Below are 53,685 nucleotides of genomic sequence, written 5' to 3' on the forward strand. Positions count from 1 at the left end.
CAACCTGAGACGGTAGGTTACAGGTTCTGAGCCACATTGTTCGTCGACAATCGCGCAGCAGCAAAAATGGCCGTCGAGTCGTGCCCAAGGTATTTTAGCACAACAGGTTCGGGCGTTGTCGCATTTGTCGGGCTGATGACCGACCCACGCCAATGAACTGCCGTTCCCGTGGGGTCCGGAGAGATCAGATAGACCCGGCTGTTGTGACCTTCCCGCTGGGAGGTCAGCATATAGACAGTGTCACCGCTTGAGGCTGCTATCCCCTGTATTTCCCGCGCCTTCGGGGGTGCCTCGGGCATTGCCGCACGCGACACGTAGCCACGGATCAACGTACATTGGGCCAAGGGTCGGGCGTGCAGCAGGGTCATCCGGTGTTCAGCCGACAGGCTTTCGATCACCGCGTAGAACCCGGGGGAAAACGGGGATTTCTCGATCGCATCCGCACCCGAGCCCAAAAACTCTGTCAGGGCCGGGGTTGCAGGGTGTTCTTCGATCTTCTCGATCTCGTCCAGCGGTTTCAGAAGAATGCGGGCATCGACATCGAAAAACCTGCATATACGGTCCAGCACATCCGGTCTGGGTACGCTTTCACCGGAAAGATATCTGTTGAACTGGGTACGGTTTACGCCAAGTTGGCGGCACAGTGCCGAGACCGAGCGATATCGCTTTGCCAATTGCCGAAGGTTCGCACCAAACATTGCGCGAATCTCGGCCGGACTACGAATATCGTCAGTCATGGGTGCCCACGTCTTGCTTAGTTTCCGGAAGAAACCATCGTCGCACCGACGCCGAAGCCCGGTGCATTTTAAAAATCGTACAGAATGACCCCAAGCAACGTATCCCCACGTCGCGTTGCAGCTTCGAGGCTAACGCCCTCATGTGTAAAGGCAATAGGCTTTATCTGAAAATGCCTGATCTTTATTGGGAAAAGCCGACCATATGGCAATTATAGCGCATTCAGATCGCAAGAGTTGAATTTGAAAGGACCAGCCACCCTAAAAAGTGTTCCCGCCTTGGCTGCAAGACAAGCGCCAAGGCGGGACAGGTCGATCAATCGCCGCGCAGCAGGGCCGCCACGCCGGTACGCGCGATTTCCATCAGGCCCAGCGGGCGCATCAGGTCGGCAAATGCGTCGATCTTGTCCGGCGCGCCGGTGATTTCGAAGATGAAGGAATTGAGCGTGCTGTCGACAACATTGGCGCGGAAGATGTCCGCCAGTCGCAGGGCTTCGACCCGCTTGTCGCCTTCGCCGACGACCTTGATGATCGCCAGTTCACGCTCGACCGAGGCGCCCTCGACGGTCAGATCATGCACGTCACGCACCGAAACAATCCTGCCAAGCTGCGCCTTGATCTGTTCGATGACCTGCGGCGTGCCGGTGGTGACGATGGTGATGCGGCTCAGGTGGCCGGTATGATCAACCTCGGCCACCGTAAGGCTTTCGATGTTGTAACCACGACCCGAGAAAAGGCCGATGACACGGGCCAGCACTCCGGGCTCGTTTTCGACCAGAACCGCGATGGTATGGCGTTCCTGAACGTCCGAGAAGGTGGGCCGTAGGTTATAGGCCGAATGGCGGGTAGAGCCTTTTTTGATATGTAGGGCAGACATTTACGTCCCTTTCATCATCCTTGACAGGTTGGGTACAGCGCGGCACTCAACCAAATCCGTCGAATTTCGTTAAACCAGAACCGAACCTTTGGAGTCGATCACGCCCTGCGTCTCGGCCTCACCCAGCAGCATCTCGTTATGGGCCTTGCCCGACGGGATCATGGGGAAGCAGTTCTCGTGCTTTTCGACCAGACAGTCAAAGATCACCGGACCGTCGTAATTGATCATCTCCATGATCGCGTCATCCAGATCGGCGGGGTCGGAACACAGGATACCTTTGGCGCCAAAGGCCTCAGCCAGTTTCACGAAATCGGGCAGGGCCTCGGACCAGGAATGTGAATAGCGCTCGCCATGCAGCAGCTCCTGCCACTGACGGACCATGCCGAGGCGTTCGTTGTTCAGGATGAACTGTTTCACCGGCAGGCGGTACTGAACGGCGGTGCCCATTTCCTGCATGTTCATCAGCCAGCTGGCCTCGCCGGCGACATTGATCACCAGAGCATCCGGATGCGCCATCTGCACGCCGATCGAGGCGGGGAACCCATAGCCCATCGTGCCCAGACCACCCGATGTCATCCAGCGGTTGGGGTCTTCGAACCCAAGGTACTGCGCCGCCCACATCTGGTGCTGACCCACCTCGGTGGTGATGTAGCGATCATGCTTTTTTGTCAGTTCTTCAAGGCGTTGCAGCGCGTATTGCGGTTTGATCGACTTTTCGCTGTTGGTGAAGGCCAGGCAGTTGATCTTGCGCCACTCGGCGATCTGGTTCTGCCATTGTTTGACATTCGCGGCGTCCGTCTTGCGGCCGCGCGACTTCCAGATCTTCAGAATATCCTCGAGCACATGCGCCACATCGCCGACGATCGGGATGTCCACCCGGATGACCTTGTTGATCGAGGACGGGTCGATGTCGATATGCGCTTTTTTCGAGTTCGGCGAAAACGCATCGATGCGCCCGGTGATCCGGTCATCGAACCGCGCACCAATATTGATCATCAGATCGCAATCATGCATCGCCATATTGGCCTCATAAAGGCCGTGCATGCCGAGCATTCCCAACCAATTTTCGCCCGACGCAGGATAGGCACCAAGTCCCATCAGGGTTGAGGTGATCGGAAAGCCCGTTGCATCCACCAGTTCACGCAGCAACTGGCTGGCCGCGGGGCCGGAATTGATAACGCCACCGCCGGTATAAAAGATCGGTTTCTTTGCGGTTTCCATCGCGGCAACCAGCTCGGTGATCTCTTCCAGATCTCCTTTCATCGCGGGTTGGTAATGCGAGGTCGAAGGTTTCGGGCTGGCATATTCGCCCGACGCGAACTGCACATCCTTCGGGATGTCGATCAGCACCGGGCCGGGGCGGCCCGAGGTGGCGACATGGAATGCCTCGTGCAGGGTTTCAGCCAGCGAGTCCGTGTCCTTCACCAGCCAGTTATGCTTGGTGCAGGGGCGGGTGATGCCTACGGTGTCGGCCTCCTGAAACGCATCCGATCCGATCATGAAGGTCGGGACTTGCCCGGTCAGAACAACGATCGGGATCGAATCCAGCAATGCATCGGTCAGACCGGTGACAGCATTGGTGGCACCGGGGCCTGACGTGACAAGCGCGACGCCCGGTTTTCCCGTCGATCGGGCATAGCCTTCGGCCGCGTGGATCGCGCCCTGTTCGTGACGCACCAGAATGTGGCGAATGTCGTTTTGCAGAAAGATCTCATCATAGATCGGTAGCACGGCGCCACCGGGGTATCCGAATACCGTGTCCACGCCCTGATCCTTGAGGGCCTGAACCACCATCTTTGCGCCGGTCATCTCACGTGTCATCTGCTTTGCTCCGTTCGCGACATGTGTCTTGCGTTCGACAAAAAAAAGCCCCCGATTTTTCGGAGGCGCATGGGTTCGATTATGGTTTACCGTTACCGGCCCATGCGCGTGGTTCCTACGATTACGACTAGCGTTCTCATCGCCAGAGGCTCCTTTTTGCTTGGAGGCGACATTATGGTCGGGGGGAAGGGGCGTCAACAGGCAATTGCACCAATTTTCTATCTCGGCGGCGGTATTTTGCGACATTTTATTGCGCAGATTGCCGCATGTCGGGAATTTCCGGGAATTCGACGTGAAAATTGGCCGTTTTGTGTGCGGATCAGGCGGTCTGAAAGCGTCAGGCCGATGTCCGAAACGGGCATGATCATCCGTTTTTTCTGCGCCACGCTGAACGTGCAGGGGGCAAAACCCGGAGGCTTGAAATGTTGCAGGACCTGGTTGATCTTGGCCGCTATCCAATCGATCGTCCGGATTCACCGGCTTATGATCGGCTGATCGAGGATTTGAGACGCGAGTTGGAGCAGGATGGATGTGCCGTTCTGCCGGGTTTCGTGCACGAGGCAGGGGTCAAGCTTCTGGTGCAAGAAGCCGAGGGGGTGGCGCCCAAGGCGCACCGGTCCTTCAACAGAACCAACGCCTATTTCACGAAGGACGACCCAAGGCTTGGCATCGCCCATCCGATCCGCCGGTTCTATGATCGTTCGAACGCCTTTGTTCCGGCCGACAATCTTTCGAAATCCGGCCCGCTGCGGCGCATTTACGAGTTCGACGGCTTTCTTCCCTTTGTCCGCGATGCCCTGAATGAACCCGAAGACCGCTTTTTCCGCTACGATGATCCATTGGCGGACGTGATCATCAATGTCGTGGAAGAAGGGCAGGGCTTTCCCTGGCATTTCGACACCAACAACTACACAGTGACGCTGGCCATCCAGAACGGAGAGACGGGCGGCGCGTTCGAATACGCACCCAACCTGCGGACGGCGGAAAATGAAAACTTTGATCTGGTGGCCTCGGTTCTCGATGGGAACATGGGGCGGGTTCGCCGGCTGGACCTGCGGCCGGGGGATTTGCAGATTTTCAAGGGCCGGTATTCACTGCACCGGGTTGCTCCGGTCAGTGGCATGTGCCGTCGTTATGTCGGCATCTTTTCCTTTGTCGAGGCTGAAGGCATGTGTGGCGGTGTGGAACGGACGCAGCAATTGTATGGCCGCGTTTTGCCGCATCACTACAAGCGCGCGGGGCTGCGAAAGGATCAGTTGCTGGATTGAGTGTTCAACCTCGGTACAATGCATCTGATTGATGTCCGGAGAGTCAGATGCCCAAGATTTTGCAGCTTACACCATTTGTGTTGTGCTCGTCCCTGAAGGACCAGATCGACTTCTATTGTGATCGCCTTGGGTTCACCTGTGGGTTCTTGCAAGACAATTATGCCTTTTTGAAACGTGGTCCTGTTGCGATCCGCCTTTTGGAGTGCCCGCCGCGGGATGACGGCAAGCCATTGGGTGATGAACACTCCTTCTATATCGATGTTGAAGATATTGATGGGCTTTATGACAGCCTGCGCGACCGATTGGCCGATCTGCCCGAAGGCCGTGTCAGACCGCCGTTCAATCAGCCCTATAATCAGCGTGAATTCCACGTTCTGGACGAAGACGGGACATTGGTTTTTTTCGGAGAAGGTCTTTGACCCGGCGGGTAGCGCTCCCGCCCATCGTCAACACGCCTGTGGCGCGTATCCTCTGGTTGGGCCGGGCAGCGCTGCGCGCTGCGGGCGCGTGCAGATCAGAAACCGACACCAGTCCCTTGCAGCACGCCATGTTCCAAAGCGTAGCGTGTCAGCCCGGCGGTTGAGGATATGCCGAGTTTGCGTTTGATATTCTTGCGGTGCGTTTCGACAGTCCGCACGGAAATATCCAGCGTTTGCGCAACTTCCTTGTTGGATTTGCCCTGCGCCAGTTCCAGCAGAATGGTCTGTTCACGCCCGGTCAGCGCTTCGCGCACGTTGTCGCCCTTGGGCTTGAGCGATCCGCTGGCGCCAGTGCACAGATACTGTTCACCCCGCATCACCGCATCAATTGCCTGCTTGATCTCTTCAGTGGGAACGTCCTTGAGCACGTAACCTTTGGCACCGTGGCTGAGCGCGGTCGAGATATATTCCGGGCTGTCATGCATCGACAGGATCAGGATGCGCGTTTCCGGCAATCGTTCCAGGATGATTTCCGTGGCGCTGAGACCGCCGAGGCCGGGCATGTTCAGATCCATCAGGATCACATCCGGGGCAAGGTCAACAGCCTGATCCACTGCCGCCTGTCCGCTGCCAAGCGTACCGACCACTTGAATCTCATCATAGCTTTCGAGGATGGACTGGATGCCCTCGGCCACCATTGGATGGTCGTCGACGATAAGAACTCGGATGCTTTCGGCGCTCATGTGCCGGCCTTTCGGTTCGGAGTTGCGTCTTCCTGCGGCGGCAGAAGGTGGCTCAGCGGCAGGCTGACTTCGATGACGGTGCCGCCACGCGGTCCGCGTGATGACAGAATGCGCAGGGACCCGTCAAGCTGTTCGATGCGTTCTTGCATGTTGCGCAACCCGATCCCGGTGCTGGGGGTGCTGGGATCGGTCCGCATGCCCCGACCATTGTCGGTGATCCGCATGGTTGCACCTTTCTTGTGCCCGCGCAGGTCTATCGTAACCTGCGTGGCGCCAGAGTGGCGCTCGATATTGGTCAGCGCCTCTTGCGCGATGCGATACAGGGCAATCTTGCTGTCCTGATCCAGCCGGTTGCGGAACACCACGGTCGAGAATTCCGTCTCGATCCCGGTGCGGTCCCGGAAATCGTCGGTAAGAGCTTTCAGCGCTGGCCCAAGACCCAGATCGTCCAGCACGCCGGGGCGCAGGTCGCGACTGATGCGGCGGACCTCGGTGATGGCGGTGCCAAGATGGTCAATCCCTTTGTCCAGCGGATCGCGTGCGCCCGCGTCATCGCCGCGGGACAGGCGGCGCCGCGCGTTGTCCAGCGCATAGCGTACACCGACCAGAATCTGGCTGATGCCGTCATGCAGTTCGCGGGCAACGCGGCCTCGTTCCTCTTCCTGGGCATCGAAGACGCGCTGGGTCAGCTCCTTCAGCTTGGCGTCCGCAAGTCTGCGCTCGCGGATGTTCAGCAACATGCCGGATGCAAAGACGATGAGCACCGCCGCCACAACGATCGCGCCGATATACATGAAGGTGCGCTGAACGCGGGCCTCGACCTCGGCCCTGGCGTTGGCGACCGTTGCAACGATGTCGTCGATGAAGACTCCGGTTCCCACGACCCAGCGCCAGTCCTGAAGCCCGACGACATAGGCGATCATCTGTGCTTCCTCTCCGGTCGAGGGCTTTTGCCACATGAAGCTGTGCCAACCAGCCCCCTGGCGGGCGAGGCGGATGAACTCGTCAACGATCGGAGTGCCGTCGCTGTCCGTCAGCCCTTCCCAGTTTCGGTTGATGAACTGCGTCTGGCGGGGGCTGACCAGATTGTTGCCGTCATAATCGTAGACAAAGAAGAACCCATCCTGGCCATAGATCATTGCCGACAGGATTTGGGACACGAGGTTTTTCGCGACCTCGTCATCTGGCTCGGCCCGGCCGTAGATATAGGCGAACCCGTTGCGCGCCTGTGTTACGTAGTTGCGCAACTCTTCTTTCTTGGCTTCGACCAGGCTGCGTTCCAGCGCTTCGATCTCACGCTCGGCGGTCGCGCGCGCCTCGTATGCCACAAGCACGGCAATTGCCGCTACGGCCACGACCAGCGGGATTGCGGCAACCAGCGACAATTTTTGCGCATAGGTCAGCGAGACCAGATGTCGGAGTCTTTGCATGGACGAATCGATACGCAAGCGGCGGCGAAAATGCAAAAAGATTGGGCTTTGTTCGGGGAATACAGAGATTATCGTCGGGGAAGACGTGCTTTGCGGTCTGATTTCTTGCCAGAAATCGCAAAGAATCCGATTCTCTACGCAGTAGTAGGTATTCCCTTTCAGTTCGGTCACATTAGGCTGACGCGCACTGAATGCGACAGGTCCGGTTCTGCCGGGCCGTGACTATGAAGGGGAGGAACACTCATATGGATCGTCGTTCATTTCTGAAAAAATCCGCGCTGGGCGGTTCGGCAGCTGCAGCGACAGCATTGGCGGCACCGGCTTATGCTCAGGGCCAGCGTACCCTGACCATGGTGACCTCGTGGGGTCGTGGTCTGGCGGGCGTGTTTGACAGCGCGCAGCGTTGTGCCGACAGCATCAACGCCATGTCGGATGGCAGCCTGAATGTTGAAATCAAGGCAGCAGGCGAACTGGTTGGTGCCTTCGAAGTATTTGACGCGGTGTCTTCGGGTCAGGCGGATATGTATCATGCCGCTGACTATTACTTTGTGGGTCAGCACCCGGGTTATGCGTTCTTCACGGCCGTTCCTTTCGGCATGACTGCACAGGAACTGGTGAACTGGTACTATCATGACGGCGGTATGGAGCTGCATGACGAGCTGGGCGAAATCTTTGGTCTGAAGTCCTTCCTGGCCGGCAACACCGGTGCGCAGGCGGGTGGCTGGTACTCGAAAGAGATCAACAGCCCCGAAGACTTCAACGGTCTGAAGTTCCGTATGCCGGGTCTGGGCGGCAAGGCCCTGGGTAAACTGGGCGCATCCGTACAGAACATTCCGGGGTCGGAAGTGTATCAGGCGCTGTCGTCCGGCGCGATCGACGGTACCGAGTGGATCGGTCCATGGGCCGACGAAAAGGCCGGCTTCCAGGAAATCACCAAGACCTACTACACTGCGGGCTTCCACGAGCCGGGCGCAGGTCTGTCGCTGGCAACCAACCGCGACGTGTTCAATGAACTAACCCCGGCACAGCAGAAGATCATCGAGATCGCTGCCGCCGAAGCGCACCAGTGGAACCTGGCACAGTTCCTGGCCAACAACGGCGCAGCGCTGCAGCGCCTGCAGGCGGGTGGCGTCAAGGTTTTGGAATTCCCGGACAGTGTTTGGGACGCATTCGGTCAGGCCAGCCAGGAAGTTCTGGACGAGAACATGGGCGATGAGCTGTTCAAGAAAATCCACGACAGCGCGATGACGTCGATGGCAGCATCGTCTGCTTGGAACAACCTGTCATCGGGTGTTTACACCGCTCAGCGCGACCGTGTTCGCGGCTAAGCCATTCTGATCCAAGAACAACCGGTTCCCCCGCGTCGCGGGGGAGCCTTTCCCGTTGCGCTAAGGGGTTTGGGCAAGCAACAATAATCCCATGCACAACTGAGACGACCTGGGGACAACATGCAGGACGAAAACGGTATCTCGTTCTTCGGCGCCCTGTGGAATGGACTGGTCTGGTTCATTCAAAACATTGCCGAAGCCTTCTATAATTTCGGATACGCCATCACGCATCCGCAACTCTGGCTGGACTGGTCCGACAAGGCGTCGATCATGCGCTTTGTTTATTACGGCGGTTCGGTCGAGTTCTTCTTTGTGGTGTTCACGTTCTTTCTGGTTCTGACGGCCATCGGGCTGTACTACCGGAACTTCATGTGGGCCATCGTGCGGGGCCTTGAGGGGTTCGCCAATACCACCGGCCGCTTCTTTGCCTGGGCGGGCCTTTTGATGGTGATCCAGCAGATCGTGATCGTTTTCATGCAGCGGGTCTTTACACGACCCGATATGTCTTTTGGTTTGGGTATCCCGTTCCAGATGGATATCAGTTGGTTCGCGGAAGAACTGAAGCTGTATAATGCGATGGTCGTGTGCCTGTGCTGTACCTACACATTCGTGCAGGGTGGGCATGTGCGCGTTGACCTCATCTATGCCGGCATCAGCCACCGTGCCAAACGGGTGGTTGATATGTGCGGTGCGGTTTTGTTCATGATGCCCATGGCGGTGCTGACCTGGATGTATGGCTGGTACTTCATGTGGCGGCACCTGATCGTGCCGAAACCTTCGGCCAGTGACACGCTGGACCGACTGGTGGCCAAGTCCCGTGCGCTGCGCTGGAACGTGGAAACCATTGGGTTCAGCCCCAACGGATTCAACGCCTACTTCCTGTTCAAGATCTTGCTGGTGGCCTTTGCAGCCATGGTGTTCCTGCACGCAATCGCATTCCTGTACCGCTCGTATCTTGAGTATGTGGAAGGGCCGGAAAGCACTGGAAAATACCTCGACAAGGACAGCCTTGGTGAGGGCGAAGAAGCCTATGAAGGCGCGCATTAAGGACGGAGACCAAGACAATGCTATTCGGACTTGATGGCGTCGAGATAGGCCTCATTATCGTATTCTTCTGCCTCTTTGGGGGCATCCTTTCCGGCTTCCCGGTGGCCTTTGCCATCGGTGGCGCCGGGGTGATCTCCTTCGGGATCATTGCCGCACTGGACAGCGCCGGGCTGTTGGTCCACCAGGCAATCGACACGGGCTCACAAGCCTATCGGGATCTGGTGAATTCCGGGGTCAAAGCGGATGTGATTTCCGTGTTCCGATACCCGGACTTGCCGAGGATCGCCGAGCCGGTTTTTGTGCAAGGTTGGGAAACCGCGCTGGACCGCAACGTGTCGTTCATCGTCAATCGCATGAACGAACGTGTCCTGGCCGGTCAGTCCATTGAGACATTGCTGGCCGTGCTGATGTTCGTTCTGATGGGCATCACGCTGGAACGCTCGAAAATCGCGAACGACCTGTTGACGACGATGGCGCGCGTCTTTGGACCGCTGCCGGGTGGTCTGGCCGTGTCCATCGTGGTTGTGGGGGCATTTCTTGCGGCCTCTACCGGCATCGTTGGCGCGACCGTGGTGACCATGGGCCTGCTGGCGCTGCCAACCATGTTGCGGAACAACTACTCGCCAGAGCTTGCAACGGGTGTGATCGCGGCCTCGGGTACGCTGGGGCAGATTATTCCGCCCTCGATCGTGATCGTTCTGCTTGGCACATTGGCGGGCGATTTGTACTCGACAGCGCAGGAGACGCGGGCCGTTGAGGCGGGATGTACCGATGCGCTCACCTATTTGGGAGAGCCGGCAGTTGTCTCGGTCGGAACCTTGTTCCAGGCGGCTCTTTTGCCGGGGATCCTTCTGGCCCTGCTTTATGCGTTGTATGCCTTTGGTTATGCATTGCTGAATCCCCATAAGGCACCTGCCGTGGCGCTGTCAGGCGGGTCGGGTGAGCCGATCACCCGGTCCGAAGGTTTGACTTGGCTGCTGGGCGCACCGGTTGCGCTGATCGTCGGCACCGTGTTGCTGGGCAATGTCGGCCTGATCGGCAGCCAGAACATTTCGGTCTCGGCTTTCTCGGACATCGGACAGGGCGCATCGTTGCGTACCAACGTGTCGGAAGAATGCAAGGTATCGATGATCGATCTGCATGGTCAGGCCGCCTGGGATCAGGCCGTCGCCGAGCAGGAAGCCATCGACGCCGCTGGCGGTGCAGCTGAGTCTCAGCGCCTGACCGAAGAAGAACTGGCCGCCGCACAACAGGAAATGATTGCATCAGCCGCACCAATTGGCACGGGTGTCGCGATCACCGTCGTGCTGTTGGGCCTCACTCTGGTGCTGGGTCGTGGCATCGCCCCCTCGCGTGCGCCACAGCCGCTTATCGTTGGTGCGATTGGTCTGCTGCTTATGGTGTTGGTCGATATTTTGCTGATTTCGCCCACGACATCTTCTGGGGCGACGTTCCTGTTGCTCGCGTTGCCATTTGCGCTGGCCATGTATGGTTGTAAGGAAGCCGCGGCGCGATGTGCGACCAATGACCTGATCCGCGTGGTTTTCCCGCCACTGGTTCTGATCATCGCTGTTCTGGGGTCGATCCTGGGGGGAGTGACCAACCCGACGCCGGCGGCCGCGCTGGGTGCGGGCGGCGCGATCATGCTGGCGGCCTATCGCAAGCTTCAGGATCAGGGGCGATCGGGCAAGGTGATCATCTGGTCGACCTTTGCCGTGATCATCGCCTTGCTGATGGGGGTGAACTTCGACCTGCGGGTCAATCAGGGCAATGTGACGTTGGAGACCTGGATCGCCTTCATCATCGCGTATGCGGCCTATCTGTACGCATTGTTCGGGCTGCTGTTCGGGTGCTGGGTGCTGTATTCCAGCGGAGTTCTGACCCCGGTGGTGCGCGAGACGGCCAAGGTGACCTCGATGGTGTTTACCATCCTGATCGGATCGCAATTGCTGAACCTGGTGGTGATCTCGTTCGGAGGGGAGCACTATATCCAGCAATTCCTGAAGAGTTTTGACAACGAGTTCACGGTCTTCCTGATCGTGATGCTGGTGTTGTTCATTCTGGGCTTCGTGCTGGATTTCCTCGAGATCATCTACATCGTGATCCCCATTGTGGGGCCGGTGATCTATGGCGGGTCGTTCGACCCGAAATGGGTGACGATCATGGTGGCGGTGAACCTGCAAACATCCTTCCTAACACCACCGTTCGGGTTCGCGTTGTTCTACTTGCGAGGGGTTGCGCCGAAGGAAGTGACGACGGGCCATATCTATCGCGGGATCATTCCGTTTGTTCTCATCCAGGTGGTAGGGATCGCAATTCTGTGGTTCTTCCCGGCGATTGTCACGATCGTACCGGACCTGATCCCGAACTGATCCGGATCATCAAAATGCAAAAAGGGGGCCCGAAGGCCCCCTTTTTCTTGTTTGTTGCAGGGAAGGGGCCAGCCCCTTCTTGCCCTGCGGCCAATTCATCCCCGGGATATTTGGGGCCAGATGAAGAAGCGGATCAGGTGAATTGGATCAGATCCCAGCGGTTGCCATAAGGATCGCGCCAGACGGCGACTGTGCCATAGGATTCAAAGCGGGGAGTTTCTTCGAAATGGACCCCGTTGGCACGCATCTGTGTGTAGTCGCGTTGGAAATCATCGGTTTGAAGGAAAAAGCCCACACGGCCGCCGGTCTGGTTGCCGATGGCGGCGCGTTGCTCGGGCCCGTCGGCTTTGGCCAGAAGAAGGCCGCCGCCGTCTGAACCCGGCGGTGTGATCAGGACCCAGCGTTTTCCGCCCCCGAGATCGATGTCCTTCAAAAGCTGGAAGCCAAGTCTTTCCGTGTAAAACGCAAATGCGTCATCGTAATCCGGCACCACTAGGGTGACGGCGTGCAGGTTCTGTTTCATCGGATGGTCAGCCCTTGGTGGGGTGGCGGTCGGGAAGCTGGATATTGGCCACTTGCTCGGCAATCGGAGCGGTGGACAGGGGGTGCCGTGAGGAAGAGCAGAAGGTATCCGGATCTGTGATCTTTTGCCATTCGCCCTGAACATAGGCCTCAAGCCCGGAGAATTTTGCCTTGTAGCCCATCTTGGGGCTGCCGGGGACCCAATAGCCCAAGTAGATATAGGGCAGGCCAGCTTCGCGCGCGATCTCGATATGGTCCAAGATCATATAGGTGCCCAGAGAATTCTGAGGCTGCTTCGGATCGTAGAAAGAGTAGACCATGCTCAGCCCATCATCGAGCACGTCGGTCAGGCTGACAGCGATCAGGTCGCCGGTCTCAGGATCTGCATATTCCACCACCCGGCTTCGAATCGGGGTTTCCTCGATCATTGCCGCAAATTCGAACACATCCATGTCGGCCATGCCGCCATCGGCGTGCCGGGTGTCAAGATAGCGGCGGAACAGCTCATACTGCTCGTCCGTGGCCCAGGGCGATGTGGCGCGGCGTTGCAGATATCCGTTGCGTTTCACAGCGCGTTTCTGGCTTTTTGTCGGGCGGAACGCCGAGACGTCGATCCGGGCGGACAGGCAGGCTGCGCAATCTGTGCAGGAAGGGCGGTAGAGTACATTCTGCGATCGGCGAAACCCCTGCTGCGACAGGGAATTGTTCAACTGTTCCGCACCTTCGCCCTGAAGCGCGGTGAACAGCTTACGCTCCATCCTGCCATCGAGATAGGGGCAGGGTTGCGGGGCCGTGACATAGAATTGTGGCGCAATTGGCAGCGTGTGTCGCATGAAGTTCCCAGATAGCCTCGGGAGGGATGATAGCAACCGTTCCCGAGGCCGCCAAGTGTTTCGCGCAACCGCGTGTCAAGCCCGTCGATTGATCATGACCGTGCCCAGAAAACTGTCGGTCAGACCCTGGCCGCGGGCGCTGGTCAACATCATGATCACAGAGATGATCTGGATCACCGCAAACGCCATGCTGACGAAATAACCGGCAGTGTGGGCGATGGCCTTGCCCATATCCATTCGTTCTCCGAATGCGTCGCGCAATTCGATTCCCATGAACCGCATGCCCAGTGTGGCCGAGCCGTTCGTGATGGTTACTACGCGATAGACAAAGCTGATCACGGCATAGATCACTGCCAGAAAAAACAGACCGAGGCCTGCGCTCAACAGGATCGCCACGGTGCAGAGCAGCGAGATGAAGGCGATATCAAACAACCAAGCGACAAAGCGTTTGCTTGTTACCGAGTTGTAGAATTCTGGTTGGGTATCCGGGTCAGGCAGGTGGTTCATTCGTCAGGTCCGAAAAAAATGGGTCAGGGTACCCTGTCCCGGAATGCCGGGACAGGGCAAGGTCAATCAGGCGGGCTTGCCATTTCCGTCGTCTTCATGGTTCTCGCGGGCGCGTTCGTCCATGAACTCGTCGAACTCCGCCTTGTCCTTGGCATCGCGCAGGCGGCGCAGGAACGCCTCAAAGTCCTGCTGTTCGCGTTCAAGGCGGGCCAGTGTATCTGCCTTGTAGGCGTCAAACGCGCTGTTGCCGGATGGTTTCATCGCGCTCATGTGGCTGTGCCAGGATTTGCGGCGGCTGCAGGATTTGTTGAACATGCGTTTGCTCCAGATCATGTAAGCCAGAAGGGCCAGGCCAACCGGCCAGAAGAAGATAAAACCAAGGACCATGGCGGCGATCCAGGCCCCTTTGCCTTTGTCATCCAGCCAGGCCTCGATTCGATAAAGCCATCCCGGATTCGCGGGGACGGCGGGGTCGGACAATGCGGTCATTTGAGCTCTCCAGGGTTGATGTAAACTCTTTTCACATTGCTTAGATGGGGTCGTGGACGAGGGTTGCAAGGGCTCAATGTAAAAAAGATTTACATTCAGCAATTCGGTTGACGGTGAGCGTCATCAGCCGCAGGTTGCGGAAATGGATATGAAAGAACACAAAACGGCACCTGCGCTGAGTGAGATTTTGAATTTGGAAAAGCAGGTCTGGATGGCGCTGGTTGAGGGCAACGCAAGCGCAGACCGGGCGTTGCTGAGCGCGGATTTTCTTGGGGTCTATCCGACGGGATTTGCCAATCGTGACGATCATGCCGGTCAATTTGCAGACGCACCGACGATGGCCGAGTTCGAACTGAGCGACGCGAGATTGCGTGTTCTGACACCGTATATCGTCCTGCTGTCCTACAAGGCCGATTACCTGCGCCCGGGTGCGACAACGCGCGAGGCGATGCTGATTTCTTCTTTGTGGGAACGCAGAAACGACGTTTGGGTCAACAGTTTCAGTCAGGACACGCCGGTTCAGAACACCTGATCAGAATGCCCCATTGACGATCACGCGCCGCGATGCGCAGTTTGCGCCCATGACAGACGTTTTAGCCATTTCAAGACTTCCGCGCGCTTTCGATCCATCCCTGGGGGCCGAAGCGCGGGCCCTGATGCCTGATTTGCCGGCCGAGATGGCGGATTTGGTGGCGGGCACCGCCGGTTCCAGCCCCTATCTGAAAAGCCTGATCGAACAAGAGAAGGGCTGGCTGCCCGAGGCCCTGATGCACCCGGATCAGGCATTGGCCGACGTCATGGCTGCTGCGCGTGATCTGCCGCCGGATCAGTTGAAACCCGGATTGCGGCAGGCCAAGCGGCGAATGGCTCTGCTTACGGCGTTGGCCGATATTGCAGGTGCATGGCCATTGGAGAAGGTCACGGCGGCCCTGACCGATTTCGGTTCGCTGGCCGCGGATGTTGCCGCCAAGGCCGAGATCGCGACACTGATCCGGCGCAAGAAGCTGCCGGGCATGACCGAGGATGATGTCGAAACCGCAGCCGGCCTGGTCATACTGGCGATGGGAAAGATGGGCGCGCATGAGCTGAACTACAGCTCGGATATCGATCTGATCGTCCTGTTTGATGAAACGCGCTTTGACCCCGATGACTTTTACGAGGCCCGGCAGGGCATGGTTCGGGCCACGCGCAACTTCTGTGCGACGTTGAGCGAGAAGACGGCGGATGGCTATGTGTTCCGAACGGATCTGAGGCTGCGCCCCGACCCGGCCGTGACACCGGTTTGCATGGCGATGGAGGCCGCCGAGCGGTATTACGAAAGCCTCGGTCGTACGTGGGAGCGTGCGGCTTACATCAAGGCGCGGCCCTGCGCCGGGGATCTGGATGCGGGGCAGCGTTTCCTTGACGGTTTGCGCCCCTTTGTCTGGCGCCGCCATCTGGACTTTGCCGCCATCCAGGACGCCCATGACATGCGCCTGCGCATCCGGGAAAACAAAGGGACGGGCGGATCCTTGTCGATCCCCGGTCACGACATGAAACTGGGGCAGGGCGGTATTCGCGAGATCGAGTTTTTCACGCAAACCCGCCAGTTGATCGCGGGCGGGCGGGACGCTGACCTGCGGGTACGAGGCACGGTTCCCGGGCTGGCGGCGCTGGCGGCAAAAGGCTGGGTGCCACAGGATGTGGCGGACAAGCTGACCGATCATTACCGCGCGCACCGCGAAGTCGAACATCGCATCCAGATGATTCATGATGCCCAGACCCACAAGGTGCCGAACTCACCCGACGGGATCGAACGCGTCGCCTGCCTGATGGGTATCAGCAGTGCCGAGTTGACGCAGGACCTGAAAAACCGTCTGACCGAAGTGCATGAGCTGACCGAAGGGTTCTTTGCCCCCGGACCTGGTGCGGCGCCCGCCCATGTACAGGATGTGGAGTTCGACAAGAACGTTCTGGCCCGATGGACGACATATCCGGCCCTCAGGTCCCAGCGCGGCGCGCGGATTTTCGAACGTCTTCGCCCCGAGTTGCTGTCACGTCTGGCCAAAACCGCCAAGCCCGACGAAGCATTGTTGGCTTTGGACGGGTTCCTGGCGGGCCTGCCCGCCGGGGTGCAGCTGTTTTCGCTGTTCGAGGCGAATCCGCAACTGATCGACTTGCTGATCGATATCGTCGGAACCTCGCATGCTCTGGCTTCGCACCTGTCCCGCAACGCGTCGGTGTTTGATGCGGTGATCGGGGGCAGTTTCTTTGCGGATTGGCCCGGGCAAGAGGCGTTGCAAGCGGAATTGACGCAGGCTTTGTCGGAAGAAACGGATTATGAAACCCAGCTTGATCTTGCCCGGCGCTGGTGCAAGGAATGGCATTTCCGGGTCGGCGTGCATCACCTGCGCGGCCTGATCGACGGGGTTCGGGCAGGTCGGCAATATGCCGATCTTGCGCAGTCGGTCATCGCGGCCATCCTGCCGCATGTCACCGAAAATTTCGCCCGCAAACACGGCCCTGCACCGGGGCGCGGCGCTGCCGTGCTTGGGATGGGGTCGCTGGGGGCAGGCCGGATCAACTCGCAATCCGATCTAGACATGATCGTCATCTACGATCCTTTGGATCAGGACATGTCTGACGGTCCGCGCCCTCTGGCCACGCGCACGTATTATGCGCGTTTCACGCAGGCCCTGATCACGGCATTGTCCGCGCCGATGTCGCAAGGACGCTTGTATGAGGTCGATATGCGGTTGCGTCCCTCGGGCAATCAGGGGCCGGTCGCGACCAGTTGGGCCAGCTTTGTCAATTACCAGCGGAACGAAGCCTGGGTGTGGGAGCATCTGGCCCTGACCCGCGCGCATGTTGTTGCCGGGGATGCCGGACTGGCCGAGGAAATCGAAGCCTTCCGCACCGAGTTTCTGTCGCACCCGCGAGAGCAGGGGAATGTTCTGCGCGAAGTGGCCGAGATGCGGTCACGCCTGGCCGCGGCCAAGGCGCCCGCCGGCATCTGGGACGCCAAGAACGGCCCCGGCCGGCTGATGGATATCGAATTGATGGCCGAAACCGGTGCTTTGCTGGCAGGGTCCGCGCAGCGCGATGTCGCGTCGGGTCTGGATGGTGCCGTCGCAGCCGGGTTGCTGGATGTCGCGCAGGCGCAATCTCTGAAAGACTGCTATGACCTATTCTGGTCGGTGCAATGCGCCGCGCGGTTGCTGTCGGGCAAGACAATCGAAGCCGACAAGATCGGCGAAGGCGGTACTGCATTTTTGTGCCGCGCCACCGGGTTCGAACAGGTCGAGGCGTTGCAGGCGGCATTGCAGGAATGTTACACGACCGCGGCCGATCTGATCGGCGGCGTGATCAAGGGGGAAGAAGATGGCGCGCAGCAGTGATCCCAACGACCACAAAGGCCTGATCCGCGAAGCCTATCGAATCGACGGCATCACCCTGCCAGAGTGCCGCAGCATCTTTTTGGACTGGGCGCTGAGCCTTCCAGCGGATCGCGACCAGAACACGGCGCTGGCCGAGCTGCACGCGGGCTATGCCGAGCAGAACCCCGATCATCCGATGACACAGGTTCTGACCGAAGGCCTTCAGACGGCAAAGGCCCCAAAACGCCGCGGCGGTTGGCGATCCCGTAACCGCTAGGGCTTTCCCACCGGCGCGTTCAGGACTATGAGGGCGCCATGACCCAATCTGCCGACCGTCCCCGTATCCGCCTGAAACCCAAAGCCAATGCGCGCGGCCTGCGCCATGGTTTCCCCTGGGTCTACGCCAATGACATCGTCACCGACCGCCGTACCAGAAAAATCCCCGCGGGCGCTCTGGCAGTGCTTGAAGATGACAAACGGGCGCCCGTCGCGCTGGTCGCGGTCAACCCCGCGTCCAAGATCATGTGCCGGGTGCTGGACCGTGACATCGACGCGCAGCTTGACGCGACATGGTTCGAGAACCGTTTGCAGCGCGCCCTCGATCTGCGGGAAAGCCTGTTTGACGCCCCGTATTATCGCCTGATCCATGCCGAAGCGGACGGCTTGCCCGGCGTCATCATCGACCGCTTTGGCGAGGCCTGCGTCATTCAGCCGAACGCGGCCTGGGCCGAGGCGCATCTGGATGTGCTGACCCAAGCTCTGGTCAAAGTCACTGGCGTGACCACGGTGCTGAAGAACGCCTCGGGCCGTACACGCGGGCTGGAGGGGTTGGACGACGTCAACCAGGTATTGCGCGGAACCGCGCCCGATGCGCCCCTTCCGGTGCCGATGAATGGCGCCACCTACATGGCGGATCTGACAGGCGGTCAGAAGACCGGGCTGTTTTACGACCAGCGCCCCAACCACGCCTTTGCCGCGCGCCTGGTTCATCCCGATGCGCAGGTGCTGGACGTGTTCAGTCATGTGGGCGGCTTCGGTCTGGCTATGCTTGCAGGCGGTGCGGGGCAGGCATTGTCCGTCGATGGCTCAGCCGCCGCGCTCGACCTGGCGAAAAAAGGGGCCGAGGCGTCGGGCCTTGCTGAAAAGTTCCAGACCCGACAGGGCGACGCGTTCGAGGTTCTGACTCAATTGGGCGAAGAAGGCGCGCGATTTGACGTGGTGATCTGCGATCCGCCCGCGTTTGCGCCGTCGAGGCAAGCGCTGGATGCGGGGCTACGCGCCTATGAACGTATCGCACGACTGTCGGCACCTCTGGTCAAACCCGGTGGTTATCTGGGGCTGTGTTCGTGTTCGCACGCGGCTGACCTGAGCCGGTTCCGCGATGCGTCCTCCCGTGGGATCGGGCGTGCCGGGCGACAGGCGCAACTGATTCACACCGGGTTTGCGGGTCCGGATCACCTGCAACTGCCGCAACTGGCGGAAAGCGGCTACCTCAAAGCAGTGTTCTACCGCCTGTGAGGGCCGTTCTCGACACCTGCGTCATCTATCCCACGGTGATGCGCGAGATGCTGCTGGGCGCGGCCCGCCTTGGCCATTTCACTCCGATCTGGTCTGCCCGCATCCTCGAAGAATGGGCCCGCGCCGCGCGCAAGCTGGGCCCGACGGGCGAGGCGCAAGCCCGCGCCGAAATTGCCCTGGCGCAGGCGCAGTGGCCACAGGCCGAACGCGCACCGGCCCCGGGGCTGGAGCAGCGCCTCTGGCTGCCCGACTCCGCCGATATCCACGTCCTGGCGACGGCCATCACGGCCTCGGCTGACGTCATCGTCACCGTCAACGCCAAGGATTTCCCCAGAAATATTCTGGCAGAGGAGGGGCTCGACCGCCGAGATCCCGACGGCTTGCTGCATAGTCTCTGGCTATCGGACCCTGACGGCCTGGCGACCACCGCCGATCGCGTTCTGAGTGAAGCCATCCGCCTCTCCGGCCACCAATGGACCTTGCGCGCGCTGATGAAAAAGGCCCGCCTTCCACGCCTTGGCAAGGCGCTCACCCAATAGACGGGGGCCCCCTTCATCTGGCTAAAAATATCCCGGAGAGCGCGAGAGGCTGGCCTCTCGCTGCGCACCCTCAGCCACGCGCCCAACGCTGCTCAAGGGCCTCCAATGCCGCAATGCGCTCACCCGTTTTCGGGTGGCTCATCAACCATGCCGGGGCAACGCCCGCCCGTTGTTGCGTCAAGTCTTCCAGCTTGTGAAACAAGGATTTCTGCGGCCCGATCCCGATTCCGGCCTTGGTCAGCAAGGCGGCGGCATATTCGTCCGCCTCATACTCATCCTGTCGTGACAGGCGCGAGGCCAGCAATGACGTCAAGGCATTCGCAATCATCGCTCCGATGAACGGAATAAACCGGTTCAGCACCATGATCAGCGCCGTCCGCATTGCGTTTTGACCTGAAAAATCAATCATCCGTCGCTTTGCATGACCCAAGGCAACGTGCCCCAACTCATGTGCGATCACGCTGGCCATCTCCTCGGCCGAAACCTCTCCGTTGCGGAATTTTCGGTAAAACCCGCGCGTGATGAAAATCCGACCGTCCGGAGCAGCCAGCCCGTTCACCGGGTCGATCTCGTAGATATAGACGGGGACCCGATCGATTTCCAAAGCTGCGGCCAGCCGGTCCGTCATCCGTTTCAGCACCGGGTCGGCCAGTTCGGTCGATTTTGCGTCCAGCTCACGATGGGTGCGCCAGACCGAAATACGGTACATCACGATGGCGTAGCCAATTGCCAGCAGGATCGGGGTCAATCGAAGCATGACAAAGATATGGTCCGAACATGGGCATTGCGCAAGTCACACCTGCGGGATGTTCGTCGGGACCCGCATGTTCGTGCGCCGAAATCGGCAAAACCCTCCTCGTGCGCCGAAACAGGCACAACCTTCGATAAGTTGTGATCTTGCGATATGAGCTGTTGATTATTTCAACGATCCCACTTAACCGACGGGGCGCTATCGATGGGGGACCCATGACCGACAAGAACTACGAAGCGCGTCACCTGGAAACACTCGACCGGGATTTGCGGCGCTTTTCACGCCTAGAAATGGCGACCGCACAGGCTGGACGGCCCTTTGTGGGCTCAGGGATTGCCCTGGCATTCATTGTCGTCGCAGGCCTTGTGGCCGCTTTTTTGTTCGGGCAGGGCAACAACGCGCTTGTCGTCGTGATCGCGGCGATGTTCGGGGCCTATATGGCGCTGAATATCGGGGCCAATGACGTCGCCAACAACATGGCCCCTGCGGTGGGGGCGAATGCGCTGACCATGGGCGGTGCCATCGCGATTGCCGCCATTTTTGAAAGTGCCGGGGCGCTCATAGCCGGGGGCGATGTCGTGTCGACCATCGCCAAGGGAATTATTGCGCCGGAAAGCATGGGAACGGCCAACGTCTTCATTTGGGCGATGATGGCGGCGCTGCTGTCCTCGGCGCTTTGGGTCAATCTGGCCACATGGGTCGGTGCGCCGGTTTCCACTACGCATTCGGTCGTGGGCGGCGTCATGGGGGCAGGGATCGCCGCTGCGGGATTCGGCGCCGTAAGCTGGGGTACCATGAGCAAAATCGCCGCCAGCTGGGTGATCTCGCCACTTCTGGGAGGTTTGGTCGCAGCCGGTTTCCTGTGGTTCATCAAGGCCCGGATCATCTATCAGGAAGACAAGATCGCCGCGGCCCGCAAATGGGTGCCGATGCTGGTCGGGATCATGGCGGGCGCCTTTGCATCTTATCTGGCGCTCAAGGGCCTCAAGAAAATCATCAAGATCGATCTCGGGACGGCGTTGCTGATCGGTGCGGCGTGTGGCGGGCTGATCTGGGCAGTGATGATCCCGGTGATCCGCCGCCAGTCCGAAGGGCTTGAGAACCGCAACAAATCGCTGAAGATTCTGTTTGGAATTCCACTGATCATCTCTGCGGCGCTGCTGAGCTTTGCGCATGGCGCAAATGACGTTGCCAACGCGGTGGGGCCGTTGGCCGCGATTGTGCAGGCTTCTGCCTCGGGCGATTTCACTCATGCCGTCAGCATTCCCCATTGGGTCATGGTCATCGGTGCGTTCGGGATATCGTTCGGCCTGTTCCTGTTTGGTCCGAAACTGATCCGCATGGTCGGCAGCCAGATCACCAAGCTCAACCCGATGCGGGCCTATTGCGTCGCCCTGTCGGCCGCGATCACAGTGATCGTTGCAAGCTGGCTGGGCCTGCCTGTCAGTTCCACCCATATCGCGGTTGGCGCTGTATTCGGGGTCGGGTTCTTCCGGGAATGGGATGCCGAGCGGAGGCTGAAACGCGCAAGGCTGGCCTTTCCCGAACGCCCCCGCGTCGCGCCGGAAGAACGCCGCCGCCGCAAGCTGGTTCGCCGGTCGCATTTCCTGACCATCGTTGCCGCGTGGGTTATCACTGTTCCCGCAGCAGCAATGCTGGCAGCGATCCTGTTTCTTGGGATTCAGGTGATTGCCGGGTAAACTCTGGCGCTGACCTCAACGGGTCAGCGCTTTCATTCCCTGTTCCAGCCCTGCCAGGGTCATCGGCACCATGTGGCCTTCGAAGATTTCCTGAATCATGCCGATGGAATGGGTGTATTCCCAATATTTCTCGGGCACGGGATTGATCCACAGGTTCGACGCCCATTGATCCCGCGCGCGTTGCAGCCAGACTTGCCCAGCCTCGGCGTTCCAATGCTCGTTGGCGCCGCCGGGATAGGCGATCTCATATGGGCTCATCGAGGCGTCGCCGACGAAGATGCATTTGTAGTCGGGCCCATAGGTGCGCAACACTTCATGCGTGGGCGTCTGCTGGTCCCAGCGGCGGCGATTGTCACGCCAGACGCCTTCGTAAAGGCAATTGTGGAAATAATAGTATTCCAGATGCTTGAACTCGGACCGTGCGGCTGAAAACAGCTCTTCCACCACTTTGATATGGGGGTCCATTGATCCACCAACGTCCAGGAACAGCAGGACCTTGACCGCGTTGTGACGTTCGGGGCGGGTCTTGACGTCCAGATAGCCGTGTTCGGCCGTGGCGCGAATGGTGCCGTCCAGATCCAGTTCTTCCGCAGCACCTTCGCGCGCCCAGCGGCGCAGGCGTTTCAGGGCAACCTTGATGTTGCGCGTGCCCAGTTCAACCGTGTCGTCCAGGTTTCTGAATTCGCGCTTGTCCCAAACCTTGACCGCGCGCTGGTGGCGGCTTTCCTTTTGGCCGATGCGCACGCCTTCGGGGTTGTAGCCATAGGCCCCGAAAGGAGAGGTCCCGGCCGTGCCGATCCATTTGTTGCCGCCCTGATGGCGGCCTTGTTGTTCCTTGAGACGCTCGCGCAGCGTGTCCATCAGCTTATCGAAACCGCCAAGCGCCTCGATCTCGGCTTTTTCTTCATCCGACAGGTGCTTTTCGGCCATTTTGGCCAGCCAGTCGCCAGGGATGTCAACGGCTTCCAGAACCTGATCGAAGCTGATCTCGTTCAGTCCTTCGAAACTGGCGGCAAAGGCGCGGTCGAACTTGTCGATGTTGCGTTCGTCCTTCACCATCGACACGCGCGCGAGATAGTAGAACGCCTCTACATCATAGGTGGCCAGACCCTTTTTCATGCCTTCCAGAAAAGTCAGATACTCCCGCAGCGATACCGGGATGCCAGCTTTGCGAAGGTTTTCGAAAAAGGGCAGAAACATCGTGTCAGCCCACCAAACGCACCAGAATCAACGAGATCACCAGACCCACCAGCGCAAAGGCAATGCCGTATCCGGCGGCATATTGCGCCATGTCGGCCCGATTGCCGCTGCGCTTTTTCGCGGCCAGTGCGCCCAAGGTCGCACCCAGTGCCGTCATTCCCAGAACTATCAACATATGTGCGTCATCCGTCTTTCGTGCCATCCGTGTTTCTTCGGCCATTGCCCCGTGACAACGACTGGGCCACCAGATCCGAGCCAAACCCGTACCGCGCCCATCCCAGGCTGTCCAGCCTGACGGCACGAGCCTGCTGTATCTGCCCCGCCTGTTTCAGCGCTTCGGATTTCAGCAACAACAACGTGGCAAGCAAAGACGCATTTTCTGCCCGTGTCATGACATCGATGGCCCTGTTCAACTCGGGCAGAACACTGGGCCCCTTTTCCTGTGCCAGCGCAAATGCCGCGGTTTGCGTTGTGACATAGGCCTGATGCACCTCTGTGCCGGGTGTGGCTTTCAGAAACTGTTGCGCAATCTGAAACTGGCGTTGGGCTTCGATGGGGTCCCGGAATTGTTCCATCCGGCCTATCAGGTAATGAGGATAGGCGCGGCGGTGATCCGTCCATCCCTGCTGCTGACCGATCCGTGCCGCCTTACGGGCAGCGCGCAGCTGTCTGGGCGACCCCGCCCCCGGTCCCAGTGATTTCTGAATCGCGTCAATCCATTCGCGCGGCGTATCCGTAAAGGGTTGAACGGGCACCCTGTCCCCGCGCGGGTTCATCCGGCTGAGAACCCCCGGGATGACCGCGGCAACCTGATCGCGGGTCATGCCGGTGCGCAGTTCCGGCGCATAGGCAGCCCGCAGAACCAACATGTCGAACCCGGTCAGAACCGTATGGATATTGTCGTCGTTGAACACCGAATCCGGCAGGTGATACAGATCGTTCAGCGGACCAAGCGCTTGTGCCAGTTCTTCATGCAGGCAATCACGTATTTCCTGCGGACTGACGTCGTATGGGATGAAAATCCCAAGCCGTTCGCGTTTGCGCAGTTCAGTCCAGCTGCTTTTGATCTTTCGGCGGTCACGGCGATATTCTTCAAGGCTCGAGGAGTTGGGGACGACGAAACAGGCCGCATTGGGCAGAATGCGCAGAATGTCTTTCTGGCTGACGGCTTCGATGGTGATATTGGCCTGCCCTTCGTCGATCTGTCGGATGTTGATCCCGGCCTCGCGCCTCAGGCGGTTGAGCAACCGGGTCAGATCCTGCTGCATGCTTGCGGTCGGTGATCCGCTCAGACGGACAGTGACCGGCGTTTCGAAACGCGTGAAAACGGGCAGGGCGGCGCCGCTTTCCAGTTCGAAATGCAGGGACAGGAAGTCAGAGGCGATGTTTTTGTTGGACCGAGCAGGCGGCGAAGGACGTGCCGTTGAAAAAGACTTGGCAGGCGGCAGGCTTGCTTCGATGGGCGCGACCTGATCGGGCAGCTCGATCGTTTCAACCGTCGCGCAGCCGGCAACAACCAGTGCCAGAAAAAGGGCACTCAATCGCTTCATGAGCGGGCGTACTTGATGAACGGTGTCAGTGTGCCGATGCGATCATACAGTTTCCGCGCGGTTTGGTTGAATTCCTGGGTCAGCCAATAGACCGACGGTGCGCCCTGACGATCTGCCTCGTCATAGACCGCCTGGATCAAGGCCCGGCCAACGCCTGCCCCCCGTGCCTCGGGGCGCGCGAACAGGTCTTGCAGGTAGCAGACCTTTTCCACCTTCCAGGCGTGGCGATGAAACAGATAATGTGTCAACCCGACCAGGGCGCCATTCTGTTCGGCAACGAAACAGGAAAAATCCTGCGGGTCGTCGCCCAGCAGTCTGGAAAAAGTTGTTTCGTATACATCATCGGGCAGGGCGGTTTCATAAAATGCCAGATAGTCCCGCCACATGTTGGCCCATTGGCTTTTGTCCTCGGCACGCAGGGTGCGGATTGTCAGTGCGTTCGCCACGCGATTCATCCAATTCTGTGGGCGGCGAAGCTCTGTTTCGCCAGATGGGCCGATGCTGGCATCCGGGCCGTCCCAAGGCAAGCCATGATCACCGACCGGTCACCGTCCGGCTATCGTTTGCCGCGTGCCATAAAGGCCAGACGTTCGAACAGATGCACGTCCTGCTCATTCTTCAGCAACGCGCCATGCAGTTTCGGAAGCGCATCTGCGCCGCCGCGTTTGAGGTCTTCGGCACTCAGGTCCTCGGCCAGCAGCAGCTTCAGCCAATCCAGCACTTCCGACGTTGACGGCTTTTTCTTGAGCCCTTGCGTCTCGCGGATTTCATAGAACTGGGTCAGAGCGGTGGTCAGCAGCGCATCCTTGATGCCGGGATGATGAACCTCGACGATGCGGCGCATCGTGGCCTCGTCCGGGAAGCGGATGTAGTGAAAGAAACAGCGGCGCAGAAACGCGTCCGGCAGTTCCTTTTCATTGTTCGAGGTGATGATGACGATAGGGCGGTTCTTGGCCCGGATCGTTTCCCCTGTCTCGTAGACATGGAACTCCATCTTGTCGAGTTCCTGCAAAAGGTCGTTTGGAAACTCGATATCGGCCTTGTCGATCTCATCGATCAGCAGAACGACCTTTTCGTCGGCCTCGAAGGCCTGCCACAGCTTGCCCTTGCGGATATAGTTCGACACGTCATGCACGCGTTCCTCACCCAACTGGCTGTCGCGCAGGCGGCTGACCGCGTCATATTCATACAGGCCCTGCTGCGCGCGGGTGGTGGATTTCACGTTCCACTCAATCATCCTCAGCCCCAGCGCACCGGCCACCTGTTTGGCCAGCTCTGTCTTGCCGGTGCCGGGCTCGCCCTTGACCAGCAATGGGCGTTCAAGTGTGACGGCGGCGTTCACGGCAATCGTCAGATCGTCAGTGGCGACATATTCGGCTGTACCTTGAAAGCGTGCGGTCATGGGCCTCTCGTGTGGTTTTTCGTGATCCGTGGGCAGGTTGTGTTGTCCGGGTTACAGACGGTCAATGATTTTGACAACCCGCGTCCCTGCGTCGGTTGAGGCGATTTTTGCAGGAACTCCAAGCCCTTTTGGTTGATTCGTGCGCGCGAATGTACCCTGCCAATTGACACCTGCCTCAAAAAGGCCTGCCAAATTTCATAGAAAAACAGGGTTTTGTTGTTGTTTGTCTCATATTTAGACAAAACAGCACGAGGGCGTGCTGAAGCAACGTTTGTGTAGTGACAATCCCACGCCCGTCGGCTAAACGCTGCGCAGAAGGGGGTGCCAAATGTCAGGTGAAACATCCGCGACCGACGTTTCTGGCCATACCGAGGGAGCAAATATGAAACAGGAAGTTTTTCTGCCGGAGGATTACCGCCCGGCCGAAGATGAACCTTTCATGAATGAACGTCAGCTTGAATATTTCCGCCGCAAGCTGTTGGATTGGAAGAATGAGCTTTTGGCGGGCAGCCGCGATACGATCGAAGGGCTGCAGGACAACACCCGAAACATTCCGGATGTCGCAGACCGCGCGAGCGAGGAGACCGATCGCGCTCTGGAGCTGCGGACACGCGACCGCCAGCGCAAGCTGGTTGCCAAGATCGACGCAGCCCTGCGCCGGATCGAAGAAGGTGAATACGGTTACTGCGAAAAGACGGGCGATCCGATTTCGCTGAAACGTCTTGATGCACGTCCGATTGCGACCATGACGCTGGAGGCGCAAGAGCGCCACGAGCGCCGCGAAAAGGTCCACCGCGACGATTGATCGCCGGGTGCAGCTGGAAAATTTCGAACGCCGGGGCCTGTGGCTCTGGCGTTTTTGCGTTATGCGAGGGGCATGAAGATCAATCGGTTGAATTTCTGTGTAATTGGCGGCGGCATCGGCGGTCTGGCGGCTGCGTTGGCGCTGCGGCAACACGGGGCGCAGGTCACCCTGGTGGAGCAAGCCCCGGCATTGACCGAGGTTGGCGCGGGCCTTCAGATCAGTGAAAACGGGATGTGCGTGTTGCGCGCCCTTGGGGTGGCGGATCTGTCTGTGGGCCAGAAGTCGCACGGTACGATCTTGCGCGATTACCGCAAAGGCCGCGTTGTCAGCCGGCTGCCCGGGCCTTCGGCTGGCCCGACCTATTATTTTCACCGTGCCGATCTGTTGAATCTGCTGCATTCTGCGGCCCGTAAGGCCGGTGTGGATGTCCGTCTGGGGGCCAAGGTTTCCAACGTGCAGAAACACCCCAACGAAGCCGAAATTCTGTTGGCGAGCGACGAACGGCTGCGCGCCGAATGCGTCATCGCCGCCGACGGTGGCCGAAGCACGATTCGTCCGGCTCTGAACGGGCCCGAGACACCCGCGTTCACGCACCAGGTCGTCTGGCGCGCCACCATTCCCTGGCGACCGGATTCAGGCGTGGTGACGGCATCCCTGACCATGGGGCCGGGTCGGCATGTCGTAACCTATCCTTTGCGCGATCAGAGCATGATGAACATCGTAGCGGTCGAGGAACGCTCGGACTGGCGGGAAGAGGGGTGGAAGCTGAAAGGTGACCCGGACGAGCTGCGCGCACGGTTTTCAGGGTTCGGCGGTCCGGTAGGTGAGATTCTGTCAAAGGTCTCGGATGTGAATCTGTGGGCCCTGTTCCTGCGCCCGGTCGCAGAAAAATGGCAGAACGGTCGTCTGGCACTGCTGGGGGACGCGGCGCATCCGACATTGCCGTTCATGGCACAAGGCGCCTGCCTGGCGCTGGAAGATGCCTGGGTGCTTGCACGATCATTCGACGAACACTCGGGCGTCACCAGCGCGCTTGCCGCCTACGAGCAAACGCGCAGGCCAAGGGCAGAAAGCGTGGTTGCCGCTGCCGGGTCGAACGCACGCAATTTCCACCTGTCAGGCCCCGCCCGTTTGGCGGCCCAATGTGCGCTTATGGCCATCGGAGGGAAATTGTCACGCCGCTACGAATGGATATACAGCTACGACGTCACGGCCTGAACCGCTAAATATCCAGATCGACCCAGACAGGCACGTGATCCGAGGGTTTTTCATGCCCGCGCACGGCGGCATCAATCTGGCAATCCCGCATTAGATCTGCCGCTTGCGGGGTCAGCAGAAAGTGATCGATCCGAATTCCGTCGTTCCGGTTCCAGGCCCCGGCCTGGTAGTCCCAGAATGAATAGTGCCCCGCGCTTTGGGTGGTGGCCCGGAACGCTTCGGTGAAGCCCAGATTCAGGATCTTGCGGAATGCGGCGCGGCTTTCGGGGCGGAACAATGCATCGTCGCGCCATGCTTCGGGGCGTTTGGCGTCCTCCGCCTGCGGGATGATGTTGTAATCCCCCGCCATCAACGCGGGTTCTTCGGTGGCCAGCAAATCACGGGCACGGTCATATAGCCGTTCCATCCATGCCAGTTTGTAATCATATTTCGGGCCGGGTGCGGGATTGCCATTGGGCAGGTACAATCCACAGATCCGAAGAGCCTTTTTGCCAACGACGGTGGCTTCTATCCAGCGGGCCTGTTCATCCGCGTCATCGCCGGGAAGGCCGCGGGATACATCCTCGAGGGGAAGCTTCGACATGATTGCAACGCCGTTGAAGCTTTTTTGTCCGTGGGTTTCCACGTTGAACCCACGCTCTTCGAATATCTCGCGCGGGAAGTTTTCATCGACCGACTTGATCTCTTGCAACAGCACAACGTCCGGCTGTGCTTCGTCCAGCCAACGGGGCAGGGCTTCGGCCCGCGCTTTGATGCCGTTGATGTTGAACGTGGCGATTTTCATGCGCGATCCTCCGAAGACTTGGTGCAACCTATCGCGCAGAACGGGCCCAACGGCAAGGCGGAGATCGTATTTGCGAGGCTCTGCCTCGCGCTCCGGGATATTTTTGGCCAGATGAAGAAACGGATTATTAACCGAATTTCTTCAAGCTGAAGTGGCGGTACAGGCGGGGACGCCGATGACCGCGCCAGGTGAAGCCCTCTGGTCTTTCGGTCAGAGGGCGGACTCCTGCTTCATCTGGCTGAAAATATCCTGGGGGTGTGGGGGCAAAGCCCCCACGGTTACATCGAAAAAGATGTGCCACAACCACAGGAAGAGGTGGCGTTGGGGTTGTCGATCACAAATCGCGCGCCAATCAGTTCCTGGGTGAAGTCGATAACCGCGTTTTCCAGAAAGGGCAGCGAAATGGCGTCAACAATGACTTTTTGCCCTTTGCCTTCAAGGACCAGATCATCTTCTTTTGGCGTATCCAAAGCGATTTCGTATTGAAACCCCGAGCAACCGCCGCCTTCCACTGCGACACGCAGTGCCTGACCCTGATCCGCCGCGCCGATTTCTGCGAGGCGTTCAAAGGCGCGATCCGTGACTGTTGGGGGCAGATTCATGCCGGTCTCCAAAGGTTTCCTTCCGTTACGCCATACAATATAGAAAGTGCAAGGACAGGCGACAAGGACGGGCCATTTGGACAGAGCTAGTTTTGCCTCGGATCCGGACCGCACCAGGGGGCGGCTCGTAGCCGAGGAGGAAAGCAGTTTCCGATCATGCTTTCAGCGCGACCGGGACAGGATCATTCACGCCAGTGCCTTTCGGCGCCTCAAACACAAGACGCAAGTTTTCGTTGAGCATGAGGGCGATAGCTACCGCACCCGCCTGACCCATTCCATCGAGGTGGCGCAGGTGGCCCGGACCATTGCCGGTGCCCTGGGCCTGAACCCAGAGCTGACCGAAGCCGTGGCCCTGGCGCATGATCTGGGGCACACGCCCTTTGGACATACCGGCGAAGACGCGCTGCACGCGTTGATGAAGCCCTATGGTGGCTTTGATCACAACGCGCAGGCCATTCGGATCGTCACAAAGCTGGAGCGCCACTATGCAGAATTCGATGGGTGCAACCTGACCTGGGAATGTCTGGAAGGGATAGCCAAGCACAATGGGCCGGTTGAGGGCGATCTGCCCTGGGCATTGGCCGAGTGCAATCAGGAATTTGATCTTGAACTGCACACCCATGCCAGCGCGGAAGCGCAAGTTGCCGCCCTTTCTGATGACATAGCTTACAACAATCACGATCTTCTGGACGGGTTGCGCGCAGGGTTGTTCACGGATGACGATTTGCAGGACCTGCCGATTGTCGGGGTCTGTTACGCCGAGGTGGATGCCAGATACCCAGGGCTGGATTCCTATCGCCGGCGTCACGAAGCGCTCAGGCGGGTTTTTGGTGTCATGGTGGGGGATGTCATCAACACTTCGAACGATCTCATTGCCGTTTCTGGCGCGCAGTCCGTCGAAGAAATCCGACATCTTGGGTATCCTGTCATCCAGTTCTCGGATGAGGTTTGGGCGCAACTGCGTGAAATCAGGTCGTTTCTGTTCACACGGATGTATCGCGCACCCAGAGTGATGTCAGTGCGGGCAGAGGTGGCAAAGATCGTGGAAGATCTGTTTCCGATCTACATGAACGATCCCAGGCAGATGCCCGTGCGCTGGCATGATGACATTGAAGCGGCCAGGGACGACACAGCCTTGGCCCGCATCGTTTCCGATTACATTGCGGGCATGACCGACCGATTTGCCTTGCAGGACCATGCGCGGCTGACGGGCTGATCACTCCACGGCTATGTAAGCGATGGCCCAGACTTGCTGAGCCGCTTGTTTAGCGGACTGTTCGGCGTTCTTCGTCGGTGGGAAAACGATTATCGTCGGGCCATAACCTCCGATCCCCATCGGTGCGCCATCAGCATGCGTTGCAACGATCGGTTTGTGGGTGGCGATACTGTTCCACTCGATTTCAGCCTGATACCCATCCAGCGCCATGGGAAGAGCGGTTTTCCCCTCGGCCCCTGCCAATGTCATGACGTCTGCCAAAAGCGGGCCCGAAAACCTGTATTCCCGCTCATTGCCCGGAGGACCATAGGGGATCGTGATCTCGAACTGCTCCAGCCCGTCCAGCATGGCAGCATCAAACCCTGCCGCGCCGTCATGCGTGACCTCCAGATAGCCCAGCAGACCACCGTCATTCTGACCCCGCGCAGGCAGGTTTGTTTCGCGGACTGCGCCGCCCAGCGTCAGCAGCACATGGCCTTTGGGCTGTGGCAGGTCGGCAAGCGCAGGCAGGGCGGTGGACAAAAGCAAGGCAAAGGACAAGGCGCGGTGCATCGACGGTCTCCGGTAGCGGCGTACAGGTCCGAGATTAGCGAGATGTTTCGCCAAACCAAGCTTAAACATTAGGCGTCCATTGACCTTGCCGGTTTGCGTGGTAAACCCCGCGACAAGCAAAAGGACATCCGAAATGAACCTGTTTTCCGAGATCCGCGGCCTTGTACTGGACGCGCTGGCACAGATGCAGTCCGAAGGCGCATTGCCCGAGGGGCTGAGCTTTGACAACGTGGCGGTCGAGCCTCCGCGCGATGCGGCCCATGGGGACATGGCCACCAACGCCGCGATGGTGCTGGCGAAACCGGCCAGGATGAAGCCGCGCGACATTGCGGATGTTCTGGCCGGGAAACTGGCGGCGGATGACCGGATCACCAGCGCAGAAGTGGCAGGGCCCGGTTTCCTGAACCTGCGTCTTGCGCCGTCCGTCTGGCAAGGCGTGTTGGCGGCTGTGCTGGAAAAAGGCACCGATTTCGGGCGCTCGACCATGGGGCAGGGGCAGAAGGTCAATGTTGAATATGTCTCGGCCAACCCGACCGGTCCGCTGCATGTCGGGCACACACGCGGCGCGGTGTTCGGGGATGCATTGGCAAGCCTGCTGGCCTATTCGGGCCATGACGTGACCCGCGAATACTATATCAACGACGGTGGCGCGCAGGTGGATGTGCTGGCGCGGTCTGCCTATGAACGCTATCGCGAGGCCAATGGCCTCAGCCCCGAGATTGCCGAAGGGCTGTATCCCGGCGACTATCTGATCCCGATTGGCGAGGCGCTGAAAGAGAAATATGGCGACAGCCTGATCGACAAACCGGAAAGCGAATGGCTGGAAGAGCTGCGCGCGTTTTCGACCGACGCGATGATGGACCTGATCCGCGCCGACCTGAAGGCGCTGGGCGTAGAGATGGATGTGTTCTTCTCGGAGAAGTCCCTTTACGGCACGGGCCGGATCGAGGCCGCGCTGCAATCGCTGACCGAAAAGGGCCTGATCTATGAAGGCGTGCTGGAGCCGCCAAAAGGCAAAAAGCCCGAAGATTGGGAGCCGCGCGAACAGACCTTGTTCAAATCCACCGAACATGGCGATGACGTCGACCGCCCGGTCAAGAAGTCGGACGGCAGCTGGACCTATTTCGCCCCCGATATCGCCTATCACTATGACAAGGTAACCCGTGGCTTTGACGCGCTGATCGACGTGTTCGGGGCGGATCATGGCGGCTATGTCAAGCGGATGAAGGCGGCTGTTTCGGCCCTGTCCGATGGCAAAGTGCCGCTGGATATCAAGCTGACGCAGCTGGTGAAACTGTGGAAAAACGGCGAGCCGTTCAAGATGTCGAAACGGGCCGGGAACTTTGTCACCCTGCGCGATGTGGTCGATCAGGTTGGTCCCGACGTCACGCGCTTCGTGATGCTGACCCGCAAAAACGACGCGCCGCTGGATTTCGATTTCGACAAAGTGCTGGAACAGAGCCGCGAGAACCCCGTGTTCTACGTGCAATATGCCCATGCCCGGGTGATGAGCGTGCTGCGCCGTGCCGCCGAGGCGGGGATCGACGCCACCGACGCCACGCTGCGCGGGGCCGATCTGGCGTCGCTGGACCACCCCGCCGAACTGACGGTTGCCAAGAAGCTGGCGGAATGGCCACGCCTGGTCGAGATCGCCGCGCGGACCAACGAACCGCACCGTGTCGCCTTCTATCTGTATGAACTTGCTGGGGATTTTCACGCTCTGTGGAACAAGGGCAATGACGAAACCCAGTTGCGTTTCATTCAGGATGGCGATGTTGCCACAAGCCAGTCGAAAATTGCGCTGGCCCGGGCCGTTTCTGTTGTGATTTCGGCGGGCTTGGGTATTCTTGGCGTTACCCCGGCGCAGGAGATGCGGTAACAAATATCGCCCGAACCGCCGGTACGAGGTAGGCAAGAAATGACCCGCGCGCCTTATTTTCGGGCGCGAAACGGGCAGTGAGGCGGACATGGCGAGTTACGATTACTCGGGGCACCAAAGCCCCGGGCAGAATCATTACCCGAATCAAGCGCATTTCGAGGATGCGTATGACTATCCCGACGAGATGCAGGATTACGACGCGCCGCGCGGCGCGTTCGGACTGGGGCGGGCCGTCAATTTCCTGGGGGCTGTCGCATCGTTGGCACTGGTCGCCGGCGTCGGTGTCTGGGGATACAAGCTTGTCATGCGGGATGTCAGCGGCGTGCCGGTCGTGCGTGCAGCCGAAGGGCCGATGCGGGTGCAGCCCGAAAACCCGGGCGGAACACCAGCCGATCATCAGGGCTTGGCCGTCAATGCCGTGGCCGCCAAGGGCAGTGCTGCCGCCCCGGCGGATCGTCTGATCCTTGCGCCGCGGCCGGTCTCGTTGACGGATGAAGACGTACCTGCCGCTGATCTGAAGCCGACACCGGCGCTGCATGTTGTGGAAAAGCCGATTTCAACCCAGGAAGCCGCCCGATTGCGCCAAAACGCAGTGGATGCGCTGGTAGCAGAACTGGCTGGTGAGGCCGCCAAAACGCAGCAAAACGCCGAGGATGGCGTGCAGCTGGCATCGCTGACCACCCCCGAGGAAGAACCCGCAATTGACCCGGCCGATTTCGCAGCCGCCTTGCCGGACCCGGCCATTGCCGCGCTGCCGGGCGTGCGCCGGTCCTTGCGCCCGTTGACCCGCCCGGCACGCGCCTCACGCAGCCGGGTGTCGCCAAGCGAGAATTCCGAAGACGCCATCAATGCCGCGGTGAAGGCTGCGGTTGGGTTGGATGTTGATCCTGACACGCTGGCGAAAGGCACGCGTCTGGCGCAGCTTGGGGCCTATGACAGCGTTCAGGTGGCGCAAACGGAATGGGATCGCCTGAACGGAAAGTTCGGCGAATATATGGCGGGAAAACAGCGCGTTATCCAGAAGACTTCAAGCGGTGGGCGCACCTTTTACCGCCTGCGCGTGCTGGGCTTTGAAGACCTGAGCGACTCGCGCCAGTTTTGTGCCGCGCTTGTTGCGCAAGGGGCTGATTGTATCCCGGTGGCCGTCAGGTGAAGTACGGTGCCACGATCACCGATGCAGAGGGCCTGCGCCTGACGCAACAGGAAAAAGACTTGTTTCGGCAGATGAACCCGTTCGGGTTCATTCTTTTTGCCCGCAACATCGAACACGCGGATCAGGTGCGCGCCTTGTGTGATGATTTCCGCGAGGCGGTCGGGCGCAATTGCCCGATCACCATTGATCAGGAAGGTGGCCGCGTGCAGCGCCTGCGGGCACCGCTGGCCCGCGAATGGCTGCCTCCGTTGGATCACGTGGCCAATGCCGCCGAGCAGGCCGAGCGCGCCATGTATCTGAGGTACCGCCTGATTGCCGATGAATTGTTTGGCCTGGGCATCGACAGCAACTGTGCGCCCATGGTGGATGTCGCGCGCCCCGAGACGCACAAGTTCCTGAAGAACCGCTGTTATGACGTTGATCCTGAACGCGTTTCCAGAGTTGGCAAAGCCGTGGCGCGGGGCCATTTGGATGGCGGAGTGCTGCCGGTGCTCAAGCATATTCCAGGCCATGGACGCGCCACGTTGGACAGCCACCATGACTTGCCGCATGTGGATCTGCCCCTGGATGATCTTGAGCGCAGCGATTTCGTGCCGTTCCGGGCCTTGAACGACCTGCCGATGGGGATGACGGCGCATTTGGTCTATGACCGGATTGACCCGCAGCCTGCCACCATCTCGGCAACCATGATGGATGTGATCCGCGACAGGATTGGCTTCGGAGGGCTGATCATGACCGATGACATCGGGATGAAGGCGCTCAGCGGAACGCCTGCTGAGGTGTCGCGGCAAGCCATAAGCGCGGGCTGTGACGTCGTTCTGCACTGCAACGGAAGCTTTGCCGAGCGCGCCGAGGTGCTGGAAGCTGCCGGGGAAATGTCCGATGTGGCACAGGCCCGCGCAGAACGGGCGCTGGCGATGCGCAAAGCTCCGCAGGAACTTGACATCCCTGCCGCCGAGGCGGAACTATCTGCCCTAATGGGCGGGCAGGTATATGAACGATAATCTTTTCAGCGAAGATCCTGTCTCGGTCGCGGATCGTCTTGCGGCCGAAGCGCTGATTGTTGATGTCGATGGGTTCGAAGGCCCGCTGGACGTTCTTCTGACCCTGTCGCGCACGCAGAAGGTTGATCTGAGGAAAATTTCAGTACTCGCGCTGGCGCAGCAATACCTGGCCTTTGTCGAAAAGGCGCGGGCGCTGCGGATCGAACTGGCCGCCGACTATCTTGTGATGGCGGCCTGGCTGGCGTTTCTCAAGTCCCGCCTGCTGTTGCCGCCAGACCCCGAAGACGAGGGACCTTCGGGCGAAGAACTGGCCGCACATCTGGCGTTTCAATTGGAACGCTTGCAGGCGATGCGCGACGCTGCGGCACGATTGATGGCGCGCGATCAGCTGGGGCGAGATTTCTTCAAACGCGGTCAGGGCGAAGATATCACCCGGATCCGCACCGTCACCTATTCCGCCACGCTGCTGGATCTGATGCAGGGCTATGCCCGCATCCGCACCCGTGATGAATTCCGCCCGTTTGTGATGGACCGCGATTCGGTATTCACCATGGAACAGGCACTGGAACGGATGCGACCGCTGATCGGGTTTGCCGGGACATGGACCGACATGGAAACTTACCTGCCCGATGGCTGGGAGTCCGACCCGGTAAGGCGCAGGTCGGCAACGGCGGCGACCTTTGCGGCCTCGCTGGAACTGGTGAAAGAAGGACACATGGAAATCAAGCAGAGCGAGACATTCGCTCCGATCCAATTGCGCAAGAGGACGGAAACACGTGACTGATGCCCCAGAAGAGACCGGTACGCTGTTCGAGGCGCCTCCGCTGGCAGAGCAGGAGCGTATGGTCGAAGCCGTTCTGTTCGCCAGCGCCGAGCCGGTGACGATTGCGGATCTTGAGGCGCGGATGCCCCATGGCAGCGACGCTGCGCAAGCCGTTGAATTGCTTCAGAAACGGTATGAGGGGCGTGGCGTGCGCGTTGTGCGCGTGGGGGATGCCTGGGCCATCCGTACGGCCCCTGATCTGGGCTTTCTGATGCAGAAGGAAACGGTCGAGACGCGCAAGCTCAGCCGCGCCGCGATCGAAACTCTGGCCATCGTGGCCTATCACCAACCCTGCACACGGGCCGAGATCGAGGAAATCCGGGGTGTGTCGGTCTCGCGCGGGACCATCGATCAGTTGCTTGAGATGGAGTGGATCAAGCTGGGCCGCCGCCGCATGACACCGGGTCGTCCGGTGACGTTTGTGGTGACGCCTGAGTTTCTGGATCATTTTGGTCTGGAAAATGCGCGCGACCTGCCGGGTCTGAAAGAGCTGCGCGCCGCAGGATTGTTGGAGAATCGGCCTCCTCCGGGTGCGATCCCTTTGGGCGAAGGGCGCGAGGATGAAGTTGACGAAGACCAGAGCGAGTTGTTCGAAGAAGAGTGATCGAACAGCCCTTTTGTTGCCGCATAAAGCGTCTATCTTTGTGCGTGAGGACACGGAGTTGAGCGATGAATGCAAACCGGATCATCGACATGATTGTGCGTCAGGTCATGCGCCGTCTGGTCAACAAAGGTGTGAACAAGGGTATCGATCTGGCCAGCCGAAAGGGCGGCGGACCCGGCACATCGAATGGGCCCGGAAAAACCAGCGCACCGAGACATGCGCAGAACCTCAGGCAGGCACAGCGCGTGACCCGTCAAATGCGCAGGTTCATGAAGTTCTAGGGGTCAGCTTGCGGCTTTGAAGTGCTTTGACAGTTTCAGGCCCTGACCCTGATAGTTCGAGGCAATGCCCGCACCATAAAGCTGGGTCGGCATTTCAGCCATTTTCTCATAGACCAGACGTCCGACGACCTGTCCGTGTTCCAGCACGAATGGCGCTTCGTGGCAGCGTACCTCAAGCACGCCACGGGAACCGGCCCCCCCGGCAGCGGCATGGCCAAAACCGGGATCGAAGAAGCCTGCATAGTGCACTCTGAACTCACCAACCATCGCCAGATAAGGCGCCATTTCAGCCGCGTACATCGGTGGAATATGCACCGCCTCGCGGCTGACAAGGATATAGAACGCGCCGGGGTCCAGGATGATGCAACCATCTTTTGTGCGCACCTCTTCCCAATAGTCCTGCGGGTCGTATTCACCGATTCGATCCAGATCGATCACCCCGGTATGCGGTTTGGCGCGATAGCCCACCAGATCGGTATCGGGCAGTTGCAGGTCGACCGAAAAGCCCAGACCGTCCTGAATGACGGCAGGTCCGTCCACAAGCGGAGATTGCGCATGCAAGGACCTCAGTTCCGCATCGGACAACACGGCCTGACCCTGGCGGAAACGAATCTGGTTCAGACGCATCCCGGGACGAACCAGAACCGAGAACGAGCGCGGGCAGATTTCGGCATAAAGCGGGCCTGTGTAACCTGCGGGCACCCGGTCGAACTCGGTGCCGCCATCAGTGATCGTCCGCGTCAGAAGGTCCAGCCGCCCGGTCGAGCTTTTGGCGTTGGCCACGGCGCTCATGCTGTCGGGCAGCGCAAGCGATTCCATCAGGGGCACCAGATAGACGCAGCCCTTTTCCAGAACCGCGCCATCCGAGATATCAATGCGGTGCATCTCAAACTCGGTCAAGCGATCCGTGACAGTCCGGCCTTCGCCCGCAAGAAACGAGGCGCGGACACGGTAAGCCACTGTTCCCAGTCGCAAATCAAGGCTGGCAGGTTGAATCTGGGCAGGCAGAACCTCTGGGTCGGCGGTGATCTCACCGCGCGCGATCATCGCCTCTAGCTGTTGGTTCGGGCAAACACCTGTCATCTCGATCCCCCCTGGTGCCAGAGCGGGATCTGGCCTGTATGCCATAAACGTCGGTGTAATTTGGTCGGGCTAGCAGGACTCGAACCTGCGACCTTCCGTCCCCCAGACGGACGCGCTACCAGGCTGCGCCATAGCCCGACGTTGGGGTGTTCATAAAGATTTTCCCGGCAGGGGCAAGAGGAAATCAATGCCTTTTGTCCTAACCCGTCGCCTGTGTTTCAACCCGGTCCAGCCATCGGCGCAGATCTTTTGCAATCGGAGCGATGCGCCGCAGCAGGTCGTCATCAAAATCTGTCTGGTTCCACGCAAGCGACGCGATTCCCCCCATCAAGGGCGCGGCGTCCAGTCCGGGCTCTGGCTCCGGCTGTGATGCGTCAGAGGCGCGTGCGTTTGTCTGCGCATCGTTCTCACCGGTTGGCTGGATCGGTTCGCGCAGATCCATGCGAATCTGTTCCGTTGCGGGTGCAGGTTTTGGTTCGAACGGCACCACGGTGTCCTTGGCAGGCGCAATTGGGGCTGGGCCGGGATCGTCCAGGGAAGGGGACAGCGCCGCGACATGTGCGACGCCTTGTTCGCGCAGGATACGCTGGACACCTTTGATCGTGATTCCGTCTTCGTGCAGCAGTTTCTTGATCCCGCCCAAAAGACGCATGTCATTCGGGCGATAATACCTGCGTCCACCTGCGCGTTTGACGGGCTTTACCTGCGTGAACCGGCTTTCCCAGAATCGCAGAACATGAGCCTGAACACCGAGCCAGTCCGCAACTTCGCTTATGGTGCGAAAGGCATCGGGGGACTTACTCATAACCTGGACGTCCTGAACTTACTTGCGGTTCCCGGCTGCGACGCGATCTTTCATCAGATGCGACGGGCGGAAAGTCAGCACACGGCGTGGCTGAATCGGGACTTCTTCGCCGGTTTTGGGGTTGCGACCGACACGGGCGGTCTTGTCGCGAACACTGAATGTACCGAAAGACGAGATCTTCACCTGTTCACCACGCACCAAGGCGTCGGACATGTGGTTCAGAACGCTTTCAACCAGCTGCGCACTTTCGTTTCGTGACAGACCTACCTCACGAAAGACAGCTTCGCTCAGGTCCATTCGAGTCAGTGTTTTGTCGCCCATGCTAATTCCCCTGTTGCTATCGAAGCATATGGGTATGGCAAATTCGCTGTCAATATCAATGAATTGCGGGCGGCTGCGTAAGCCGGTTTGCGCCGGTTACCAGCGCAGAACCACTGCGCCCCAGGCCAGACCGCCGCCAATGGCTTCGGTCACGATCAGATCGCCCGGCTTGATCTGTCCGCGCTGCTTGCCCACGGACAGGGCCAATGGGATGGATGCGGCCGACGTGTTTCCGTGATCCTGAACGGTCACAACCACGTTTTTCATCGGCAGGTTCATTTTCTTGGCGGTGCCCTGAATGATGCGGATGTTGGCCTGATGCGGCACGATCCAATCCACGTCCGAGCTGCTCAGCCCCGCTCGTTCCAACGCTGTTTCCGCTGTTTTCGTAAGCTTTTCAACGGCATGACGGAAAACCTGATTGCCCTGCATGCGCAGATGCCCGGTGGATTGGGTCGAAACACCGCCATCGACATAAAGAAGATCCTTGTAGCGCCCGTCCGAATTCAGGTCGGTTGCCAGAATACCGCGATCCTCGGCGGTGCCTGTGCCCTCTTGGGCCTCCAGCACCACTGCACCGGCGCCATCGCCAAAAAGAACGCAGGTGGACCGATCGGTCCAATCCATGATCCGTGAGAAAGTCTCGGCCCCGATCACCAGCACGCGTTTGGCCTGACCGGAAACAATCAGCGCATTTGCGTTGGACAGTGCAAAAACGAATCCGGCGCAAACAGCCTGCACGTCAAAGGCAAAACCCTTGGTCATGCCCAGCCGTGCCTGAACCATGGTGGCGGCCGAAGGAAAGGTCAGATCCGCCGTTGAAGTTGCCAGTACGATTGCGTCGATATCATCCGCCGTCAGGCCCGCGTCGGCCAGCGCGGCCACGGCGGCATTGGTGGCCAGATCGGATGTCGTCTCGTCATCGGCTGCAAAATGGCGGCGTTCGATCCCCGAGCGGGTCTTTATCCATTCGTCGGTCGTGTCCAGGGTTTTTTCAAACTCGGAATTGGGAACAACGCGTTCAGGCAAATAATGCCCAACACCTACTACAACTGAACGGCCTGCCATTTTCCGGTACTGCCTTTTTTGTTATTTATCTGTTTGCGGCGCTGATTGCGCGGCATCTTGTGCAAGCTGGGCAGTGGATGCAACCCGTGCAGCCAATTTTTCGGAAAAGCCGGACTGCGCCAGGGTGAAGGCCAGTTTGATCGCAGCTGACACGCCTGTTGCGTCAGCGCCGCCGTGGGATTTCACCACGGTGCCGTTCAGCCCCAGAAACACGCCACCATTCACGCGTCGCGGGTCGATCCGTTTCTTCAAACGGTTCAGCGACGTGATGGCCAGAATCGAGGCCAATCGGGATAAGGGAGAGTATTTGAACGCCTGCCGCAGCAGGTCACCGATCAGGCTTGCCGTGCCTTCGCCGGTCTTGATCGCGACATTTCCGGTAAAGCCATCGGTTACAATGACATCCGCCTTGTCACCGGGGATGTCGCTGCCTTCGACGAAACCCACGAAATCGAAATTCGCCTGTTCCGCGAAGCCCGCGATCATCGAGTGCGCCTCTTTCAGTTCGGCGCGCCCCTTGTGTTCTTCGGTGCCGACATTCAGCAGCCCGATCCGAGGGCGGTTCAGGGCCAAACCGTTGCGCGCATAAGAGGCGCCCATCAGGGCGTATTGCAGCAAATCCTTGGCGTCGGCGCGCACATCTGCGCCGACATCCAGCATCACGTTGAACCCCTGAGGGTTGCGCGAGGGCCACAGTATCGCGATGGCCGGCCGGTTCACGCCCGGCAGTTTGCGCAGGCGCATCATCGACAGGGCCATCAGCGCGCCGGTATTGCCGCAGGACACCGCGCCATGGGCTTCGCCCTGGCGTACTGCTTCCAGCGTGGACCACATCGAGGTCTCTTTGCCGTTGCGCACGACCTGACTGGGCTTGTCCTCCATCGTGACCACGCCCGAGCAATCACGAAAAACGACGCGCCCCTCAAGGACACGCCGTTTGGCGACAAGCTTGCGCAATACCTGTTCGGGCCCGTGCAGCAAGAACCTGATATCCGGGTTCTTGTCGGCCGATTTCGCAAGACCGGCAACAACGACCGAGGGACCTGCGTCCCCACCCATAGCGTCGACCGAGATGGTTATCCGTCCGGCGTGCGTGGGCTGTTCAGTCATGCCTTGGTCTGCGCTCGATCAGGCTTAGGCTGCGTCTTCGTCCAGATCGATTTCATCGGCCTGAGCGACGACTTCGCGATCATCATAGTGGCCGCAGGATGCGCAAACGTGGTGCGGGCGCTTCAGCTCGCCGCAGTTCGGGCATTCGTTCGGGTTTGCAGCAACCAGAGCGTCGTGTGCGCGGCGGTTGTTGCGACGCGACTTGGAAACTTTGTTCTGTTGGACGGCCATGGTCTCAACCTTTGTCTGACTAGGGGTCGCAGATTCGCTGCCGACCCGGGTTTCGTAGTTCGTTTATCGTGGTTTGACGCGCGTTTAGGCGACGGGCCCCGCAATGTCCAACCCAAAATCCGATGAGCGCGCGAAAATACTGCGATTCTCGGTATGTTCAAGCGATTTTTCTGACCGCCTGCTATGACAGGAAATCTGCGCTCTGTCACTCGTCTTTTTTGAGCGCATCGCGCAATCCCGCCAATCCGGCGAAAGGTTTGGCGTCTTCGTCGGTCATCGCCTGTTTTCCGGGTTCGGTATAGTCTGCCTGACCCAGCTCCGCACCCTCCTTGCGCGGATATTGCGGTAGGGCCAGCGACAGCGCCTCGACCATTACCAATGCGGTGTCGATTTCCGGGCCCAAGGGCTCGGATTCGTCATCCTGGGGAATTTCGAACTCGGGTTCATCCGGGTCGGTCCAATCGGCCAGAAAGGTGCGGTGCACGGGAATGTCGATCCGGGTCGTGACCGGCTCGAGCGTCACGACACAGGGTTGGATCACGGTTGCACCGAGTTTGCCGTTGAGGACCCAGTCGCGCTTGCCCTGTGCGCGAAGCTCACCGGAAAAGCTGAGTTTGCGCAGCCCCAGCAGCCCCAGATCCTGCCTGATCTCATCCAATGCGGCGCTTGCGGGGCGCAGTTCAAAGGGTGTCGGGGCGTTCTGGGGCAGGTCAGCCACCCGAAATGATGTAACGTTGCCCATTCGTGAGCCTTTCTATGTGTTGAACCGTGGCAGCGGTTTCTGTAATCGGATAGAAGCCGCAAGAGGCCAAGGCAAGAGGGTGTGCATGTTGAAGGTAGTGAACCGGTTGAAACCAGCGACGAAATCGCTTGTGTTTGTTGCCTGTCTGGCTGCGGCCGGGGCCTGTACGCCGATCTACAAGAATCACGGCTATGTGCCTCCGGCCGAGGAACTGGCCGAAATCAAAGTGGGCGTCGATACGCGCGACAGCGTGGAAGAAGCCATCGGCGCACCGGGTGCGTCCGGGGTCGTGCGGGATTCGGGCTATTACTATGTCCGCTCGCGGGTGCGCCATTACGGCCCGAAACGGCCCGAAGTGGTGGCGCGCGAACTGGTCGCCATCAGTTTTGATCAGCGTGGAGTCGTCAGAAACATCGAGCGTTTTGGCCTGGAAGACGGCATCGTGATTCCGCTTGAACGCCGGGTGACCGATTCCAACGTTCAGGACAAAGGCTTCCTGCGTCAGCTGTTGGGCAATATCGGCAACTTCAACCCGGCCAATATTCCTGGCGCCAACTGATCGCGGCGGAACCTTGCGTTGGTCACAAGGCGGTCACATGTCTTGTGTTAACGGTGTCCGACACTCGTGGGTCGGCACCCATGGAGGACGCGACCGTGGCGGCGGCAGTTATGTTGAGCAAAGGGCGCTATCACGCCCGTCTGGCGGAATCGGCCGAGGATATCAGGGCCGCACAAAGCCTGCGGACATTGGCATTCGGCACCCGGCAACCGGACATTGACGATTTCGACACGCAATGCAGCCATGTCCTGGTCGAAGATATGCGATCCGCCGGGCAGTTGGTCTGCTGCTTTCGGATGCTGACAATGGAACATGGCGGTGAAATCGGGCGCAGCTATTCAGCACAGTTCTACGACCTGAGCTCGTTGGAAGGGTTCAGTGGCCGCATGGTCGAGATGGGCAGGTTTTGTGTTCATCCGGGCCTGAACGATCCCGACATTCTGCGTGTCGCCTGGGGTGCAATGACGTCCTATGTCGATCAACACGATGTCCAGATGCTGTTTGGATGTTCGTCCTTTGCCGGGACCGAAACCGGGCGATACCTTGATGCCTTTGCGATGCTCAAACATCGCCACCTGGCCCCGAAACGGTGGTTGCCGCAGGTCAAGGCTCCGGACGTGTTCCGTTTTGCCGCACGTCTGCGACGCCGGCCGGATGCGAAAAAGGCAATGTCGCGCATGCCGCCCCTGTTGCGAACCTATCTGATGATGGGGGGGTGGGTGAGTGACCACGCGGTTGTGGATCGCCACATGAACACGTTGCACGTGTTCACAGGGCTTGAAATCGGGGCGATCCCTCCGGCCCGAAAACGCCTGTTGCGGGCATTGGCCGGTTAAGATGAGTATTTCCGAAAAGGTGAAGACAGGGCGTTGACGCAGTGTGGCCGCCGGTTTAGCTGGCGGGCATGGCGAGAATTCCTTTGTTGCAGATGTCCGGCATATCCCTGACTTTCGGGGGCGAACCGGTGTTTTCCGAACTGGATCTGGTGGTACAGCCCGGTGACCGCGTGGCGCTGGTTGGGCGCAACGGGTCGGGCAAATCCACGCTGATGAAAGTGATGGCCGGCCTTGTCGAAGCTGACCGCGGTGAAATTGTCGTGCCGCCCGGAAAATCCGTAGGCTATATGGAGCAGGACCCGACGATGGAGGGGTTTGCCACCCTGGGCGACTATGCGTCGAGCGGGTTGGAGCCGGGTGAGCTCTACAAGGTTGAACGGGCGGGTGCGGGGCTGAAATTCGATCCTGCGCGCCCAGTTGAGACTGCTTCGGGTGGTGAGCGGCGGCGGGCGGCATTGGCCAAGCTGATGGCCGAGGCACCGGATCTGATGCTGCTGGACGAACCGACCAACCATCTGGATATCGAAGCCATCGCGTGGCTGGAGCGCGAGCTTGGGTCGACCCGAGCGGCGTTTGTGTTGATCTCGCACGACCGGGCCTTTTTGCGGGCACTGACGCGGGCGACACTGTGGATTGATCGGGGCGCTGTCCGACGGCAGGAGCAAGGGTTTGACGCGTTCGAAGCCTGGCGGGACAAGATCTGGGAAGAAGAAGACCAGCAGCGCCACAAGCTGAACCGTCTGATCAAGTCCGAGGCCAAATGGGCGGTCGAGGGTATCAGCGCGCGGCGCAAACGCAATCAGGGCCGGGTGCGGGCCCTACAGGCGCTGCGGGCCGAAAAGGCGGCACAGATCAAGCGTCAGGGTTCCGCTGCGATGACGCTGGAGGCCGGGCCAAAATCGGGCCGCAAGGTGATCGAGGCCAAAGGGCTGGCCAAAGGGTTCGGCGACAAGCAGATCGTTCGGAATTTTGATCTGCTGGTGCAGCGCGGTGATCGTGTGGCCTTTGTCGGGCCGAACGGGGTTGGCAAGACGACCTTGCTGAAGATGCTTCTGGGGCAGGTGGCGCCGGACGAAGGTTCGGTGTCGCTGGGTACCAATCTTGAGGTCGCGGTGTTCGATCAGACCCGTGCGCAACTGGACCCCGAGATGAGCTTGTGGGACAGCCTGACCGGCGACCCGGATATGCGGGTTTCCGGCAAGGCCGATCAGGTGATGGTTGGCGGGCAGCCCAAACATGTCGTGGGCTATCTCAAGGAATTCCTGTTTGACGAGCGGCAGGCAAGGGCGGCTGTCAAATCCTTGTCGGGTGGGGAAAAGGCACGGTTGCTGCTGGCCAAGTTGATGGCGAAATCTTCCAATCTTCTGGTACTTGACGAACCGACCAACGATCTGGATGTCGAAACGCTGGATCTGTTGCAGGAGCTGCTGGACGACTACGATGGAACGGTTCTGCTGGTCAGCCACGACCGGGATTTTCTGGACCGCGTTGCAACGACGACCATCGCAATGGAAGGCAACGGGCGGGCGACCGTCTATGCCGGCGGCTGGTCCGACTATATTGCGCAGCGGGGCGAAGTTCCCGAGAAAAAAGACGGCAAAACAAAGCTTTCCAAGCCGAAGGTGAAGCAGGAAGCAAAAGCCAGATCGGGATTGTCCTTTTCCGAAAAGCACCGGCTGGAAAAGCTGCCGGCCGAGATTGAACGACTGGAGGCCGAGATTGCAAAGCTCGAAGAATTGATGTCCGACCCCGAGCTGTTTACCCGCGAGCCGGTCAAGTTCCAGAAAGCGACCGAGGCGCTTGTCGAACGGCAAGACAAGTTGTCGGCGGCCGAAGAGGAATGGCTGACACTGGAAGAAAAAGCCCAGGCTGAGTAGGCGCCAACTGCGCGCGCCTTATCAGACGGCGTGGAAAAAGCTGCTTAAAAACCGGAGTTCGCCTGCTGCTTCGGTTTTGCCGGGGACCGGATCAGCGGATCCGCGCCATTTCGTTCAGCTTGCTTCGGCTGCGACCCCGTCGAGCACATTTATTCAAGTGGTGAGGTGAAGCGCCTTCAAATGCGTCTGCGACGGTTCGCGGCTGTTCCAAATTGCATGGAAGGCAACGACACCGGGATGTGTCGCAGCCACATGCGGGTCGTTTTGGATGTATTCTTCTTCGGTGCGGGCGATCACGCTTCCGAGTTCGGTGCAGTCGAAATCCACCTTGCCCGGGCGCCCCTCCTTGGGGACACGTTGACCCGGCGCGGCTTGATCAAAAAAAACAGGCGCTGCGCCCCGCGAACAAGGCCCTGGCGGATTGGGGGAAGAGCAGGGCTATCGGTGGGTGCGCATAGGCCGGGCAGGGTTTCCAACGACGGTCTCGCCGGGGGGAACGTCTTTTGTCACCACACTGCCGGCTCCGATGATGGCATTGTCGCCGATCGTAACGCCCGGCATGATGATCGCGGCCCCGCCGATCCAGACGTTTTCGCCGATCCTGACCGGGTGGGCGACTTCGAGCCCCCGAGCGCGCAAAGCAGGATCTTTCGCGTGTTCGGCGCAATAGATCTGCACCGCAGGTCCAAGCATCGTGTCATTCCCAATCGTCACCGGCGCGGTGTCGAGCACGACACAGCCTGCGTTGAAAAACACGCGGTCTCCCAACGACAGGTTTATTCCGTAGGCACAGTGAAACGGAGCCTCGAGAAAGCAATCCCGTCCAACTCCCGCAAAAAGCGCAGCCAGTTCCGGCGCGATGGCCCCACGGGCATCCGGCGGGCATGTGTTATGGGCATGAACGGCCCGGCGCGCTTCGGCCCGAAGCGCATCCAGTTCCGGGTCAAGGCAGCAATACCATTCACCCGCGTCCATTTTCTGCCGCTCGGTCATGAGCCCCGGTTTAGCGCATACGCAGGGCACCGTCGATGCGGATGACCTCACCGTTCAGATAGCCCATCTCGACGATGAAGCCGGCCAGTCTTCCGTATTCCTGCGGATCGCCAAGGCGGGCAGGGTTCGGGACGTCGGCGGCAAGCTGTTGTTGCACCTCTTCGGGCAGGCCCGCCAGCATCGGGGTCATGAAAATGCCCGGCGCGATGGTCATGACGCGAATGCCGGTCGAGGCCAGGTCGCGGGCCATCGGCAGCGTCATGCCCACGACGCCGCCTTTCGAGGCCGCATAGGCCGCCTGACCCTTTTGCCCGTCAAACGCAGCGATCGAGGCGGTGTTGATGATCACCCCACGTGCCCCATCTGGTTCGGGGTCATTCTTTGCCATTTCGGCAGCGGCCAGCCGGGACACGTTGAAGGTGCCAACCAGATTGATGTCGATCGTGAGCTGGAACGCATCCAAAGGGTGGGGGCCATCCTTGCCGACAGTCTTGATACCATAGGCGATACCTGCGCAATTCACCGTGGCCGTGATCTTGCCCATCTTGTCCATGCCATGGCGCACGGCTGCGGCCACCGACTCTTCGTCGGTCACATCCGTTTGCGCGAAATGCCCGCCAATCTCGGCGGCGACCTGTGCGCCGCGATCTGCGTCACGATCCAGAATGGTGACCTGCGCGCCTTCCGAGGCGAAGTGGCGTGCCGTGGCTTCGCCCAGACCGGACGCGCCTCCGGTGATGAGGGCGGCAGTGGTGGACAGGTGCATGGTGAACTCCTCCCAAGGATATGAACACTTGTTCAATAACTGCATTTTGGGGCCAGAGTCCACAAATTTGAGAAGGCAGGATCCTGGTTGGCGGGTAAGGTCCTTGGCCCCGATGTTTCGGCCGATCCTCAACAATACTTAATGCCGACTTCACGAAAACGCGCCTGTTCGTGAGCGAAGAACGCGGCGCCTTTGTGTGTTTTTCCGCCAGGAGGATCTGTTATGGTAACAAGTACGAAACACATACTGGGTGCAGTTGTCGCTGTGCCTGTTTTTGGAATGGTGATGGTTGGCGATGCTGCTGCCGCACCGGAAACCTGCAACTGGAAAACGGCTCGGAATCTTGCCAACGCGGGGGACTATGCCGGGTTGTGCGATTGTGTGCAGGTAACCCCGAGTTTTCTGGACAGGCTTCAAAAGCGGGCCGACTTTGAAACAACTTTGAGTGTAACCGGGGCGCAATGCCCGGGGCTGGCCGCGTTGCTGACGGATTTGCCGACGGCAAACCTGTCTGGTTCGGCGGAAAACCGGGGTGAAAGCCGCGGCTCTGAACCCGGTGGGTCTGGATTCGCCGATGCTGGTGGAACTGTCGGAGGCGGTGAAAGTGGCCCCAGGGGCGCGTCTGAAGAAAGCGAAAACAATGGAGGCGGCCAGTCCGGCGGTGGAGGTGAGTCCGGTGGCGGTGGTGAATCCGGCGGTGGAGGTGAATCCGGTGGTGGAGGTGAATCCGGCGGCGGTGGTGAATCTGGCGGCGGTGGTGAATCCGGCGGTGGTGAAGGCAAAGGCGAAGGTAAAGGCGGCAAGGGTAAAGGTGGTGGCAAGGGCAACAACGGCCATGGCAATGGCGGTGAAGGCAGCAGCCCGGGCCGCGGTCATAACGCCAACAATGACGAAAGTGGCGACCGGCCTGGTCGTGGCGGCGGAAAAGAACGCAGATAAGCACGGCTTACCGAATGAAAAACGGCCACCCGTTTGGGTGGCCGTTGCAGTTTCGTGTCTTTCAGCCTTGCCGGGTCAGCCCAGTTGAACCAGCGCGTGACGCTTTTTGCCGGCGCTCAGCTTGATGGGCGAGGACAATGCACTAGCGTCGATCATCAACCCGGCATCGGTCAGCGGCGCGTCGTCCAGCTTGGCACCGTTCTCGGCGATCAGGCGCTTGGCCTCTTTGCCGGATTTGGCGAGGCCGGATTTGACGATGATCTGCACGATGGACATGCCGTCACCCAGTTCGGCCTCGCTGAGGGTCAGGGTCGGAAGATCCCCGCCCACGCCACCCTTTTCAAAGACCTCGCGCGCGGTGGCTTCGGCGTTCGCCGCGGCCTGCGCACCATGGGCCAGAGTCGTCACCTCGTTGGCAAGACGGATCTTGGCCTCGTTGATCTCGGATCCTTGCAGCGCGCCCAGACGATCGCACTCGTCCACCGGCATTTCGGTGTAAAGCTTCAGGAACCGCCCAACATCAGCGTCGGTGGTATTGCGCCAGAACTGCCAGAACTCGTAGGGCGAGCGCATGTCTGCGTTCAGCCAAACCGCGCCGTCCTGAGATTTACCCATCTTCTTGCCGTCGCTGGTGGTCAGCAGGGGCGAGGTCAGACCATAGATCTCGTGATCCAGCACGCGGCGGGTCAGGTCGATCCCGTTGACGATATTGCCCCACTGGTCGCTGCCGCCCATCTGAAGCAAGCAGCCATAGCGGCGGTTCAGTTCCAGGAAGTCATAGGCCTGAAGGATCATGTAGTTGAATTCGAGAAAGGACAGTGACTGTTCACGGTCCAGTCGGGATTTCACCGATTCAAAGCTGAGCATCCGGTTGACCGAGAAATGACGCCCGATGTCGCGCAGGAAATCGAGGTAATTCAGGTCGTCCAGCCACTCGGCATTGTTCAGCATCAAAGCTTTGTTCTCGGCCTCTGTGTCATAGTCAATATAGGCTGAGAACACCTTTTTGATGCCCGCGATGTTTTCGTCGATCTGTTCGGGACCAAGCAGGGGGCGTTCATCCGCGCGGAACGAAGGGTCGCCAACCTTGGTGGTTCCGCCGCCCATCAGGGTGATCGGCTGGTGACCGGTTTTCTGGAACCAGCGCAGCATCATGATCTGGATCAGGCTGCCCACATGCAACGACTTGGCCGTGGCATCAAAGCCGATATAGGCCGGTTTGCACCCACTGATCAGCGCGTCGTCAAGGCCCTGATAATCGGTGCAGTCGGCGAGAAAGCCGCGCTCGATCATCGTGGCGATGAAATCCGATTTGGGGTGGTAGGTCATATCGTGCCCTTTGGGTTAATGTTGCGGGGCACTGTATAGGCGGCAGCGCGTGGGAGGAAAAGCCACCTTTTCACCTCGGGCGCGGGGTGCGGTGGAGGGTGTCGATCGAGACACGCGCCTTGAGAAAAAAATTGCCGGGCCGGTCCGGAACGCTTGCCTTTTCGCCCCAACAGAAGGCACGTTGACCGGGCTGCAACCCAAAGGTGAAATCCCGGACCCGGAGGCGGCGAAAGACACAGCCAATTCAGGAGGCAGGCTTGGGCCAGACCATCGCGAAACACGGAAAGCTCCGGGCTTTGGGCGCAATGTCCGGCACATCGATGGACGGGGTTGATGCCGCGGTGGTGGAAACCGACGGGCATTCGATTTACGGGTTTGGGGAAAGTGGATACCGCGCCTATTCGGATGCGGAACGCGACGTGTTGCGCGCCGCGCTGGGCCAGTGGCACGGACCCCAGGTCGATGCAGCGGCAGAGATGGTAACGATTGCTCATGCCGAAGCACTGTCCGAGTTCGAGGATGTGGATCTTATCGGCTTTCACGGGCAGACGCTGGCGCATGAGCCGCGCGGGCGCGGGACCTTGCAGGTTGGTGACGGGCTGGGGTTGGCGCAGGCCCTTGGGCGCCCGGTGGTCTGGGATTTCCGCAGCGACGATGTTGCGATGGGGGGCGAGGGGGCTCCGCTTGCGCCTTTCTTTCATTTCGCCTGTGCCAAATGGTTCGGTGCGGACCGGCCGCTGTGTTTCCTGAACCTGGGCGGGGTCGGCAACCTGACCTATGTGGACCCGGCGTTCGAGGGCCCCGAAGCGCCCGGTGCGTTGCTGGCCTTTGATACAGGCCCGGCCAATGCGCCGGTCGATGATCTGATGCAGGCCCGGCTGGGGCTTCCGATGGACCGTGACGGGGCGCTTGCGCGCGATGGAACGGTGGAAATGGGCGCGCTGGAGCTGTTTCTGGCCGAGCCGTATTTTTCCCGCATGCCGCCGAAATCCCTGGACCGGAACGATTTTTCGGAAATGATCGGTTTGGTCAAGGAACTCAATGACGCTGACGCGGTGGCGACTCTGACCGGTATGTGTGCCGCAGCTGTGGTGCAGGGGATGGAGCACTGTCCGAACCCTCCGTCCTGTGTGTTGGTCACCGGGGGCGGCAGGCGCAACCCGGTGCTGATGGAGATGTTGCGCGTGTCGCTGGATTGCCCGGTCGAACCGGTTGAGGCGGTGGGGCTGGACGGCGACATGCTTGAGGCGCAGGCGTTTGCCTATCTGGCGGTGCGCGTCGCGCGGGGATTGCCGACCTCTTGCCCCGGAACCACCGGCGTAAAGGCGCTTGTCGGTGGCGGGGTCGTCAGTACGGTGTCGATGGACCCGGTCGGATAACCCGATCCGGAAAACAGTTCAAAAAAACAACTCTTTGTGCGACGATTGCCCGGACCGATGGATCAGGGGCATGGCAGTATGGCGACCAAGGCAGAGCTCGAGGCCGAGTTGGAGAAGTTGCGAAAGCGGAATGCGACGTTGGAGGCGCAGGCCGAAAAGGAAACGGGTTCCGAAGTTCCACCTGAGGGCACCAAATCGTCGGATGAAATCCGGCAGCTGCTGGAAGACCACGGGATCGACCTGAGCCAGGTTCAGTCCTTGGGGCATGACGTTGTCGAGGAGTTCGGTCGGCTTCAGAAAGACTATCCGATCACGGCGTTGCTGATTGCGTTTTCGCTGGGCTACGTCGTCGGGCGCGCGCAGGGCTAGGAGGCAGGGTATGAGCAGACTGAGCAAGAACCTGGTTACGATCTATCGGACCGAACGTTTGATCGCACGCCGCCGTCTTGGGGTGGTTCAGCAACAGACCATACTGATGGGCATCGCGGGCATCGCGGCATTGTCGGCGGTGGTGCTTTTGAATGTCTCCTTGTTCTTGGCGTTTCAAAGCTCGATGTCACCAGCTTGGGCGGCGGCGCTGTTGGCCTTTGGAAACATCGTTTTCGCCGGGCTTATGGTGCTGATTGCAAGACGCCGAAATATCGACGACGAAGTCGCACCGGCCGTCGAAGTGCGCGATATGGCCATAGCGGATATTGAAGACGAATTGGAGGAGATGACCGCAGAAGCCAAAGAGGTCGTGCAGGCGGTCAAGAGCATTGGATCGAACCCTTTGGGATCGGCAGCGACGCTGCTGGTGCCGCTGATCAATTTGTTGATCAAAAGCCGAAGCGACAAATAGAGGAGCAACCCGAAGGTTCATCGGCACACCGGAGCGCCTTTGCGGCGGGCCGTGTCAAAATGGAAATGCCCGACGTGATAGCGGTCGGCGTCCGGGCCAAGCACGGTTCCGAACATGTCGCAGGCGCCTTCGTGCAGCTTTCGCAAAACAGCGCCTTGCGCGTTGTTCCATCCGTCCCGGACCGTGATCTGTGTTCCGTCCTTTAGAACAAAGGTCGATATGTCGATCGCCTTTCCGCGCGCATGTTCCGAGATGCGTGAACGCGGGTGGTTGTTCTGGGTCTTGCAGGCATAGTGGCCAACGATCCGCATCCCCTTCAGCCCGCCGCCCATATCGGCAAAGGCTGGCTTGGCCGTGTTTTCGATCCACGTTTTCAGCGTGACCGCTGTCTGGCAATCCATCAATGAGAATTGGCTGAGTGCGATATCAGAGATTTTGTAAACCCGAACCGGGTTCGTGATCCCGCATCCGCGGGCCTTTCCGGCGACGGGCTTGCGTGTTTCGCCCAGAATGGTCCAGTCGCCGCACACGGCGCCCCGTTCCTGCATTCGTTCACGGCCCACTTCGAATTGCCGAAACTTGCAGGGTCGCAGGGCAGGACGCCTGGAAACCAGCACCGCAGGTTCGACTGTCACGGTCGGGTCAGCTTCTTCAGCCGTTTCTTCCCCGATCAGCTCTGGCGCGGTCAGATCGGATGCAAGACGGGCCTCGGCACAAGCGGGCTCTGCGCTGGCGAATGCTGCGCTTTGACACAAGAACAAGACAGTCAGCAGGACCTGTTTCATTCTTACTCGTTACTCCGTCGCCTGTGGCTGCGTGTACAGAATGATCAATGGGCAACCGTCTGTAAACTCACCTTTTCAGGGATCGTTATGTGAGCGGTCATGCCTTGGGGATATCGAAGCCCGGTGCGGCCAGTTCGAACCCCTCGAACTGGAAACCGGGCGAGACCGTGCAACTGACCAGCGTGTAATCACCCGTGCTGCGGGCGGCTTGCCAATGGCCTTCCGGAACGATCAATTGTGGTGCGCCAGAGGAAAGATCGGGGGTCAGCACATGTTCGGTGGCGGGGCCTTGGTCCGTTGCGCTGAGCGACAGGACAAGCGGCGCGCCGGCATGGTACAGCCAGATCTCGGTCGCATCGACACGGTGCCAGTGGCTGCTTTCGCCTTTCTGCAACAGGAAGTAGATGCAGGTGCCGGTGGGGCGACCTTCGTTTTCGGCGCGCCATGTCTCGGCGTACCAACCACCTTCGGGATGCCGTTGCAGGTTCAGGCGGTCGATAATCTCTTGTGCGGTCATGTGTTTCCTCGTGTTTGGGTGCAATTATGCACGGGCCGGTGTGATCCGCTATGGTATTCATGCGTCCGAGGGATATGTTTACGACATGACCCTGAAAATCCCCTTCGATAACTCTTATGCCCGCCTGCCGGATGCGTTCTTTGCACGGCAGTCACCGGTTCCCGTGCGCGCGCCAAG

General features: G+C 59.6%; 61 protein-coding genes and 1 tRNA gene (2 of these 62 cut by a window edge). 30 read left to right on the forward strand and 32 right to left on the reverse strand.

The window, feature by feature from the left end; genetic code table 11:
* On the forward strand, positions 1-8 hold the final stretch of the coding sequence (locus tag ACR0C6_RS03105) for a DUF2189 domain-containing protein (protein ID WP_480445403.1). It extends 778 nt beyond the left edge of the window; 8 of the gene's 786 nt are visible here — the last part of the coding sequence; the start codon falls outside the window, past its left edge; it ends in the stop codon at positions 6-8.
* A gap of 9 nt (positions 9-17) precedes the next feature.
* Here the strand turns inward: ACR0C6_RS03105 and ACR0C6_RS03110 are convergent, their stop codons facing one another.
* The 3 genes from ACR0C6_RS03110 to ACR0C6_RS03120 form a co-directional block, all read right to left on the reverse strand.
* Positions 18-737, reverse strand: coding sequence for a helix-turn-helix domain-containing protein (locus ACR0C6_RS03110; protein ID WP_480445402.1), 720 nt, complete (start codon positions 735-737; stop codon positions 18-20).
* Positions 738-1,050: 313 nt separating this feature from the next.
* On the reverse strand, positions 1,051-1,611 hold the full coding sequence (gene ilvN, locus ACR0C6_RS03115) for an acetolactate synthase small subunit (protein ID WP_117868667.1): 561 nt from the start codon (positions 1,609-1,611) through the stop codon (positions 1,051-1,053).
* Between the two features lie 69 nt (positions 1,612-1,680).
* Positions 1,681-3,432 carry an acetolactate synthase 3 large subunit gene (locus ACR0C6_RS03120; RefSeq protein ID WP_152458271.1) on the reverse strand — a complete coding sequence of 584 codons (1,752 nt, stop codon included), beginning with the start codon at positions 3,430-3,432 and terminating at the stop codon, positions 1,681-1,683.
* 69 nt (positions 3,433-3,501) lie between these two features.
* On the opposite strand from ACR0C6_RS03120, the gene ACR0C6_RS03125 reads away from it, so the two are divergent.
* Genes ACR0C6_RS03125 through ACR0C6_RS03135 form a run of 3 tightly spaced genes read left to right on the forward strand, consistent with a single transcriptional unit; the run spans position 3,502 to position 5,119 of the window.
* Entirely contained in the window at positions 3,502-3,927 is a 426-nt protein-coding gene (locus ACR0C6_RS03125; RefSeq protein ID WP_480618213.1) for a hypothetical protein, read from the forward strand.
* A complete protein-coding gene (locus ACR0C6_RS03130) occupies positions 3,855-4,700 on the forward strand; it encodes a HalD/BesD family halogenase (protein ID WP_480618215.1) in 846 nt (281 codons plus the stop codon). The genes ACR0C6_RS03125 and ACR0C6_RS03130 overlap by 73 nt, the downstream gene beginning before the upstream one ends.
* 47 nt (positions 4,701-4,747) lie before the next feature.
* Positions 4,748-5,119: a bleomycin resistance protein gene (locus ACR0C6_RS03135; RefSeq protein ID WP_480618216.1), complete on the forward strand. Its 372-nt coding sequence runs from the start codon at positions 4,748-4,750 to the stop codon at positions 5,117-5,119.
* 95 nt (positions 5,120-5,214) lie between these two features.
* On the opposite strand, the gene ACR0C6_RS03140 is transcribed toward ACR0C6_RS03135, so the two are convergent.
* Together ACR0C6_RS03140 and ACR0C6_RS03145 are read right to left on the reverse strand one after the other, a co-directional pair.
* Positions 5,215-5,862 (reverse strand): response regulator transcription factor, encoded by a 648-nt coding sequence (locus tag ACR0C6_RS03140; RefSeq protein WP_152458268.1) that lies wholly within the window; start codon positions 5,860-5,862, stop codon positions 5,215-5,217.
* The gene (locus ACR0C6_RS03145; protein ID WP_480618218.1) at positions 5,859-7,292 is read right to left on the reverse strand and encodes a cache domain-containing protein; all 1,434 of its coding nucleotides are present in this window, start codon (positions 7,290-7,292) and stop codon (positions 5,859-5,861) included. The genes ACR0C6_RS03140 and ACR0C6_RS03145 overlap by 4 nt, the downstream gene beginning before the upstream one ends.
* A gap of 245 nt (positions 7,293-7,537) precedes the next feature.
* Between ACR0C6_RS03145 and ACR0C6_RS03150 the strand changes: the two genes are divergently transcribed.
* From ACR0C6_RS03150 to ACR0C6_RS03160, 3 genes are all read left to right on the forward strand, one after another.
* Positions 7,538-8,620 (forward strand): TRAP transporter substrate-binding protein, encoded by a 1,083-nt coding sequence (locus ACR0C6_RS03150; RefSeq protein ID WP_117868673.1) that lies wholly within the window; start codon positions 7,538-7,540, stop codon positions 8,618-8,620.
* 120 nt (positions 8,621-8,740) lie between these two features.
* On the forward strand, positions 8,741-9,667 hold the full coding sequence (locus ACR0C6_RS03155; protein ID WP_152458266.1) for a TRAP transporter small permease subunit: 927 nt from the start codon (positions 8,741-8,743) through the stop codon (positions 9,665-9,667).
* 17 nt (positions 9,668-9,684) lie between these two features.
* Positions 9,685-12,039: a TRAP transporter large permease gene (locus ACR0C6_RS03160; protein ID WP_480618220.1), complete on the forward strand. Its 2,355-nt coding sequence runs from the start codon at positions 9,685-9,687 to the stop codon at positions 12,037-12,039.
* A 133-nt stretch (positions 12,040-12,172) separates the two neighbouring features.
* Here ACR0C6_RS03160 and ACR0C6_RS03165 read toward each other — a convergent pair whose 3' ends face one another.
* The 4 genes from ACR0C6_RS03165 to ACR0C6_RS03180 form a co-directional block, all read right to left on the reverse strand.
* A complete protein-coding gene (locus ACR0C6_RS03165; protein ID WP_480618222.1) occupies positions 12,173-12,562 on the reverse strand; it encodes a VOC family protein in 390 nt (129 codons plus the stop codon).
* Positions 12,563-12,569: 7 nt separating this feature from the next.
* A complete protein-coding gene (locus ACR0C6_RS03170; protein WP_480618224.1) occupies positions 12,570-13,394 on the reverse strand; it encodes an arginyltransferase in 825 nt (274 codons plus the stop codon).
* Between the two features lie 75 nt (positions 13,395-13,469).
* Positions 13,470-13,901 (reverse strand): RDD family protein, encoded by a 432-nt coding sequence (locus ACR0C6_RS03175; protein ID WP_171115477.1) that lies wholly within the window; start codon positions 13,899-13,901, stop codon positions 13,470-13,472.
* 66 nt (positions 13,902-13,967) lie between these two features.
* Positions 13,968-14,390: a DUF2852 domain-containing protein gene (locus ACR0C6_RS03180; RefSeq protein WP_171204923.1), complete on the reverse strand. Its 423-nt coding sequence runs from the start codon at positions 14,388-14,390 to the stop codon at positions 13,968-13,970.
* Between the two features lie 148 nt (positions 14,391-14,538).
* Here ACR0C6_RS03180 and ACR0C6_RS03185 point away from each other — a divergent pair, with 148 nt between their 5' ends.
* The 5 genes from ACR0C6_RS03185 to ACR0C6_RS03205 are packed head-to-tail and all read left to right on the forward strand — an operon-like array spanning position 14,539 to position 19,803.
* Complete coding sequence (locus tag ACR0C6_RS03185) at positions 14,539-14,922, forward strand: DUF4440 domain-containing protein (RefSeq protein WP_480618226.1); 384 nt, start codon at positions 14,539-14,541, stop codon at positions 14,920-14,922.
* A gap of 49 nt (positions 14,923-14,971) precedes the next feature.
* Positions 14,972-17,767, forward strand: coding sequence for a [protein-PII] uridylyltransferase family protein (locus ACR0C6_RS03190; protein WP_480445395.1), 2,796 nt, complete (start codon positions 14,972-14,974; stop codon positions 17,765-17,767).
* A complete protein-coding gene (locus ACR0C6_RS03195) occupies positions 17,751-18,023 on the forward strand; it encodes a hypothetical protein (protein WP_152458258.1) in 273 nt (90 codons plus the stop codon). The genes ACR0C6_RS03190 and ACR0C6_RS03195 overlap by 17 nt, the downstream gene beginning before the upstream one ends.
* Positions 18,024-18,061: 38 nt before the next feature.
* The gene (locus ACR0C6_RS03200; RefSeq protein WP_480618229.1) at positions 18,062-19,264 is read left to right on the forward strand and encodes an RSP_2647 family RNA methyltransferase; all 1,203 of its coding nucleotides are present in this window, start codon (positions 18,062-18,064) and stop codon (positions 19,262-19,264) included.
* Positions 19,261-19,803 carry an RSP_2648 family PIN domain-containing protein gene (locus ACR0C6_RS03205; protein ID WP_480618231.1) on the forward strand — a complete coding sequence of 181 codons (543 nt, stop codon included), beginning with the start codon at positions 19,261-19,263 and terminating at the stop codon, positions 19,801-19,803. Before ACR0C6_RS03200 ends, ACR0C6_RS03205 begins: the two co-directional genes overlap by 4 nt.
* A gap of 70 nt (positions 19,804-19,873) precedes the next feature.
* Here ACR0C6_RS03205 and ACR0C6_RS03210 read toward each other — a convergent pair whose 3' ends face one another.
* Positions 19,874-20,560 carry a M48 family metallopeptidase gene (locus ACR0C6_RS03210; protein ID WP_152458255.1) on the reverse strand — a complete coding sequence of 229 codons (687 nt, stop codon included), beginning with the start codon at positions 20,558-20,560 and terminating at the stop codon, positions 19,874-19,876.
* A gap of 209 nt (positions 20,561-20,769) precedes the next feature.
* Between ACR0C6_RS03210 and ACR0C6_RS03215 the strand changes: the two genes are divergently transcribed.
* Positions 20,770-22,254 (forward strand): inorganic phosphate transporter, encoded by a 1,485-nt coding sequence (locus ACR0C6_RS03215; protein ID WP_152458254.1) that lies wholly within the window; start codon positions 20,770-20,772, stop codon positions 22,252-22,254.
* Between the two features lie 15 nt (positions 22,255-22,269).
* Here ACR0C6_RS03215 and ACR0C6_RS03220 read toward each other — a convergent pair whose 3' ends face one another.
* From ACR0C6_RS03220 to ACR0C6_RS03240, 5 genes are all read right to left on the reverse strand, one after another.
* Positions 22,270-23,454 (reverse strand): vWA domain-containing protein, encoded by a 1,185-nt coding sequence (locus ACR0C6_RS03220; RefSeq protein WP_171228140.1) that lies wholly within the window; start codon positions 23,452-23,454, stop codon positions 22,270-22,272.
* A 4-nt stretch (positions 23,455-23,458) separates the two neighbouring features.
* On the reverse strand, positions 23,459-23,656 hold the full coding sequence (locus tag ACR0C6_RS03225) for a hypothetical protein (RefSeq protein WP_480618233.1): 198 nt from the start codon (positions 23,654-23,656) through the stop codon (positions 23,459-23,461).
* Positions 23,637-25,004: a DUF2927 domain-containing protein gene (locus ACR0C6_RS03230; protein ID WP_480445387.1), complete on the reverse strand. Its 1,368-nt coding sequence runs from the start codon at positions 25,002-25,004 to the stop codon at positions 23,637-23,639. The genes ACR0C6_RS03225 and ACR0C6_RS03230 overlap by 20 nt, the downstream gene beginning before the upstream one ends.
* Complete coding sequence (locus tag ACR0C6_RS03235; RefSeq protein WP_480445386.1) at positions 25,001-25,459, reverse strand: N-acetyltransferase family protein; 459 nt, start codon at positions 25,457-25,459, stop codon at positions 25,001-25,003. Before ACR0C6_RS03235 ends, ACR0C6_RS03230 begins: the two co-directional genes overlap by 4 nt.
* Before the next feature lie 101 nt (positions 25,460-25,560).
* Positions 25,561-26,406 (reverse strand): AAA family ATPase, encoded by an 846-nt coding sequence (locus tag ACR0C6_RS03240; protein WP_152458249.1) that lies wholly within the window; start codon positions 26,404-26,406, stop codon positions 25,561-25,563.
* A gap of 382 nt (positions 26,407-26,788) precedes the next feature.
* Between ACR0C6_RS03240 and dksA the strand changes: the two genes are divergently transcribed.
* Both dksA and ACR0C6_RS03250 read left to right on the forward strand, forming a co-directional pair.
* The gene (gene dksA, locus ACR0C6_RS03245; RefSeq protein ID WP_171167736.1) at positions 26,789-27,211 is read left to right on the forward strand and encodes an RNA polymerase-binding protein DksA; all 423 of its coding nucleotides are present in this window, start codon (positions 26,789-26,791) and stop codon (positions 27,209-27,211) included.
* Between the two features lie 72 nt (positions 27,212-27,283).
* Positions 27,284-28,429: an FAD-dependent oxidoreductase gene (locus ACR0C6_RS03250; RefSeq protein ID WP_480618236.1), complete on the forward strand. Its 1,146-nt coding sequence runs from the start codon at positions 27,284-27,286 to the stop codon at positions 28,427-28,429.
* Positions 28,430-28,433: 4 nt separating this feature from the next.
* Here the strand turns inward: ACR0C6_RS03250 and xth are convergent, their stop codons facing one another.
* Together xth and ACR0C6_RS03260 are read right to left on the reverse strand one after the other, a co-directional pair.
* The gene (gene xth, locus ACR0C6_RS03255) at positions 28,434-29,213 is read right to left on the reverse strand and encodes an exodeoxyribonuclease III (RefSeq protein WP_480445383.1); all 780 of its coding nucleotides are present in this window, start codon (positions 29,211-29,213) and stop codon (positions 28,434-28,436) included.
* A gap of 278 nt (positions 29,214-29,491) precedes the next feature.
* The gene (locus ACR0C6_RS03260) at positions 29,492-29,815 is read right to left on the reverse strand and encodes a HesB/IscA family protein (protein WP_152458245.1); all 324 of its coding nucleotides are present in this window, start codon (positions 29,813-29,815) and stop codon (positions 29,492-29,494) included.
* Positions 29,816-29,891: 76 nt separating this feature from the next.
* Between ACR0C6_RS03260 and ACR0C6_RS03265 the strand changes: the two genes are divergently transcribed.
* Positions 29,892-31,031 carry a deoxyguanosinetriphosphate triphosphohydrolase gene (locus ACR0C6_RS03265; RefSeq protein WP_480618238.1) on the forward strand — a complete coding sequence of 380 codons (1,140 nt, stop codon included), beginning with the start codon at positions 29,892-29,894 and terminating at the stop codon, positions 31,029-31,031.
* Here the strand turns inward: ACR0C6_RS03265 and ACR0C6_RS03270 are convergent, their stop codons facing one another.
* On the reverse strand, positions 31,032-31,583 hold the full coding sequence (locus tag ACR0C6_RS03270) for a putative pterin-binding protein (RefSeq protein ID WP_480445381.1): 552 nt from the start codon (positions 31,581-31,583) through the stop codon (positions 31,032-31,034).
* Positions 31,584-31,716: 133 nt separating this feature from the next.
* Between ACR0C6_RS03270 and argS the strand changes: the two genes are divergently transcribed.
* The 6 genes from argS to ACR0C6_RS03300 all read left to right on the forward strand — a co-directional run bounded on the left by argS (position 31,717) and on the right by ACR0C6_RS03300 (position 37,327).
* A complete protein-coding gene (gene argS, locus ACR0C6_RS03275) occupies positions 31,717-33,462 on the forward strand; it encodes an arginine--tRNA ligase (RefSeq protein WP_480445379.1) in 1,746 nt (581 codons plus the stop codon).
* A gap of 88 nt (positions 33,463-33,550) precedes the next feature.
* Positions 33,551-34,615, forward strand: a complete 1,065-nt coding sequence (locus ACR0C6_RS03280; protein WP_480618240.1) for an SPOR domain-containing protein — start codon at positions 33,551-33,553, stop codon at positions 34,613-34,615.
* Positions 34,612-35,619, forward strand: coding sequence for a beta-N-acetylhexosaminidase (gene nagZ, locus ACR0C6_RS03285; protein WP_480618242.1), 1,008 nt, complete (start codon positions 34,612-34,614; stop codon positions 35,617-35,619). Before ACR0C6_RS03280 ends, nagZ begins: the two co-directional genes overlap by 4 nt.
* Entirely contained in the window at positions 35,609-36,403 is a 795-nt protein-coding gene (locus ACR0C6_RS03290; RefSeq protein ID WP_480445373.1) for a segregation and condensation protein A, read from the forward strand. The genes nagZ and ACR0C6_RS03290 overlap by 11 nt, the downstream gene beginning before the upstream one ends.
* On the forward strand, positions 36,396-37,046 hold the full coding sequence (gene scpB, locus ACR0C6_RS03295; RefSeq protein WP_152458238.1) for an SMC-Scp complex subunit ScpB: 651 nt from the start codon (positions 36,396-36,398) through the stop codon (positions 37,044-37,046). The genes ACR0C6_RS03290 and scpB overlap by 8 nt, the downstream gene beginning before the upstream one ends.
* Positions 37,047-37,111: 65 nt before the next feature.
* Entirely contained in the window at positions 37,112-37,327 is a 216-nt protein-coding gene (locus ACR0C6_RS03300; protein ID WP_171115509.1) for a hypothetical protein, read from the forward strand.
* Positions 37,328-37,330: 3 nt separating this feature from the next.
* Here ACR0C6_RS03300 and ACR0C6_RS03305 read toward each other — a convergent pair whose 3' ends face one another.
* The 8 genes from ACR0C6_RS03305 to ACR0C6_RS03340 form a co-directional block, all read right to left on the reverse strand.
* On the reverse strand, positions 37,331-38,410 hold the full coding sequence (locus ACR0C6_RS03305) for a 2'-deoxycytidine 5'-triphosphate deaminase (protein ID WP_480618244.1): 1,080 nt from the start codon (positions 38,408-38,410) through the stop codon (positions 37,331-37,333).
* Positions 38,411-38,471: 61 nt separating this feature from the next.
* A tRNA-Pro gene (locus tag ACR0C6_RS03310) sits at positions 38,472-38,548 on the reverse strand.
* Between the two features lie 61 nt (positions 38,549-38,609).
* A complete protein-coding gene (locus ACR0C6_RS03315) occupies positions 38,610-39,215 on the reverse strand; it encodes a MerR family transcriptional regulator (protein WP_152458235.1) in 606 nt (201 codons plus the stop codon).
* 18 nt (positions 39,216-39,233) lie between these two features.
* A complete protein-coding gene (ihfA, locus tag ACR0C6_RS03320; RefSeq protein WP_152458234.1) occupies positions 39,234-39,536 on the reverse strand; it encodes an integration host factor subunit alpha in 303 nt (100 codons plus the stop codon).
* 96 nt (positions 39,537-39,632) lie between these two features.
* A complete protein-coding gene (locus tag ACR0C6_RS03325) occupies positions 39,633-40,604 on the reverse strand; it encodes a beta-ketoacyl-ACP synthase III (protein WP_480618246.1) in 972 nt (323 codons plus the stop codon).
* A 21-nt stretch (positions 40,605-40,625) separates the two neighbouring features.
* Positions 40,626-41,714, reverse strand: a complete 1,089-nt coding sequence (plsX, locus tag ACR0C6_RS03330) for a phosphate acyltransferase PlsX (RefSeq protein ID WP_171228153.1) — start codon at positions 41,712-41,714, stop codon at positions 40,626-40,628.
* A 24-nt stretch (positions 41,715-41,738) separates the two neighbouring features.
* Positions 41,739-41,945 carry a 50S ribosomal protein L32 gene (rpmF, locus tag ACR0C6_RS03335; RefSeq protein WP_008756996.1) on the reverse strand — a complete coding sequence of 69 codons (207 nt, stop codon included), beginning with the start codon at positions 41,943-41,945 and terminating at the stop codon, positions 41,739-41,741.
* Between the two features lie 205 nt (positions 41,946-42,150).
* Positions 42,151-42,687, reverse strand: coding sequence for a YceD family protein (locus ACR0C6_RS03340; protein ID WP_480618248.1), 537 nt, complete (start codon positions 42,685-42,687; stop codon positions 42,151-42,153).
* Positions 42,688-42,772: 85 nt separating this feature from the next.
* Between ACR0C6_RS03340 and ACR0C6_RS03345 the strand changes: the two genes are divergently transcribed.
* The 3 genes from ACR0C6_RS03345 (at position 42,773) to ACR0C6_RS03355 (ending at position 45,959) form a co-directional block, all read left to right on the forward strand.
* Complete coding sequence (locus ACR0C6_RS03345; protein ID WP_171167760.1) at positions 42,773-43,246, forward strand: outer membrane protein assembly factor BamE; 474 nt, start codon at positions 42,773-42,775, stop codon at positions 43,244-43,246.
* An 80-nt stretch (positions 43,247-43,326) separates the two neighbouring features.
* Entirely contained in the window at positions 43,327-44,082 is a 756-nt protein-coding gene (locus tag ACR0C6_RS03350; protein WP_171228155.1) for a GNAT family N-acetyltransferase, read from the forward strand.
* A gap of 68 nt (positions 44,083-44,150) precedes the next feature.
* Positions 44,151-45,959, forward strand: a complete 1,809-nt coding sequence (locus ACR0C6_RS03355) for an ABC-F family ATP-binding cassette domain-containing protein (RefSeq protein WP_480618250.1) — start codon at positions 44,151-44,153, stop codon at positions 45,957-45,959.
* Between the two features lie 153 nt (positions 45,960-46,112).
* On the opposite strand, the gene ACR0C6_RS03360 is transcribed toward ACR0C6_RS03355, so the two are convergent.
* The 3 genes from ACR0C6_RS03360 to ACR0C6_RS03370 form a co-directional block, all read right to left on the reverse strand.
* On the reverse strand, positions 46,113-46,286 hold the full coding sequence (locus ACR0C6_RS03360; RefSeq protein ID WP_480618252.1) for a hypothetical protein: 174 nt from the start codon (positions 46,284-46,286) through the stop codon (positions 46,113-46,115).
* Between the two features lie 111 nt (positions 46,287-46,397).
* Positions 46,398-46,952, reverse strand: coding sequence for a sugar O-acetyltransferase (locus ACR0C6_RS03365; protein ID WP_480618254.1), 555 nt, complete (start codon positions 46,950-46,952; stop codon positions 46,398-46,400).
* Between the two features lie 10 nt (positions 46,953-46,962).
* Positions 46,963-47,718 (reverse strand): 3-hydroxyacyl-CoA dehydrogenase, encoded by a 756-nt coding sequence (locus ACR0C6_RS03370; RefSeq protein WP_480618256.1) that lies wholly within the window; start codon positions 47,716-47,718, stop codon positions 46,963-46,965.
* 222 nt (positions 47,719-47,940) lie between these two features.
* Here ACR0C6_RS03370 and ACR0C6_RS03375 point away from each other — a divergent pair, with 222 nt between their 5' ends.
* Positions 47,941-48,657: a hypothetical protein gene (locus ACR0C6_RS03375; RefSeq protein WP_480618258.1), complete on the forward strand. Its 717-nt coding sequence runs from the start codon at positions 47,941-47,943 to the stop codon at positions 48,655-48,657.
* A gap of 75 nt (positions 48,658-48,732) precedes the next feature.
* Here ACR0C6_RS03375 and tyrS read toward each other — a convergent pair whose 3' ends face one another.
* The gene (gene tyrS, locus ACR0C6_RS03380) at positions 48,733-49,986 is read right to left on the reverse strand and encodes a tyrosine--tRNA ligase (RefSeq protein ID WP_480618260.1); all 1,254 of its coding nucleotides are present in this window, start codon (positions 49,984-49,986) and stop codon (positions 48,733-48,735) included.
* 305 nt (positions 49,987-50,291) lie between these two features.
* Here tyrS and ACR0C6_RS03385 point away from each other — a divergent pair, with 305 nt between their 5' ends.
* From ACR0C6_RS03385 to ACR0C6_RS03395, 3 genes are read left to right on the forward strand one after another with little or no spacing between them, the layout of a single operon-like run.
* Positions 50,292-51,365 (forward strand): anhydro-N-acetylmuramic acid kinase, encoded by a 1,074-nt coding sequence (locus ACR0C6_RS03385; RefSeq protein WP_480618813.1) that lies wholly within the window; start codon positions 50,292-50,294, stop codon positions 51,363-51,365.
* 36 nt (positions 51,366-51,401) lie between these two features.
* Complete coding sequence (locus ACR0C6_RS03390; RefSeq protein ID WP_480618262.1) at positions 51,402-51,734, forward strand: hypothetical protein; 333 nt, start codon at positions 51,402-51,404, stop codon at positions 51,732-51,734.
* 10 nt (positions 51,735-51,744) lie between these two features.
* On the forward strand, positions 51,745-52,206 hold the full coding sequence (locus ACR0C6_RS03395) for a phage holin family protein (RefSeq protein ID WP_480618263.1): 462 nt from the start codon (positions 51,745-51,747) through the stop codon (positions 52,204-52,206).
* Positions 52,207-52,223: 17 nt separating this feature from the next.
* Here ACR0C6_RS03395 and ACR0C6_RS03400 read toward each other — a convergent pair whose 3' ends face one another.
* Both ACR0C6_RS03400 and ACR0C6_RS03405 read right to left on the reverse strand, forming a co-directional pair.
* On the reverse strand, positions 52,224-52,991 hold the full coding sequence (locus ACR0C6_RS03400) for an extensin-like domain-containing protein (RefSeq protein WP_480618265.1): 768 nt from the start codon (positions 52,989-52,991) through the stop codon (positions 52,224-52,226).
* 97 nt (positions 52,992-53,088) lie between these two features.
* Positions 53,089-53,508, reverse strand: a complete 420-nt coding sequence (locus ACR0C6_RS03405; protein WP_480618267.1) for a cupin domain-containing protein — start codon at positions 53,506-53,508, stop codon at positions 53,089-53,091.
* 85 nt (positions 53,509-53,593) lie between these two features.
* On the opposite strand from ACR0C6_RS03405, the gene ACR0C6_RS03410 reads away from it, so the two are divergent.
* A protein-coding gene (locus tag ACR0C6_RS03410) for a protein adenylyltransferase SelO (RefSeq protein ID WP_480618814.1) crosses the window boundary here: on the forward strand, positions 53,594-53,685 show its 5' portion. 1,327 nt of this gene lie beyond the right edge of the window; 92 of the gene's 1,419 nt are visible here — the first part of the coding sequence; it begins with the start codon at positions 53,594-53,596; its stop codon lies off the right edge, out of view.

Source organism: Ruegeria sp. AL12 (assembly GCF_056540885.1).

Excerpts from the sequence above, each read along its gene's own strand:
- ACR0C6_RS03110 (WP_480445402.1), bottom strand. The coding sequence starts at position 737 with ATGACTGACGATATTCGTAGTCCGGCCGAGATTCGCGCAATGTTTGGT.
- ilvN (WP_117868667.1), bottom strand. The coding sequence starts at position 1,611 with ATGTCTGCCCTACATATCAAAAAAGGCTCTACCCGCCATTCGGCCTAT.
- ACR0C6_RS03120 (WP_152458271.1), bottom strand. The coding sequence starts at position 3,432 with ATGACACGTGAGATGACCGGCGCAAAGATGGTGGTTCAGGCCCTCAAG.
- ACR0C6_RS03125 (WP_480618213.1), top strand. The coding sequence starts at position 3,502 with ATGGGTTCGATTATGGTTTACCGTTACCGGCCCATGCGCGTGGTTCCT.
- ACR0C6_RS03130 (WP_480618215.1), top strand. The coding sequence starts at position 3,855 with ATGTTGCAGGACCTGGTTGATCTTGGCCGCTATCCAATCGATCGTCCG.
- ACR0C6_RS03135 (WP_480618216.1), top strand. The coding sequence starts at position 4,748 with ATGCCCAAGATTTTGCAGCTTACACCATTTGTGTTGTGCTCGTCCCTG.
- ACR0C6_RS03140 (WP_152458268.1), bottom strand. The coding sequence starts at position 5,862 with ATGAGCGCCGAAAGCATCCGAGTTCTTATCGTCGACGACCATCCAATG.
- ACR0C6_RS03145 (WP_480618218.1), bottom strand. The coding sequence starts at position 7,292 with ATGCAAAGACTCCGACATCTGGTCTCGCTGACCTATGCGCAAAAATTG.
- ACR0C6_RS03150 (WP_117868673.1), top strand. The coding sequence starts at position 7,538 with ATGGATCGTCGTTCATTTCTGAAAAAATCCGCGCTGGGCGGTTCGGCA.
- ACR0C6_RS03155 (WP_152458266.1), top strand. The coding sequence starts at position 8,741 with ATGCAGGACGAAAACGGTATCTCGTTCTTCGGCGCCCTGTGGAATGGA.
- ACR0C6_RS03160 (WP_480618220.1), top strand. The coding sequence starts at position 9,685 with ATGCTATTCGGACTTGATGGCGTCGAGATAGGCCTCATTATCGTATTC.
- ACR0C6_RS03165 (WP_480618222.1), bottom strand. The coding sequence starts at position 12,562 with ATGAAACAGAACCTGCACGCCGTCACCCTAGTGGTGCCGGATTACGAT.
- ACR0C6_RS03170 (WP_480618224.1), bottom strand. The coding sequence starts at position 13,394 with ATGCGACACACGCTGCCAATTGCGCCACAATTCTATGTCACGGCCCCG.
- ACR0C6_RS03175 (WP_171115477.1), bottom strand. The coding sequence starts at position 13,901 with ATGAACCACCTGCCTGACCCGGATACCCAACCAGAATTCTACAACTCG.
- ACR0C6_RS03180 (WP_171204923.1), bottom strand. The coding sequence starts at position 14,390 with ATGACCGCATTGTCCGACCCCGCCGTCCCCGCGAATCCGGGATGGCTT.
- ACR0C6_RS03185 (WP_480618226.1), top strand. The coding sequence starts at position 14,539 with ATGAAAGAACACAAAACGGCACCTGCGCTGAGTGAGATTTTGAATTTG.
- ACR0C6_RS03190 (WP_480445395.1), top strand. The coding sequence starts at position 14,972 with ATGACAGACGTTTTAGCCATTTCAAGACTTCCGCGCGCTTTCGATCCA.
- ACR0C6_RS03195 (WP_152458258.1), top strand. The coding sequence starts at position 17,751 with ATGGCGCGCAGCAGTGATCCCAACGACCACAAAGGCCTGATCCGCGAA.
- ACR0C6_RS03200 (WP_480618229.1), top strand. The coding sequence starts at position 18,062 with ATGACCCAATCTGCCGACCGTCCCCGTATCCGCCTGAAACCCAAAGCC.
- ACR0C6_RS03210 (WP_152458255.1), bottom strand. The coding sequence starts at position 20,560 with ATGCTTCGATTGACCCCGATCCTGCTGGCAATTGGCTACGCCATCGTG.
- ACR0C6_RS03215 (WP_152458254.1), top strand. The coding sequence starts at position 20,770 with ATGACCGACAAGAACTACGAAGCGCGTCACCTGGAAACACTCGACCGG.
- ACR0C6_RS03220 (WP_171228140.1), bottom strand. The coding sequence starts at position 23,454 with ATGTTTCTGCCCTTTTTCGAAAACCTTCGCAAAGCTGGCATCCCGGTA.
- ACR0C6_RS03225 (WP_480618233.1), bottom strand. The coding sequence starts at position 23,656 with ATGGCACGAAAGACGGATGACGCACATATGTTGATAGTTCTGGGAATG.
- ACR0C6_RS03230 (WP_480445387.1), bottom strand. The coding sequence starts at position 25,004 with ATGAAGCGATTGAGTGCCCTTTTTCTGGCACTGGTTGTTGCCGGCTGC.
- ACR0C6_RS03235 (WP_480445386.1), bottom strand. The coding sequence starts at position 25,459 with ATGAATCGCGTGGCGAACGCACTGACAATCCGCACCCTGCGTGCCGAG.
- ACR0C6_RS03240 (WP_152458249.1), bottom strand. The coding sequence starts at position 26,406 with ATGACCGCACGCTTTCAAGGTACAGCCGAATATGTCGCCACTGACGAT.
- dksA (WP_171167736.1), top strand. The coding sequence starts at position 26,789 with ATGAAACAGGAAGTTTTTCTGCCGGAGGATTACCGCCCGGCCGAAGAT.
- ACR0C6_RS03250 (WP_480618236.1), top strand. The coding sequence starts at position 27,284 with ATGAAGATCAATCGGTTGAATTTCTGTGTAATTGGCGGCGGCATCGGC.
- xth (WP_480445383.1), bottom strand. The coding sequence starts at position 29,213 with ATGAAAATCGCCACGTTCAACATCAACGGCATCAAAGCGCGGGCCGAA.
- ACR0C6_RS03260 (WP_152458245.1), bottom strand. The coding sequence starts at position 29,815 with ATGAATCTGCCCCCAACAGTCACGGATCGCGCCTTTGAACGCCTCGCA.
- ACR0C6_RS03270 (WP_480445381.1), bottom strand. The coding sequence starts at position 31,583 with ATGCACCGCGCCTTGTCCTTTGCCTTGCTTTTGTCCACCGCCCTGCCT.
- argS (WP_480445379.1), top strand. The coding sequence starts at position 31,717 with ATGAACCTGTTTTCCGAGATCCGCGGCCTTGTACTGGACGCGCTGGCA.
- ACR0C6_RS03280 (WP_480618240.1), top strand. The coding sequence starts at position 33,551 with ATGGCGAGTTACGATTACTCGGGGCACCAAAGCCCCGGGCAGAATCAT.
- ACR0C6_RS03290 (WP_480445373.1), top strand. The coding sequence starts at position 35,609 with ATGAACGATAATCTTTTCAGCGAAGATCCTGTCTCGGTCGCGGATCGT.
- ACR0C6_RS03300 (WP_171115509.1), top strand. The coding sequence starts at position 37,112 with ATGAATGCAAACCGGATCATCGACATGATTGTGCGTCAGGTCATGCGC.
- ACR0C6_RS03305 (WP_480618244.1), bottom strand. The coding sequence starts at position 38,410 with ATGACAGGTGTTTGCCCGAACCAACAGCTAGAGGCGATGATCGCGCGC.
- ACR0C6_RS03315 (WP_152458235.1), bottom strand. The coding sequence starts at position 39,215 with ATGAGTAAGTCCCCCGATGCCTTTCGCACCATAAGCGAAGTTGCGGAC.
- ihfA (WP_152458234.1), bottom strand. The coding sequence starts at position 39,536 with ATGGGCGACAAAACACTGACTCGAATGGACCTGAGCGAAGCTGTCTTT.
- ACR0C6_RS03325 (WP_480618246.1), bottom strand. The coding sequence starts at position 40,604 with ATGGCAGGCCGTTCAGTTGTAGTAGGTGTTGGGCATTATTTGCCTGAA.
- plsX (WP_171228153.1), bottom strand. The coding sequence starts at position 41,714 with ATGACTGAACAGCCCACGCACGCCGGACGGATAACCATCTCGGTCGAC.
- rpmF (WP_008756996.1), bottom strand. The coding sequence starts at position 41,945 with ATGGCCGTCCAACAGAACAAAGTTTCCAAGTCGCGTCGCAACAACCGC.
- ACR0C6_RS03340 (WP_480618248.1), bottom strand. The coding sequence starts at position 42,687 with ATGGGCAACGTTACATCATTTCGGGTGGCTGACCTGCCCCAGAACGCC.
- ACR0C6_RS03345 (WP_171167760.1), top strand. The coding sequence starts at position 42,773 with ATGTTGAAGGTAGTGAACCGGTTGAAACCAGCGACGAAATCGCTTGTG.
- ACR0C6_RS03350 (WP_171228155.1), top strand. The coding sequence starts at position 43,327 with ATGGAGGACGCGACCGTGGCGGCGGCAGTTATGTTGAGCAAAGGGCGC.
- ACR0C6_RS03355 (WP_480618250.1), top strand. The coding sequence starts at position 44,151 with ATGGCGAGAATTCCTTTGTTGCAGATGTCCGGCATATCCCTGACTTTC.
- ACR0C6_RS03365 (WP_480618254.1), bottom strand. The coding sequence starts at position 46,952 with ATGACCGAGCGGCAGAAAATGGACGCGGGTGAATGGTATTGCTGCCTT.
- ACR0C6_RS03370 (WP_480618256.1), bottom strand. The coding sequence starts at position 47,718 with ATGCACCTGTCCACCACTGCCGCCCTCATCACCGGAGGCGCGTCCGGT.
- ACR0C6_RS03375 (WP_480618258.1), top strand. The coding sequence starts at position 47,941 with ATGGTAACAAGTACGAAACACATACTGGGTGCAGTTGTCGCTGTGCCT.
- tyrS (WP_480618260.1), bottom strand. The coding sequence starts at position 49,986 with ATGACCTACCACCCCAAATCGGATTTCATCGCCACGATGATCGAGCGC.
- ACR0C6_RS03385 (WP_480618813.1), top strand. The coding sequence starts at position 50,292 with ATGTCCGGCACATCGATGGACGGGGTTGATGCCGCGGTGGTGGAAACC.
- ACR0C6_RS03395 (WP_480618263.1), top strand. The coding sequence starts at position 51,745 with ATGAGCAGACTGAGCAAGAACCTGGTTACGATCTATCGGACCGAACGT.
- ACR0C6_RS03400 (WP_480618265.1), bottom strand. The coding sequence starts at position 52,991 with ATGAAACAGGTCCTGCTGACTGTCTTGTTCTTGTGTCAAAGCGCAGCA.
- ACR0C6_RS03405 (WP_480618267.1), bottom strand. The coding sequence starts at position 53,508 with ATGACCGCACAAGAGATTATCGACCGCCTGAACCTGCAACGGCATCCC.